The 56,243-nt window shown below is 59.4% G+C and carries 54 protein-coding genes and 1 other RNA gene (2 of these 55 only partly in view); 20 read left to right on the forward strand and 35 right to left on the reverse strand.

Features of this window, described 5'->3' with window-relative positions:
* The 3 genes in view from ACA059_RS30225 to ACA059_RS30235 are tightly spaced (at most 58 nt apart) and all read right to left on the reverse strand, a layout consistent with a single transcriptional unit that may run on beyond the window.
* On the reverse strand, positions 1-1,086 hold the 5' portion of the coding sequence (locus tag ACA059_RS30225; RefSeq protein ID WP_497632021.1) for an aspartate aminotransferase family protein. Its footprint begins 279 nt before the window's first position; the window shows 1,086 of its 1,365 coding nt (coding positions 1-1,086); its start codon is at positions 1,084-1,086; the stop codon falls past the left edge of the window.
* A 58-nt stretch (positions 1,087-1,144) separates the two neighbouring features.
* Entirely contained in the window at positions 1,145-2,503 is a 1,359-nt protein-coding gene (locus ACA059_RS30230) for a glutamine synthetase family protein (protein WP_497632022.1), read from the reverse strand.
* Positions 2,504-2,539: 36 nt separating this feature from the next.
* Positions 2,540-3,316 (reverse strand): gamma-glutamyl-gamma-aminobutyrate hydrolase family protein, encoded by a 777-nt coding sequence (locus ACA059_RS30235; protein WP_497269167.1) that lies wholly within the window; start codon positions 3,314-3,316, stop codon positions 2,540-2,542.
* A gap of 278 nt (positions 3,317-3,594) precedes the next feature.
* Here ACA059_RS30235 and ACA059_RS30240 point away from each other — a divergent pair, with 278 nt between their 5' ends.
* The 3 genes from ACA059_RS30240 (at position 3,595) to ACA059_RS30250 (ending at position 6,658) form a co-directional block, all read left to right on the forward strand.
* On the forward strand, positions 3,595-4,971 hold the full coding sequence (locus ACA059_RS30240) for a glutamine synthetase family protein (RefSeq protein WP_008150449.1): 1,377 nt from the start codon (positions 3,595-3,597) through the stop codon (positions 4,969-4,971).
* Positions 4,972-5,245: 274 nt separating this feature from the next.
* Positions 5,246-5,878 (forward strand): TetR/AcrR family transcriptional regulator, encoded by a 633-nt coding sequence (locus ACA059_RS30245; RefSeq protein ID WP_497632023.1) that lies wholly within the window; start codon positions 5,246-5,248, stop codon positions 5,876-5,878.
* Positions 5,879-5,893: 15 nt separating this feature from the next.
* Positions 5,894-6,658: a hypothetical protein gene (locus ACA059_RS30250; RefSeq protein ID WP_497632025.1), complete on the forward strand. Its 765-nt coding sequence runs from the start codon at positions 5,894-5,896 to the stop codon at positions 6,656-6,658.
* 63 nt (positions 6,659-6,721) lie between these two features.
* On the opposite strand, the gene ACA059_RS30255 is transcribed toward ACA059_RS30250, so the two are convergent.
* The 9 genes from ACA059_RS30255 to ACA059_RS30295 form a co-directional block, all read right to left on the reverse strand.
* Positions 6,722-6,937 (reverse strand): TOBE domain-containing protein, encoded by a 216-nt coding sequence (locus tag ACA059_RS30255; protein ID WP_003229256.1) that lies wholly within the window; start codon positions 6,935-6,937, stop codon positions 6,722-6,724.
* 33 nt (positions 6,938-6,970) lie between these two features.
* Entirely contained in the window at positions 6,971-7,777 is an 807-nt protein-coding gene (gene ssuB / locus ACA059_RS30260) for an aliphatic sulfonates ABC transporter ATP-binding protein (RefSeq protein WP_214379635.1), read from the reverse strand.
* A complete protein-coding gene (gene ssuC / locus ACA059_RS30265) occupies positions 7,774-8,556 on the reverse strand; it encodes an aliphatic sulfonate ABC transporter permease SsuC (protein WP_497632026.1) in 783 nt (260 codons plus the stop codon). Before ssuC ends, ssuB begins: the two co-directional genes overlap by 4 nt.
* An 8-nt stretch (positions 8,557-8,564) precedes the next feature.
* The gene (gene ssuD, locus ACA059_RS30270) at positions 8,565-9,713 is read right to left on the reverse strand and encodes an FMNH2-dependent alkanesulfonate monooxygenase (RefSeq protein WP_154856029.1); all 1,149 of its coding nucleotides are present in this window, start codon (positions 9,711-9,713) and stop codon (positions 8,565-8,567) included.
* Between the two features lie 25 nt (positions 9,714-9,738).
* Positions 9,739-10,704, reverse strand: a complete 966-nt coding sequence (locus ACA059_RS30275) for a sulfonate ABC transporter substrate-binding protein (protein ID WP_008150438.1) — start codon at positions 10,702-10,704, stop codon at positions 9,739-9,741.
* 89 nt (positions 10,705-10,793) lie between these two features.
* Positions 10,794-11,387: an NADPH-dependent FMN reductase gene (ssuE, locus tag ACA059_RS30280; protein WP_497632029.1), complete on the reverse strand. Its 594-nt coding sequence runs from the start codon at positions 11,385-11,387 to the stop codon at positions 10,794-10,796.
* 337 nt (positions 11,388-11,724) lie between these two features.
* Complete coding sequence (locus tag ACA059_RS30285; protein WP_497632030.1) at positions 11,725-12,363, reverse strand: peroxiredoxin; 639 nt, start codon at positions 12,361-12,363, stop codon at positions 11,725-11,727.
* A 294-nt stretch (positions 12,364-12,657) separates the two neighbouring features.
* Positions 12,658-14,037, reverse strand: coding sequence for an OprD family porin (locus ACA059_RS30290; RefSeq protein ID WP_497632032.1), 1,380 nt, complete (start codon positions 14,035-14,037; stop codon positions 12,658-12,660).
* Positions 14,038-14,386: 349 nt separating this feature from the next.
* The gene (locus tag ACA059_RS30295; RefSeq protein WP_497632034.1) at positions 14,387-15,724 is read right to left on the reverse strand and encodes an OprD family porin; all 1,338 of its coding nucleotides are present in this window, start codon (positions 15,722-15,724) and stop codon (positions 14,387-14,389) included.
* Positions 15,725-16,080: 356 nt separating this feature from the next.
* Here ACA059_RS30295 and tauA point away from each other — a divergent pair, with 356 nt between their 5' ends.
* Positions 16,081-17,070 carry a taurine ABC transporter substrate-binding protein gene (gene tauA / locus ACA059_RS30300; RefSeq protein ID WP_497632036.1) on the forward strand — a complete coding sequence of 330 codons (990 nt, stop codon included), beginning with the start codon at positions 16,081-16,083 and terminating at the stop codon, positions 17,068-17,070.
* Between the two features lie 116 nt (positions 17,071-17,186).
* On the opposite strand, the gene argA is transcribed toward tauA, so the two are convergent.
* Together argA and argE are read right to left on the reverse strand one after the other, a co-directional pair.
* Positions 17,187-18,485 carry an amino-acid N-acetyltransferase gene (gene argA, locus ACA059_RS30305; RefSeq protein WP_008150423.1) on the reverse strand — a complete coding sequence of 433 codons (1,299 nt, stop codon included), beginning with the start codon at positions 18,483-18,485 and terminating at the stop codon, positions 17,187-17,189.
* A gap of 229 nt (positions 18,486-18,714) precedes the next feature.
* Positions 18,715-19,881 (reverse strand): acetylornithine deacetylase, encoded by a 1,167-nt coding sequence (gene argE, locus ACA059_RS30310; protein ID WP_497632037.1) that lies wholly within the window; start codon positions 19,879-19,881, stop codon positions 18,715-18,717.
* A 316-nt stretch (positions 19,882-20,197) separates the two neighbouring features.
* Here argE and ACA059_RS30315 point away from each other — a divergent pair, with 316 nt between their 5' ends.
* Entirely contained in the window at positions 20,198-21,565 is a 1,368-nt protein-coding gene (locus ACA059_RS30315) for a CYTH domain-containing protein (RefSeq protein WP_201184802.1), read from the forward strand.
* An 86-nt stretch (positions 21,566-21,651) separates the two neighbouring features.
* Here the strand turns inward: ACA059_RS30315 and ACA059_RS30320 are convergent, their stop codons facing one another.
* The gene (locus ACA059_RS30320) at positions 21,652-22,122 is read right to left on the reverse strand and encodes an Lrp/AsnC family transcriptional regulator (RefSeq protein WP_497632038.1); all 471 of its coding nucleotides are present in this window, start codon (positions 22,120-22,122) and stop codon (positions 21,652-21,654) included.
* A 126-nt stretch (positions 22,123-22,248) separates the two neighbouring features.
* Here ACA059_RS30320 and ACA059_RS30325 point away from each other — a divergent pair, with 126 nt between their 5' ends.
* The 3 genes from ACA059_RS30325 (at position 22,249) to ACA059_RS30335 (ending at position 24,853) form a co-directional block, all read left to right on the forward strand.
* Positions 22,249-22,587: an ACT-like domain-containing protein gene (locus tag ACA059_RS30325; RefSeq protein ID WP_497632039.1), complete on the forward strand. Its 339-nt coding sequence runs from the start codon at positions 22,249-22,251 to the stop codon at positions 22,585-22,587.
* A 90-nt stretch (positions 22,588-22,677) separates the two neighbouring features.
* Entirely contained in the window at positions 22,678-24,462 is a 1,785-nt protein-coding gene (tfpB, locus tag ACA059_RS30330) for a type IV pilus assembly ATPase TfpB (protein WP_497632040.1), read from the forward strand.
* Between the two features lie 73 nt (positions 24,463-24,535).
* Positions 24,536-24,853, forward strand: coding sequence for a DUF2388 domain-containing protein (locus ACA059_RS30335; protein ID WP_134420813.1), 318 nt, complete (start codon positions 24,536-24,538; stop codon positions 24,851-24,853).
* A gap of 154 nt (positions 24,854-25,007) precedes the next feature.
* Here the strand turns inward: ACA059_RS30335 and gcvP are convergent, their stop codons facing one another.
* The 10 genes from gcvP to ACA059_RS30385 form a co-directional block, all read right to left on the reverse strand.
* Positions 25,008-27,881, reverse strand: coding sequence for an aminomethyl-transferring glycine dehydrogenase (gcvP, locus tag ACA059_RS30340; protein WP_497632041.1), 2,874 nt, complete (start codon positions 27,879-27,881; stop codon positions 25,008-25,010).
* A 244-nt stretch (positions 27,882-28,125) separates the two neighbouring features.
* Positions 28,126-28,509, reverse strand: coding sequence for a glycine cleavage system protein GcvH (gcvH, locus tag ACA059_RS30345; RefSeq protein WP_074871817.1), 384 nt, complete (start codon positions 28,507-28,509; stop codon positions 28,126-28,128).
* 50 nt (positions 28,510-28,559) lie between these two features.
* Entirely contained in the window at positions 28,560-29,642 is a 1,083-nt protein-coding gene (gcvT, locus tag ACA059_RS30350) for a glycine cleavage system aminomethyltransferase GcvT (protein ID WP_497632042.1), read from the reverse strand.
* Between the two features lie 156 nt (positions 29,643-29,798).
* A complete protein-coding gene (locus tag ACA059_RS30355; protein WP_497632043.1) occupies positions 29,799-31,415 on the reverse strand; it encodes an ABC transporter permease in 1,617 nt (538 codons plus the stop codon).
* A gap of 156 nt (positions 31,416-31,571) precedes the next feature.
* A complete protein-coding gene (locus ACA059_RS30360) occupies positions 31,572-32,576 on the reverse strand; it encodes an extracellular solute-binding protein (protein ID WP_497632044.1) in 1,005 nt (334 codons plus the stop codon).
* Positions 32,577-32,835: 259 nt separating this feature from the next.
* Positions 32,836-34,053, reverse strand: a complete 1,218-nt coding sequence (locus tag ACA059_RS30365) for a 2-octaprenyl-3-methyl-6-methoxy-1,4-benzoquinol hydroxylase (RefSeq protein WP_497634750.1) — start codon at positions 34,051-34,053, stop codon at positions 32,836-32,838.
* 9 nt (positions 34,054-34,062) lie between these two features.
* Positions 34,063-34,548 (reverse strand): DUF4442 domain-containing protein, encoded by a 486-nt coding sequence (locus ACA059_RS30370; RefSeq protein ID WP_497632045.1) that lies wholly within the window; start codon positions 34,546-34,548, stop codon positions 34,063-34,065.
* Positions 34,541-35,728 (reverse strand): 2-octaprenyl-6-methoxyphenyl hydroxylase, encoded by a 1,188-nt coding sequence (gene ubiH / locus ACA059_RS30375; protein WP_497632046.1) that lies wholly within the window; start codon positions 35,726-35,728, stop codon positions 34,541-34,543. The genes ACA059_RS30370 and ubiH overlap by 8 nt, the downstream gene beginning before the upstream one ends.
* Positions 35,725-37,059 carry a Xaa-Pro aminopeptidase gene (gene pepP / locus ACA059_RS30380; RefSeq protein ID WP_347802468.1) on the reverse strand — a complete coding sequence of 445 codons (1,335 nt, stop codon included), beginning with the start codon at positions 37,057-37,059 and terminating at the stop codon, positions 35,725-35,727. Before pepP ends, ubiH begins: the two co-directional genes overlap by 4 nt.
* Before the next feature lie 27 nt (positions 37,060-37,086).
* A complete protein-coding gene (locus tag ACA059_RS30385; protein WP_102616160.1) occupies positions 37,087-37,647 on the reverse strand; it encodes a YecA/YgfB family protein in 561 nt (186 codons plus the stop codon).
* A gap of 269 nt (positions 37,648-37,916) precedes the next feature.
* Here ACA059_RS30385 and ACA059_RS30390 point away from each other — a divergent pair, with 269 nt between their 5' ends.
* The 4 genes from ACA059_RS30390 (at position 37,917) to ACA059_RS30405 (ending at position 39,341) form a co-directional block, all read left to right on the forward strand.
* Positions 37,917-38,126 (forward strand): TIGR02449 family protein, encoded by a 210-nt coding sequence (locus ACA059_RS30390; RefSeq protein ID WP_007982902.1) that lies wholly within the window; start codon positions 37,917-37,919, stop codon positions 38,124-38,126.
* Positions 38,123-38,440 (forward strand): cell division protein ZapA, encoded by a 318-nt coding sequence (locus ACA059_RS30395; protein WP_007942435.1) that lies wholly within the window; start codon positions 38,123-38,125, stop codon positions 38,438-38,440. The genes ACA059_RS30390 and ACA059_RS30395 overlap by 4 nt, the downstream gene beginning before the upstream one ends.
* A 30-nt stretch (positions 38,441-38,470) precedes the next feature.
* Positions 38,471-38,649, forward strand: a non-coding RNA gene (gene ssrS, locus ACA059_RS30400) — 6S RNA.
* 86 nt (positions 38,650-38,735) lie between these two features.
* Positions 38,736-39,341, forward strand: coding sequence for a 5-formyltetrahydrofolate cyclo-ligase (locus ACA059_RS30405; protein WP_140675317.1), 606 nt, complete (start codon positions 38,736-38,738; stop codon positions 39,339-39,341).
* Positions 39,342-39,375: 34 nt separating this feature from the next.
* On the opposite strand, the gene ACA059_RS30410 is transcribed toward ACA059_RS30405, so the two are convergent.
* The gene (locus tag ACA059_RS30410; protein WP_008024268.1) at positions 39,376-39,528 is read right to left on the reverse strand and encodes a hypothetical protein; all 153 of its coding nucleotides are present in this window, start codon (positions 39,526-39,528) and stop codon (positions 39,376-39,378) included.
* A 201-nt stretch (positions 39,529-39,729) separates the two neighbouring features.
* On the opposite strand from ACA059_RS30410, the gene ACA059_RS30415 reads away from it, so the two are divergent.
* The gene (locus tag ACA059_RS30415) at positions 39,730-40,179 is read left to right on the forward strand and encodes an EVE domain-containing protein (RefSeq protein WP_223429502.1); all 450 of its coding nucleotides are present in this window, start codon (positions 39,730-39,732) and stop codon (positions 40,177-40,179) included.
* 106 nt (positions 40,180-40,285) lie between these two features.
* Here the strand turns inward: ACA059_RS30415 and ACA059_RS30420 are convergent, their stop codons facing one another.
* Positions 40,286-40,693, reverse strand: a complete 408-nt coding sequence (locus ACA059_RS30420) for a flagellar basal body-associated protein FliL (protein WP_046053778.1) — start codon at positions 40,691-40,693, stop codon at positions 40,286-40,288.
* Positions 40,694-40,843: 150 nt separating this feature from the next.
* Here ACA059_RS30420 and ACA059_RS30425 point away from each other — a divergent pair, with 150 nt between their 5' ends.
* Complete coding sequence (locus tag ACA059_RS30425) at positions 40,844-41,821, forward strand: NADPH:quinone oxidoreductase family protein (RefSeq protein ID WP_497632047.1); 978 nt, start codon at positions 40,844-40,846, stop codon at positions 41,819-41,821.
* Between the two features lie 156 nt (positions 41,822-41,977).
* On the opposite strand, the gene ACA059_RS30430 is transcribed toward ACA059_RS30425, so the two are convergent.
* Positions 41,978-42,496 carry an energy transducer TonB gene (locus ACA059_RS30430; RefSeq protein ID WP_497632048.1) on the reverse strand — a complete coding sequence of 173 codons (519 nt, stop codon included), beginning with the start codon at positions 42,494-42,496 and terminating at the stop codon, positions 41,978-41,980.
* Between the two features lie 328 nt (positions 42,497-42,824).
* Between ACA059_RS30430 and glpT the strand changes: the two genes are divergently transcribed.
* On the forward strand, positions 42,825-44,174 hold the full coding sequence (gene glpT / locus ACA059_RS30435) for a glycerol-3-phosphate transporter (protein WP_074871843.1): 1,350 nt from the start codon (positions 42,825-42,827) through the stop codon (positions 44,172-44,174).
* Here glpT and ACA059_RS30440 read toward each other — a convergent pair.
* From ACA059_RS30440 to ACA059_RS30465, 6 genes are all read right to left on the reverse strand, one after another.
* Positions 44,150-44,818 carry a gamma-glutamylcyclotransferase gene (locus ACA059_RS30440; protein WP_497632049.1) on the reverse strand — a complete coding sequence of 223 codons (669 nt, stop codon included), beginning with the start codon at positions 44,816-44,818 and terminating at the stop codon, positions 44,150-44,152. The genes glpT and ACA059_RS30440 overlap by 25 nt on opposite strands.
* Positions 44,819-45,037: 219 nt before the next feature.
* A complete protein-coding gene (locus ACA059_RS30445) occupies positions 45,038-46,006 on the reverse strand; it encodes a CDP-6-deoxy-delta-3,4-glucoseen reductase (protein WP_497632050.1) in 969 nt (322 codons plus the stop codon).
* Positions 46,006-47,472: a 4-hydroxy-3-polyprenylbenzoate decarboxylase gene (ubiD, locus tag ACA059_RS30450; protein WP_056738783.1), complete on the reverse strand. Its 1,467-nt coding sequence runs from the start codon at positions 47,470-47,472 to the stop codon at positions 46,006-46,008. The genes ACA059_RS30445 and ubiD overlap by 1 nt, the downstream gene beginning before the upstream one ends.
* A 237-nt stretch (positions 47,473-47,709) precedes the next feature.
* A complete protein-coding gene (gene rho / locus ACA059_RS30455; protein ID WP_007942421.1) occupies positions 47,710-48,969 on the reverse strand; it encodes a transcription termination factor Rho in 1,260 nt (419 codons plus the stop codon).
* A gap of 248 nt (positions 48,970-49,217) precedes the next feature.
* Positions 49,218-49,547 (reverse strand): thioredoxin TrxA, encoded by a 330-nt coding sequence (trxA, locus tag ACA059_RS30460; RefSeq protein WP_008150340.1) that lies wholly within the window; start codon positions 49,545-49,547, stop codon positions 49,218-49,220.
* Positions 49,548-49,667: 120 nt separating this feature from the next.
* Positions 49,668-50,375 (reverse strand): FadR/GntR family transcriptional regulator, encoded by a 708-nt coding sequence (locus tag ACA059_RS30465; protein ID WP_497632051.1) that lies wholly within the window; start codon positions 50,373-50,375, stop codon positions 49,668-49,670.
* Between the two features lie 256 nt (positions 50,376-50,631).
* On the opposite strand from ACA059_RS30465, the gene ACA059_RS30470 reads away from it, so the two are divergent.
* From ACA059_RS30470 to ppx, 5 genes are all read left to right on the forward strand, one after another.
* Positions 50,632-51,417, forward strand: a complete 786-nt coding sequence (locus tag ACA059_RS30470) for a transporter substrate-binding domain-containing protein (RefSeq protein WP_123365100.1) — start codon at positions 50,632-50,634, stop codon at positions 51,415-51,417.
* Between the two features lie 21 nt (positions 51,418-51,438).
* Complete coding sequence (locus ACA059_RS30475; protein WP_497632052.1) at positions 51,439-52,119, forward strand: amino acid ABC transporter permease; 681 nt, start codon at positions 51,439-51,441, stop codon at positions 52,117-52,119.
* Positions 52,116-52,766, forward strand: a complete 651-nt coding sequence (locus ACA059_RS30480) for an amino acid ABC transporter permease (protein ID WP_497632053.1) — start codon at positions 52,116-52,118, stop codon at positions 52,764-52,766. The genes ACA059_RS30475 and ACA059_RS30480 overlap by 4 nt, the downstream gene beginning before the upstream one ends.
* Entirely contained in the window at positions 52,753-53,490 is a 738-nt protein-coding gene (locus tag ACA059_RS30485) for an amino acid ABC transporter ATP-binding protein (RefSeq protein ID WP_095126980.1), read from the forward strand. Before ACA059_RS30480 ends, ACA059_RS30485 begins: the two co-directional genes overlap by 14 nt.
* Before the next feature lie 233 nt (positions 53,491-53,723).
* On the forward strand, positions 53,724-55,226 hold the full coding sequence (gene ppx / locus ACA059_RS30490) for an exopolyphosphatase (protein ID WP_497632054.1): 1,503 nt from the start codon (positions 53,724-53,726) through the stop codon (positions 55,224-55,226).
* 227 nt (positions 55,227-55,453) lie between these two features.
* Here ppx and ppk1 read toward each other — a convergent pair whose 3' ends face one another.
* Positions 55,454-56,243, reverse strand: the 3' end of a protein-coding gene (gene ppk1 / locus ACA059_RS30495; protein WP_497632055.1) for a polyphosphate kinase 1. 1,433 nt of this gene lie beyond the right edge of the window; 790 of the gene's 2,223 nt are visible here — the last part of the coding sequence; its start codon lies off the right edge, out of view — the gene reads right to left on this strand; the stop codon is at positions 55,454-55,456.

The raw sequence follows: 56,243 nt of genomic DNA on the forward strand, positions 1-56,243 counted from the left end.
CCGTAGACGCTTTTGCAAATAGGGTGCCGTTTCTGCATGAACGCGCTCGATAATTTTTTCTTCGCGCAGGATGCGGATGTTCTCCAGTGCCACCGCAGCGGCCACCGGGTGCCCGGAATAGGTGAAACCGTGGTTGAAATCGCCACCTTCGTTGAGCACCGCAACCACTTCGTCACGCACGATCAGGCCACCCATAGGGATGTAGCCGGACGTCAGGCCTTTGGCGATGGTCATCATGTCGGGTTTGAGGTCGTAGAAATCGGCACCGAACCACTCACCGGTACGGCCGAAACCACAGATCACTTCGTCCGCCACGAACAGGATGTCGTACTTGGCGAGGATTTCCTTGATGCGCGGCCAGTAGGTGTCTGGCGGAATGATCACGCCGCCGGCACCCTGGATCGGCTCGGCAATAAAGGCACCGACGTTGTCCACGCCGACTTCCAGAATCTTCTCTTCCAGCTGATTGGCCGCCCAGATACCGAACTCTTCCGGTGTCATCTCGCCGCCTTCAGCAAACCAGTACGGCTGCGCGATGTGGACGATGCCCGGGATCGGCAAGTCGCCTTGTTCGTGCATGTAGGTCATGCCACCCAGGCTCGCGCCCGCCACGGTGGAACCGTGATAGCCGTTCTTGCGGCTGATGATGACTTTCTTCTTCGGCTGGCCTTTGATCGCCCAGTAGTGACGAACCATACGCAGCATGGTGTCGTTGCCTTCGGAACCGGAACCGGTGAAGAACACGTGGTTCATGCCTTGTGGCGCGATGTCGGCGATGGCTTTGGCCAGTTCCAGCACCGGCGGGTGAGCCGTCTGGAAGAACAGGTTGTAGTAAGGCAGTTCGCGCATTTGTTTACTGGCGGCATCGGCCAGTTCATCGCGACCGTAGCCGATCGCCACGCACCACAGGCCGGCCATGCCGTCGAGGATCTTGTTGCCTTCGCTGTCCCAGAGGTAAACGCCCTTGGCGCTGGTGATGATCCGCGGGCCTTTCTCTTTCAGCTGCTTGAAATCGCTGAACGGCGCCAGGTGGTGATCGTTGCTCAGGGTTTGCCATTCACGGGTTTGCGGGTTGTTGCTGGTCATGCGAATTCTCCTAAGATTTTCAGTGAGAGCGCCGCCAAGTGCAGCGGCGCCCGGCGCATCAGACGGCGAAGAGCAGGAATTCCCGCTCCCACGAACTGATCACGCGCTTGAAGTTTTCATGCTCGGCCCGCTTGACCGCGACGTAGCCAGTGATGAATTTCTTGCCCAGGTATTTCTCGATAGTCGCGCTGTGTTCCATGCGTTCCAGCGCGTCTTCGATGGTCAGTGGCAGGCGCAGGTTGCGGCGTTCATAGCCACGGCCCACCACCGGCGCACTCGGATTGATGCCTTCGACCATGCCGATGTAACCGCAGAGCAGGCTCGCGGCAATCGCCAGGTACGGGTTGGCGTCGGCGCCCGGCAGGCGGTTTTCCACCCGACGGTTTTGCGGTCCGGCATCCGGAACCCGCAGGCCCACGGTGCGGTTCTCTTCGCCCCACTCCACGTTCACCGGTGCCGAGGTGTCCGGCAGGAAGCGGCGGAACGAGTTCACGTTCGGCGCGAACAGCGGCAACAGCTCGGGGATCAGTTTCTGCAAACCACCGATGTGGTTCAGGAACAACTGGCTCATGCTCCCGTCTTCATTGGAGAAGACGTTCTTGCCGGTTTCAATGTCGATGATGCTCTGGTGCAAGTGCATCGCGCTGCCCGGCTCGCCAGTCATGGGCTTGGCCATGAAGGTGGCGGCCACGTTGTGCTTGAGCGCGGCTTCGCGCATGGTGCGCTTGAACACCAGGATCTGGTCGGCCAGGGACAGGGCATCGCCGTGACGGAAGTTGATTTCCATCTGCGCCGTGCCGTCCTCGTGAATCAGCGTGTCGAGGTCCAACTCCTGCAATTCGCACCAGTCGTAGACGTCTTCGAACAGCGGATCGAATTCGTTCGCCGCTTCAATCGAGAAGGACTGGCGGCCGGTTTCCGGGCGACCTGAACGGCCAATCGGCGGTTGCAACGGGAAGTCCGGGTCTTCGCAGCGCTTGGTCAGGTAGAACTCCATTTCTGGCGCCACGATCGGCTGCCAGCCCTTGTCGGAATAGAGTTTCAGCACCTTTTTGAGCACGTTGCGCGGCGACAGCTCGATCGGGTTGCCTTGCTTGTCGTAGGTGTCGTGGATCACCTGAGCGGTGGGCTCGATGGCCCAAGGCACAAGGAATACCGCGTTCTGGTCGGGGCGGCAGATCATGTCGATGTCGGCCGGGTCGAGCAGTTCGTAATAGATGTCGTCTTCGACATAGTCGCCGGTCACGGTCTGCAACAGAACGCTCTCGGGCAGGCGCATGCCTTTTTCGGCAATGAACTTGTTGGTCGGCGAAATCTTGCCCCGGGTGATCCCGGTCAAGTCGGCGATCATGCATTCGACTTCTGTGATCTTGTGGTCTTTCAACCAATCGGTGAGCTGGTCGAGGTTGTTACTCATAAATGCCTCTTAGGCTTGGTTTCCTGACTCTATAAGTCAGGCATTGTTTGACGCATCGGCGTCGCGTTGTAATGCGCGCTTACGGCAGGCATCGCCAAATGCCTGGAAGATCGCAAGGTAATCCGGGTTTGAGCTTACCTGCCATTCGGGATGCCATTGCACTCCCAAAGCAAAACCTTTGCCCTGCGGGACCGAGACTGCCTCGATCAACCCGTCAGGAGCCAAGGCCTCGACGCAAAGGCCCGGTGCCAGACGTTCAACGCCCTGACCATGAATCGAATTGACATGTATCTCGCTCGCCAGGCCCAGACCTGCGAGCACACCACCCGGTTGAATGTGCACCGGGTGACTTGGCGCATACTGTCCTTCGAGCGGTAGGCTATCGTCTTCACGGTGATCCATGAATGGACCGGCTTCGTGGACTTTTTGATGCAGGCTGCCGCCGAACGCCACATTCATTTCCTGGAAGCCGCGGCAAATACCGAGCACGGGAATACCGGCCTCGACTGCGGCGCGGATCAACGGGAGAGTGGTGGCATCGCGTGCAGAATCATGAGCAGTGCCCGGCGCGCTGGCGGGGCCGCTATAGTGAAACGGTTCTATATTGGAAGGAGAGCCTGTAAAGAGGATGCCATCCAGACCGTCCAGAATATCGGACGGTGCCAGCAAATCGGCCAGGGACGGAAGAATCACCGGCAGGCCCTTGGCCGCTGAGGCCACGGCGCGGACGTACTTGTCGCCACTGATGTGATAAGCATGCAGACCGATCTGCTTAGAGCAGGCGGTGACGCCGATTAACGGCAGGCGAGACATGAAGCACCCCGGTATTATTGGTGTTATGGGTTTGAATCGAGCTTAGCCTTGTTCATTTTTTTACACAACACCCCCGTAAAAAATACAACACGGCCCGCTCAAATGTGCGGGTGCCAAGATGGTCAAAGGCAAAAAAACGCCCCAAAGTGCCTCAAAAAAGCCCTGCGAGCGCTTTTTTAGGGCAAAAAAGGCCTTACTTGACTTCGGCATGCCGTTCGGGTTGACTGGAATCCGAAGAGATCAATGATTGATATTTTTAACAACAAAGGTGTTGCATCATGTCGGTACCCCCGCGTGCCGTTCAGCTTAACGAAGCGAACGCGTTCCTTAAGGAACATCCTGAGGTTCTGTACGTTGACCTTCTGATTGCGGATATGAATGGTGTGGTGCGCGGCAAGCGCATTGAACGCACCAGCCTCCACAAGGTTTACGAGAAAGGCATCAACCTGCCGGCCTCTCTATTTGCTCTGGATATCAATGGCTCGACGGTGGAAAGCACCGGTCTGGGTCTGGACATCGGCGATGCTGACCGAATCTGCTATCCAATCCCTGACACCCTGTGCAACGAGCCTTGGCAGAAGCGCCCTACCGCGCAACTGTTAATGACCATGCACGAACTTGAAGGTGAACCTTTCTTCGCGGATCCCCGTGAAGTTCTGCGTCAAGTTGTTGCCAAGTTCGACGAGATGGGTCTGACCATCTGCGCCGCGTTCGAACTGGAGTTCTACCTGATCGACCAGGAGAACGTGAACGGTCGCCCACAACCGCCTCGCTCGCCGATCTCCGGCAAGCGCCCGCATTCGACACAGGTTTACCTGATCGACGACCTCGACGAATACGTCGACTGCCTCCAGGACATTCTGGAAGGTGCGAAAGAGCAAGGCATCCCTGCCGACGCGATCGTCAAGGAAAGTGCCCCGGCGCAGTTCGAAGTGAACCTGCACCACGTTGCCGACCCGATCAAGGCCTGCGACTACGCGGTCCTGCTCAAGCGTCTGATCAAAAACATCGCCTACGACCATGAGATGGATACCACCTTCATGGCCAAGCCTTACCCGGGCCAGGCGGGCAACGGTCTGCACGTCCATATCTCGATTCTTGATAAAGATGGCAAAAACATTTTTGCCAGTGAGGATCCCGAGCAGAACGCCGCACTGCGTCACGCGATCGGCGGTGTGCTCGAGACCCTACCGGCGCAGATGGCTTTCCTCTGCCCGAACGTCAACTCCTACCGTCGTTTCGGCGCACAGTTCTACGTGCCGAATGCACCGTGCTGGGGTCTGGACAACCGTACTGTTGCGGTGCGTGTGCCGACTGGTTCCGCCGACGCGGTCCGTCTGGAACACCGCGTTGCCGGTGCCGATGCCAACCCGTACCTGCTGATGGCTTCGGTCCTGGCAGGCGTGCACCACGGCCTGACCAACAAGATCGAGCCAGGCGCACCCGTGGAAGGCAACTCCTACGAGCAGAACGAGCAAAGCCTGCCGAACAACCTGCGCGATGCATTGCGCGAGCTGGACGACAGCGAAGTCATGGCCAAGTACATCGATCCGAAATACATCGATATCTTCGTCGCGTGTAAAGAGAGCGAGCTGGAGGAGTTCGAACACTCCATCTCCGACCTCGAGTACAACTGGTACCTGCATACCGTGTAAGCGGTTGCAGTAAAAACAACGCCGCAGGCTTCACAGCTTGCGGCGTTTTTATGTCCGAACACTAACTTTGTGGCGAGGGGATTTAGCGAACGTCGCACCGCCCCGTTGGGTCGCGAAGCGGCCCCAAAGTCTGCAGCTGTGGTGTTTCAGGGGTATCGCGTACAAAGGTTTTGCGACTGCTTCGCAGCCGAACGGGGATAAATCCCCTCGCCACAGGGGTAATCGTCGCTATATGGATCTGCGTACAATGCCCGCTGCCCCGCAGGAGACTTCAATGACCCGACTCGCCACCCCACGCAAGCCCCGCGCCCGCAGCCAGGCCCGGATCGATTCGATACTCGATGCCGCCCGCACGCTGCTGGCTGCCGAGGGCGTGGCCAGCCTGTCGATCTATAGCGTCGCCGAACGCGCGGAGATCCCGCCCTCCTCCGTCTACCATTTCTTCGCCAGCGTCCCGGCGCTGCTCGAAGCCCTGACGGCCGACGTCCACGCGGCATTCCGTGCCTGCCTGCAAGCGCCCATCGACCACGACGCCCTCCACGGCTGGCGTGATCTGTCGCGACTGGTGGAACAACGCATGCTCGCGATCTACAGCGACGATGCCGCCGCCCGCCAGCTCATTCTTGCCCAGCACGGTTTGACCGAAGTCACCCAGGCCGACCGTCAGCACGACATCGAACTCGGCGACCTGATGCACAAACTCTTCGATCATCACTTCGAATTGCCGAAGCTTCCGACCGACGTCGATGTGTTTGCCCTGGCCATGGAGCTCGGCGACCGCGTCTATGCGCGCTCGGTGCAACAACACGGACAGATCACCCCACGCATGGCCGAAGAAGGCATGCGGGTATTCGATGCTTATCTGGGCCTGTATTTGCCGCCCTACCTGTCCAAGCGCGACGCATAACGCAACGAGGTGTTCATGGCGAACGTTCCAGACAACTACCTTGGCGTGTGGCAACGACGCCTGATCAAGTTCCAGTCGGGGCGCGTCGACAGCGAAACGGCTGTGTACTGGCTGCAAACCCCGCGTTTGTTTGCCGACCTGCGCATCCCGCCGGCAACACTTGCGGCGCTGCCGCTGGAGCAACTGAGTCACGCTGACTTGCTGACCCTGAGCGAGCAAAAAGGCTTCGCTGGCGTAACCGAGGTCAACGGAGACATTTGCCAGTGGCATCGCAAACTCGACTATCAGCCGGTCAGCACCGAAGAAGACATCGGGCGCATGCATTTCGAAACCAGCGAGCGCCTGATCGAAACCGCCCTGGACGACAGCTACTACGAGATCTGGGAGCGGCTGCCGGACTCTCGCGGCACCTGTCGCGGCCAGTGGTTGCAGGCGGTCGATGATCCAGCGCGCGTTGCCTGCCTGGTGCTGGCCGGTGACTACTTTCTGTTCGCCGCCAGCCGTGCCGTTGCGCTGAATCCCGGCGGCCATTTGCGTGAACACATCGACTTGGCCACCGTACAAGAACGGCTCGCCTGCGAACTTTCCTTTGGCCGTCACCACGCCGGACAATCGCCGTGGCACATCGACTATTCCACACTGCCGATGCAGGTCGGCCAGCCACTGTTGCCGGCAGACATCGATCCAAACGCCAGCGAGCTATTCAGCGACCCACGCCTGTTGTCTTCACTCGGCACCTATGCGCCCGTAGCCGGTTGGCGCTGCGCACCCGAGCCCTGAACACCCGAGCATAAAAAACCCCGAAGGGTTCACGCCCTTCGGGGTTGTGCGCAATGCATGCGCTTACAACTTGGCGATCGACACCTCGGTGGATTTCACAAACGCGATCACTTCGCTGCCGACCACCAGTTCCAGCTCTTTCACAGAGCGAGTGGTGATCACCGAGGTGACGATGCCGGATGCGGTCTGTACGTCGATTTCGGACAGCACGTCGCCGAGCACGATTTCCTTGATGGAGCCTTTGAACTGGTTACGAACGTTGATGGCTTTGATCGTCATGATGTTGATTCCTGTCGTTGGATAAGGCTTGAGTTATTGAGCCCAGCGCAATTGCGTGGGCAATGGTGAAACAGGTTCTGGTGCCGGCGGTTCGCCGGGCAACGCCAGCACGCGATTGAGGACTTCGGTTTCCAGCGCCGCCAGCCGATGGGAGCCGCGAACCCGAGGGCGCGGCAACTCAACGTGCAGGTCGAGGCCGACTTCGCCCTCTTCGATCAGGATCACCCGATCGGCAATCGCCACCGCTTCACTGACATCATGGGTGACCAGCAACACGGTGAAACCGTGCTTCTGCCAGAGCCGTTCGATCAGCTGCTGCATTTCAATTCGGGTCAGGGCATCCAGTGCGCCCAGCGGTTCGTCCAGCAACAGCAACCGCGGTTGATGGATCAGCGCGCGGGCCAGGGCCACGCGTTGCTTCTGGCCGCCGGACAAGGCCGCCGGCCACTCATTGGCGCGGTCGGCCAGACCGACTGACTCCAAGGCTTCCAGCGCTTGTGGACGCCAGTTGCCCTTGAGCCCGAGGCCGACGTTGTCGATGACCTTTTTCCATGGCAGCAAACGCGCTTCCTGGAACATCAATCGGGTGTCTTCCCGCGCATCACTCAGCGGCGCGGAGCCCGCGAGCAATTCACCGCCCGTGGGTTTGTCGAGACCGGCGAGCAAGCGCAGCAAGGTACTTTTGCCGCAACCGCTACGACCGACCACGGCGACAAACTGACCGGCCGGGATGTGCAGATCGATCTCGCGCAGCACTTGCCGCGAGCCGAAGGTTTTTTGCAGTTTGCGCACCACCAGCGGAATCCCGCGCAGCAGGCGTGGAGGTTGTTGAGCCGTCATGCCGCACCTCCTTTAACAACCTGATAGGCCGGGTGCCAGCGCAACCACACGCGTTCAAGTCCACGGGCCGCGAGGTCGGCGAGTTTGCCGAGCACGGCGTACAAAAGAATCGCCAGTACCACCACGTCAGTCTGCAAGAACTCCCGGGCATTCATCGCCAGGTAGCCGATGCCGGAGCTGGCGGAAATGGTTTCCGCGACGATCAACGTCAGCCACATGAAGCCCAGCGCAAACCGCACGCCGACCAGAATCGAAGGCAGCGCGCCCGGCAGAATCACCTGACGGAACAGGCTGAAACCGGACAAGCCATAACTGCGGGACATTTCCACCAACGCGGGATCGACGTTGCGAATGCCGTGATAGGTGTTGAGGTAGATCGGGAACAACGTGCCCAACGCCACCAGGAAAATCTTCGCCGACTCGTCGATGCCGAACCATAGGATCACCAGTGGAATCAGCGCCAGGTGAGGCACGTTGCGGATCATCTGCACCGAGCTGTCGAGCAGGCGTTCGCCCCATTTCGACAGGCCGGTGATGAAGCCAAGCGCCAGACCGATGCTGCCGCCGATGGTGAAGCCCAGCGCCGCGCGCCAGCCGCTGATTGCCAGGTGCGTCCAGATTTCACCGCTGCGCACCAGGCTGACGCCGGCTTCGATGACGGCGATTGGCGCTGGCAGAATCCGCGTCGACAACCAGCCCGCCGACACCGACAACTGCCACACCGCCAGCAGCAACACCGGCAACGCCCAGGGCGCAAGGTTATGGATAAGTCTCTTCATGGCGCGCCTCAGCTCTGCGACGCGGCTTTGGGGAGGATGTCGTTGGCGACCATCTCACCAAACGGGCTGACGTAACCGGCGCTTTTCGGCAACTCTGGACGCTCGATGTCCAGGTGCGGGAACAGCAACTCGGCAACGCGGTAAGACTCTTCCAGGTGTGGATAACCGGAGAAGATGAACGTGTCGATGCCCAGGTCCGCGTATTCCTTCACGCGGGCGGCCACGGTCGGACCGTCGCCCACTAATGCTGTACCGGCACCGCCACGCACCAGGCCGACACCGGCCCACAGGTTGGGACTGACTTCCAGGTTGTCACGGCTGCCGCCATGCAGCGCGGCCATGCGCTGCTGGCCCACCGAGTCGAAGCGCGCCAGAGAAGCCTGGGCGCGAGCGATGGTTTCGTCATCCAGATGAGAGATCAGCCGATCCGCCGCTTGCCAGGCTTCGGCATTGGTTTCACGAACGATCACATGCAAACGAATGCCGAAGCGCACGGTGCGCCCGAGCTTCGCGGCTTTGGCGCGTACTTGTTCGATCTTCTCGGCAACAGCGGCCGGAGGTTCGCCCCAGGTCAGGACCATTTCGACCTGCTCTGCCGCAAGGTCTTGCGCCGCTTCCGAAGAACCACCGAAGTACAGCGGCGGGCGCGGTTGCTGGATCGGCGGGTAGAGCAACTTCGCGCCCTTCACGCTGATGTGCTGACCGTCGTAATCGACGGTTTCGCCTTCCAGCACGCGGCGCCAGATGCGGGTGAATTCCACCGAGGCTTGATAGCGCTCTTCGTGAGTCAGGAACAAACCGTCGCCGGCCAATTCTTCCGGATCACCGCCGGTTACCAGGTTGAACAACGCACGGCCGCCGGACAGACGATCCAGCGTCGCAGCCTGACGCGCTGCCACCGTCGGGGAAATGATCCCGGGGCGCAGGGCGACGAGGAACTTCAGACGCTGGGTCACCGGGATCAGCGACGCCGCCACCAGCCACGAGTCTTCGCAGGAGCGACCAGTGGGAATCAGCACCCCGCCGAAGCCCAGGCGATCCGCCGCCTGAGCGACTTGTTGCAGATAACCGTGGTCGACGGCGCGAGCGCCTTCGGCGGTGCCAAGGTAATGGCCGTCGCCGTGGGTAGGCAGGAACCAGAAGATATTGAGGCTCATGGAGTGGTCTCCTTAGGGATTCGAATTACTGAGCTTTGGCAACGGCCGCCGGTGGCGTCCAGATCACGTCTTTGATGCTCAGCGGCTTTGGAATCAACTTGAGCTGGTAGAAGCTGTCGGCGATTTTCTGTTGCGCAGCGACCACTTCAGGCGTGAGGAACAACGCGCCGTAGCCCTGGCGTTTCACCGAAGTCAGGGTGATGTCCGCCGGCAGGCCGAGCAGTGGCGAGACTTGTTTGGTCACGTCTTCCGGATTGGCCTTGGACCATTCGCCGACAGCGCGCACTTCTTCCACGAGGGTCTTGATCACCTCAGGATTTTTCTGCGCGTATGGCTTGGTCGCCAGGTAGAACTGATGGTTGTCGACGATGCCTTGGCCATCACGCAGGGTGCGTGCCTGCAACTGTTGTTCGGCGGCGGCCTGGTACGGGTCCCAGATCACCCAGGCATCGACGCTGCCACGTTCGAACGCGGCGCGGGCATCGGCCGGCGGCAGGAATACGGTCTGGATGTCGGTGTATTTGAGGCCGGCATCTTCCAGTGCGCGGACCAGCAGGTAGTGAACGTTGGAGCCTTTGTTCAGGACGACTTTCTTGCCCTTGAGGTCCTGCACCGATTTGATCGCCGAGTCCTTCGGCACCAGGATCGCTTCGCTGTGAGGCGCAGGCGGTTCGTAGGCGACGTAGAGCAGATCGGCGCCGGCTGCTTGAGCGAATACCGGTGGCGTTTCACCGGTAACGCCGAAGTCGATGGAGCCGACGTTCAGGCCTTCGAGCAGTTGCGGGCCGCCGGGGAATTCAGTCCATTGCACGTCCACGCCTTGGGCGGCGAGGCGTTTTTCCAAAGTCCCTTTGGCTTTGAGCAGCACCAGGGTGCCGTACTTTTGATAACCGATCCGAAGAGTCTCGGCTTGAGCTTGAGTAATGGCGCCGAAGGTTACAGCCGCAGCAAACAGAGCGACCAGACCACGACGCAAAATGACAGTGCGCATGGCGCTCTCCTTTTTGCAGTTGGGTTTTGGCTGCACCTGCTTGGCCGTTGGCGGCTGAGTAAGGTGAGTACTTCTAATTCGGGTGAGGCTTAAATGCTCCAGCGAGCACTCAACAAACGTTCATTCAACAGGTTCGGATCGATCGGCTTGGGCCGTCGGGCCATGGCGCTGAAAAACAGCTCCAGCGATTCACTCAGTCTTTCTTCCAGCTCCGGTGCCAACTGCGCCTGGACGCTGCCTTCGCCGTAAGCGATCTGGCTGTCTACGGCGAAAATCCCGTGGAGCATTTCCTGGGCCTTCAACGCCGACAACACAGGCTTGAGCGCGTAATCCACCGCCAGCATGTGGGCGATGCTGCCGCCGGTGGCCATTGGCAACACCACCTTGTGGGCCAGGGCGCGTTCGGGCAGCAAATCCAGCACGGTTTTCAATGCGCCGGAGAACGACGCTTTGTAGACCGGCGTGGCGATCAGCAGGCCATCGGCGTTTTCAATCTGCTGCAGCAGGTCGATCACCTTCGGGCTGTCGAAGCGTGCATGCAGCAAGTCTTCGGCCGGGAAGTCCCGCACCTGGTAACTCACCACTTCCACACCTTGCTCCTGCAACCAGCGTTGGGAGCGTTCCAGAAGCACCCCGGAACGGGAGCGTTGGCTGGGACTGCCACCGAGTGAGACGACCAGCATTCAGAGGATTCCTTGAACGGTGTTGGCGATTCGCGGTTTGCGATCTCGCTTTGATGGAAGTGACCTTAACAGGTGATTGTTATATCCATAAATCATATTTATTCATTTGGTTATTCTTTACTGATCTATACGTAATGTCTTTTCCCAGGCAAAAAAATAGGCCGTAAAAACGGCCTGAAATCCCCTGCTTTGTGGATACGGTTCAAACTGAACTCTGCGGTGCGCCTGGTATGCCGTCATCGCGAGCAAGCTCGCTCCCACAGGTAAAACGCGATCCAATGTGGGAGCGAGCTTGCTCGCGATAGCGATTTGAGCCACACCGCCAAGGTTAAATGGTTTACCTGTTCGGCTGTGGCGTCAGACGCAGGTACGGCTTCACCGCGCGATAGCCCTTGGGAAAGCGTTTCTTGATTTCATCTTCGTCCTTGAGCGACGGCACGATCACTACTTCATCACCGTCCTGCCAGTTGGCCGGGGTGGCCACCTTGTAGTTGTCGGTGAGTTGCAGCGAGTCGATCACCCGCAGAATTTCATGGAAGTTACGGCCGGTGCTCGCCGGGTAGGTCATGGTCAGCCGTACCTTTTTGTTCGGGTCGATCACGAACAGCGAGCGTACGGTCAGGGTGTCGTTGGCGTTCGGGTGGATCAGGTCGTAGAGGTCCGAGACCTTGCGGTCGGCGTCGGCGAGGATCGGGAAGTTGACGAGGGTGTTCTGGGTTTCGTTGATGTCTTCGATCCACTTGTGGTGCGAGTCCACCGGGTCCACGGACAGGGCAATGGCTTTCACACCGCGCTGGGCAAACTCGTCCTTGAGCTTGGCAGTGAAGCCCAACTCCGTGGTGCACACCGGGGTGAAGTCCGCCGGGTGGGAAAACAGCACGCCCCAGCTATCGCCCAGCCATTCGTGGAAACGGAGGGTACCGGCGCTGGAATCCTGTTCAAAGTCGGGGGCGATATCGCCCAGTCTGAGGCTCATGGTGCTGCTCCTGGTGAGTGCTTGTTGAGGTCAACTGTGCCTGCATTTCTTATTCGTTAAAAAGAATAAATATCGATTTGTTTAGATCTTAAATGAATATTAAAAATGTGTTCACTGGACCTCGGCAGCGGTCAGGACGACTATCGCCCACAAGGTTCGAGAAGGCCTTGAGTTGCTGCACAAAGAGGGAAATGTCGAGGAGGGTTTACGGGGGTGAGCCTGACTTGAAAACGCAAAAGCCCCGCCCGGCGAGATGCCGGGCGGGGCTTTTTTTCAGCGGTTACGCGAGCGCTATTACAACAGCGGGATCGAGTAGCTGACGATCAGACGGTTTTCGTCCTGGTCGCGTTGGCCTGGGACGTCGTTGCGCCACATGGCGTTTTTCCACGTGAGGCCCAGGTTTTTCAGTGGGCCTTCCTGGACTACGTATGCCAGGGTCAGGTCGCGTTCCCATTCGGAACGGCCGGAGCCGGCCACTGCGGTGCTGGAGCTGCTGATGGTGTCGATGTTGTCACCGCGCAGGTAAACGATGCCGGCAGTGGCGCCTGGCAAGCCAACCTTGGCGAAGTCATACGAGTAGCGAGCTTGCCAGGTACGTTCGCCGGCACGGGCGAACTTGGCAATCTGCGAATCGGTAATGATGTAAGCCGACGAGCCATCACCCTGGTTCAACCAAGGGAAATCGCTGCTACCGTTGCTGACCTGGTAACCGCCACCAAAGGTGTGACCGGCAACGGAGTACAGGAACAGGCCGCTGTAAAGGTTGTTGTCAACTTTGCCCCGACCAGCGCGGAAGCCCTGATAGTTACCGGAGCTGTAGTAAGTCGAGTCGTTGCCGTTGGCACCATCGTCAGAGCTGTTGAAGTAACGCAAGTCAGACTTCAGCACACCAGGACCGATCGACCAGTTGTGAACCAGACCCAGGAAGTGTTGCTTGTAGAAATCTTCCAGGTTGCCGTAGTAGTACTGGGCAGTCAGGTCTTTGGTGATTTTGTAGTCGCCACCACCGTAGATGAACTTGTTGCTGTCACGACCGGATGCAGTACGACCGTTAGCACCAGCGATCGACAACTCTTCGTTGTTGCTGGAGTTACGACCCTTTACGTGCTCGATCTGACCCCCGACCAGTGTCAGGTCCTTGATCTCGTTCGAAGTGACCTGACCGCCCTGGAAGGTTTGCGGCAGCAGACGACCGTCGTTGGTCACGATCACCGGCAGTTTTGGCTGCAGGGTGCCCAATTTCAGTTCGGTCTGGGAAATCTTGGCTTTGGCAGTCAGGCCCAGGCTGGAGAAGTTATCAACTGCTTCGCCGTTGGACTTGCTTGGAAAAACAGTACCGCCATAAGAACCATAGTTCGTGGCAGTTGCAGGGCTCGCACCATTAGTGCCACCGCCGGAATCCAGACGCACGCCCAACAGGCCGATAGCATCGATACCAAAGCCGACGGTGCCCTGGGTGTAGCCGGAGATGAAGCGCAGGTCGAAGCCTTGGCCCCATTCTTCGTTCTTGTTCTGGGCGCCGGCAGCTTTGGTGCCCGAATCACGGTTATCGTTATTGATGTAGAAGTTACGCAGCCCCAAAGTAGCTTTGCTGTCTTCGATGAAACCGGCGGCGCCTGCCTGCTGCGCCAAAACCCCTACGGCCACAGCCAGGGCCAAGGTGGACTTGTTCATTTGTTTCGCTCCTATCGTTTCTAATTTTTGAGGTCCTGGGTCGAATGCCCTGGATCCTGAAATACTCGGTTAGTGCCAGACCGTGTGAGTACGGCGATGGCCTGACCCTGTGATTTTTGCCCGCATGATAAACACAAAAAGAATTATTTCATTAGTTTTCATGCCATCCAGGAATATAGCTTCGCGCTATTACTCGGAGTCGGGACCCAAGGTATCGGCTCGTATGCCACCCACTTTAGGCGTTTGGCTTAAAAGCTAAAAAGAATAAAAAATTACTACGTAAGCTCTAATTGGAATATTGAGAAACACAAAAAAACCTCGCTTACAGGCGAGGCTTTTCCGGTGGCTTTTAGAGGAAGCTGTAGGTGTAGTTGAAGATCAGACGGGTCTGGTCAACATCGGGGTTGTTGGAGACTTCACTCCCACGGTAGACGCCATTACGCACCGTCACGCCGAAGCCTTTAAGGGCGCCCTGCTGGATGGTGTAGTCGATCCGCATGTCGCGTTCCCACTCGGACGAATCAGGACCACTACCGTTCGTTGCTTTGATGTTGTCGCCGTGCAGGTAGGCAATAGAGGTTTTCAGGCCCGGCACACCCAGCGCAGCGAAGTCATAGGAGTACTGGCCGAAGGTCGTGTTTTCACCGGCACGGACAAAGCCGTTAATCATGGCGTCGGTGAACAGGTAGAAGCTCGCGCCACCGTTCGCTTCCGGACGACCATTGCCATCCACAACATTGCCCTGGTTCAGGTAGACGAAACCGCCGTCATCGTTGACGCGCTGGTGACCGAGCAGGAATGCGTTGCCACCCAAGGTGTAGGTGAACATGGCGCTCCAGGTCTTGTTATCGACCTCGCCCGGAGTCCTGGCAAAACCGTTGTTGTTATTGAAGCGGTAGCCGGCGTCGCCGTTCTTGCCAACGGAGCTGCTGTCAAAATAGCGCAAGTCTGTCTTGAAGGACTGGTTGGCATCGATCGGGAAAACGTGAATCAGGCCAAGGAAGTCCTGTTTGTAGTAATCCTTCAGATTCGAGTGGTAGTACTGCAGGGTAAGGTCCTTGGTGACCTTCCAGTCAGCACCGGCGTAACGGAACTGATTGCTGTCCTGAGTACCGCCAGCCACGGCCAGGCCGGTGGAGTTTGAAGAGGCGCGACCCGCCGAGTGTTCCAACTGACCCGCGTTGAGGGTCACGTTGTCGATTTCCTTCGAGGTGATGGTGCCACCGTCAAAGGTCTGTGGCAGCAGGCGGCTGTCGTTCGCTACCAGAATCGGCATGTTCGGTTGGAGAGCGCCACCCAAGTGGGCTTCGGTCTTCGAGAAGCGAGCCTTGACGTTAGCCGCCGCACGGCTCCACTCGTCCACGGCCGAATGGTCGGTGTCGCTTGGGAAGAAAGTGTTGGGGTCAGGGTGATGGCCCTTGCCACCGTCCAGATGGATACCCACGAGGGCCTGGGCGTCTATACCGAAGCCGACAGTACCTGGGGTGAAACCTGACAGATAATCGAACTTGAGGCCTTCAGCGGTCTCTCTCTGATCCGCACCGCCTTCTCGGTTATCGTTGTTGTAATACATGGTGCGAGAACTGACGGAAGCCTTGCTGTCTTCCAGGAAACCCGCGGCGCCTGCCTGCTGCGCCAAAACCCCGACGGCCACGGCCACACCCAGAGCCAAGGTGGACTTGTTCATTGTTTCGCTCCTCTCGTTTCTAATTCTTGTGTTCTTGGTCCTGGGTCGTATGCCCGGGATCCTAAGATCCGCGATTAGCGCCAGACCGTGACCCACAAGTCAATCGTAACTTTGTGTGTCTACGACCATGGTCTAATCCCCAATAAATTCCTTCCTTGTCGGGCCATAAACCCAAAAAGAATCACCCAATTCTTTTTCATACCATTTAGGAATTTAGCTCCGCACTACCGCTTGAGCCGGGACACAGGCACCGGCACCGGCTCATAAGCTAATTCCTAAATGGTATTTGTTAGCCTTTTTTTAGATCGATTAGCTTTGATGCAATTCACGATCAATCCCTATCGAAAGGCAGCGCCATGACGACCAAACGCGCACTATCCGGTCCAATTGTTACAGTTTGTGTATCGCTAATAATATCTTTTAGCGCTCACGCGGCGAACCTCACGATCGGTTATCAAACCGGCATCGACCCCAGCAAAGTCCCCCAGGCAGACGGACTGTACGAGAAAACCATAGGCCAGAAAATTGACTGGCGTCGTTTCAATAGCGGCCCGGAAGTGGTTACGGCCATTGCTTCCGGCGATGTGCAGATTGGCAACCTCGGCTCAAGTCCGCTGGCGGCCGCTGCTTCGCGCAATCTTCCGATCGTTACGTTCATTGTTTCCGCCCAGATCAACGCCGCCGAAGCACTGGTGGTGCGTAATGGCAGCGGCATCGATAAACCGGAAGATCTGATCGGCAAGACCATCGCCACACCTTTCGTTTCAACCTCCCACTACAGTTTGCTGGGTGCGTTGAAGCACTGGGGCCTGGATGCCTCGAAAGTCAAAGTGGTGAATTTGCAACCGGCGGAAATCGCGGCGGCGTGGAAGCGTGGTGACATCGATGGGGCGTTTGTCTGGTCACCCGCGCTGGGGGAAATTCGCAAGACCGGCAAGACTCTGACCGACGCTGCACAGGTCGGCCAATGGGGTGCTCCGACCTTCGAGGTCTGGGTCGCGCGCAAGGATTACGCCGAGAAACACCCAGAGGTTGTGGCCAAATTCGCCAAGGTCACGCTGGACTCGTTCGCCGACTATGCCGCGCATAAAGACAGCTGGACCGCTGACTCGGTACCGGTGCAAAAAATCGCCAAACTGACCGGTGCCAATGCCGTTGATGTACCGGAGTTGCTGGCCGGTTCCACGTTCCCGGATGCTAAAGCCCAACAGACCACCGCGCTGCTGGAAGGCGGCACGGCCAAGGCGATTGGCGAGACGGCAAAGTTCTTGAAGGAACAAGGGAAGGTTGAAACGGTACTGCCGGATTATTCGCCCTATGTCAGTGCGAAGTTTGTGCAGGAGTAACGCAACATCCGTGTAGGAGCTGCCGCAGGCTGCGATCTTTTGACTTTTAGCGATCTTTCTATCGCCGGAAGATCAAAAGATCGCAGCCTGCGGCAGCTCCTACAGGGGCACCGCGATTACAAGGTTTTTTCGAAGATCTTAGAATTACGCTGATAGTTGTACAGCGACGCCCGCGCTGATGGCAGACGTTCAACACTGCTCGGCACGAAACCACGCTCGCGAAACCAGTGAGCGGTCCGGGTCGTCAGTACGAACAAGGTTTTCAACCCCTGCGCCCGGGCGCGGGTTTCGATGCGCTCCAGCAATTCATCACCACGACCGCCATGGCGATACTCCGGGTTCACCGCCAGACACGCCAACTCCCCCGCATCCGAATCAGCAATCTGATACAGCGCCGCACACGCGATGATCATGCCTTCGCGTTCGACCACACTGAACTGCTCGATCTCACGCTCCAGCACCTCACGGGAACGCCGCACCAGAATGCCCTGCTCTTCCAGCGGGCTGATCAAATCCAGCAAACCACCGACGTCTTCGATGGCCGCTTCGCGCACAATCTCGAATTGCTCCTGGGCCACCAGCGTACCGCCACCGTCACGGGTGAACAGTTCGGTCAGCAGCGCGCCGTTTTCGGCGTAGCTGACGATATGACTGCGCGCCACGCCGCCGCGGCAGGCCTCAGCGGCCGCATCCAACAGCTCAGCTTGATAGTTGCTGCCCAGGCGCTGCAGATGCGCCGGCACTTGTTGCGGACGCAACTCACGAACCAGACGACCGTTTTCATCGATCAAACCCAGGTCGGCGCCGAACAACAGCAGCTTGTCCGCCCCCAGATCGATGGCCGCGCGGGTGGCGACGTCTTCGCAGGCGAGGTTGAAAATCTCACCGGTCGGCGAGTAACCCAGCGGCGACAGCAGCACGATGGAGCGCTCATCCAGCAGGCGATTGATGCCCTTGCGGTCGACCCGACGCACTTCGCCGGTGTGGTGATAGTCGACACCCTCCAGCACGCCGATCGGCCGCGCCGTCACCAGGTTGCCGCTGGCCACCCGCAGACGCGAGCCCTGCATCGGCGATGAAGCCATGTCCATGGACAACCGCGCTTCGATGGCGATACGCAGCTGGCCCACCGCATCGATCACACACTCCAGCGTTGCGGCGTCGGTAATGCGCATCCCGTGGTGGTAATGCGGGGTCAGGCCGCGTGCAGCCAGGCGGGTTTCAATTTGTGGACGGGAGCCGTGAACCAGCACCAGTCGCACGCCGAGGCTGTGCAACAGCACCAGGTCGTGGACGATATTGCCGAAGTTCGGGTGCTCCACGCCGTCACCGGGCAGCATGACAACGAAGGTGCAATCGCGGTGGGCGTTGATGTAAGGCGAAGCGTGACGAAGCCAATTAACGTATTCGGGCATGAACCTGGGCCTGTAATAAATAGCAGCCAAAAAATGGGCGAAACTGAAAACGCACAGCGGGCTGATGGTTATCGTCGGAACAGGCTTGGCGACACGCGCGCTCTCCTCATGAATACGAGTTGGGACATTGGCAATTTATACGCGCTCCCTGTAGGAGCTGCCGAAGGCTGCGATCTTTTGATCTTTGTTTTTAGACGCAAGATCAAAAGATCGCAGCCTTCGGCAGCTCCTACTCTGGCATTGGCGTTTTGGCCGGTGTCAGGCAGTAATGTTCAATCAGTTGACGTAATAGATGCACCGTAGGCTGCAAACGTGACATTTCGAGGTATTCCCCCGGTTGGTGCGCACAGGCGATGTCGCCAGGGCCGAGCACCAGTGTTTCGCAGCCAAGACGCTGAAGATAAGGCGCTTCGGTGCCGAACGCCACTGCTTCGGCGAGATGCCCGGTGAGCTTTTCAGCGACTCGGACCAATTCAGAGTCCTCGGCCTGCTCGAAGGGCGGTACTTCGGGGAACAACGGCGCGTAATCGATCTTCACCTGATGCCACTCGGCAATGGGCTTGAGCTTCTGCAGAATCTCCGCGCGCAGGGCATTGGGGTCCATGCCTGGCAACGGGCGCAGATCAAACTCCAGCGAACACTGGCCGCAAATGCGGTTGGGGTTATCGCCACCATGGATGCAGCCGAAATTCAGGGTCGGCGTCGGCACGCTGAACTGTGGATTACGGAATTCACGCTGCCACGCCAACCGCAAACCACGCAGTTCACCGATGGCATCGTGCATGGCTTCGAGGGCGCTGTGGCCGAGGCGCGGATCCGAGGAGTGGCCGCTCTGGCCGAGGATGTCGATGCGCTCCATCATGATGCCTTTGTGCATGCGGATCGGCTTCAGCCCGGTCGGCTCGCCGATCACCGCCGCGCGACCGAGCGGACGCCCGGCTTCGGCCAGGGCGCGAGCGCCGGACATCGAGCTTTCTTCATCGCAGGTGGCGAGGATCAGCAGCGGTTGCTTGAACGGCTGATCGAGCAGAGGTATGACGGCTTCGATGGCCAGCGCGAAAAAGCCCTTCATGTCGCAACTGCCCAGCCCGACCCAACGGCCGTCGACTTCGGTCAGCTTCAGCGGATCGGTCTGCCACAGCGCGCCATCGAACGGCACCGTGTCACTGTGACCGGCCAGCACCAAGCCACCGGGGCCGGAACCGAAACTGGCCAGCAGATTGAATTTGCCGGGGCTGACCTGCTGGATGTCGCAGGCAAAACCCAGATCGCCGAGCCACGTCGCCAGCAAATCAATCACCGGACGGTTGGATTGATCGAGGCGGGCCTGCGTACAGCTGACGGACGGTGCGGCGATCAGCGCAGCGAACTGATCTTTCATGGACGGCAAAGGCATCGCTGACTCCAACTCCCGAGTTGAAGTCCATCATAGAACCATCCGGTGACAGGAATAAACCGCCGCGGCGCGGGTAGGGTCTGTTGACGCTTGGTGACGAGCCGAGACGGAGTCCCCTTGGTGCAGGGCAAGGCGCGAGGAACGTGGTTTGGTTGTCCCAAATGAGTTCCGAGCAACGCAGCCCTGCGCCAAGGGGGGGCCGTCGCGGCCGTCACCAAGCGTCAACAGACCCTATCTCGGATGAGTCCTGTACACTGCACGACCTTGGCAGCCACACATTCCCCCGGCTGCGCTCCCGATCCTGGATTTTCCGGCCATGCAGAAAGAAACCGAAATCAAACTCCGCGTCAGCCGAGAAACCCTCGCTGCCCTGCGCGAGCACCCGCTCCTGAAAAAACGCAACAAAAGTGGCTGGGAACGCCGTGAGTTGATGAACCAGTACTTCGACACGCCTGAGCGCGACCTGGCCCGCGCCAAGGTTGCCCTGCGCCTGCGCCGCGATGGCGAAGAAGTGATTCAGACCCTCAAGACCCGCGGCCAGAGCGTCGCCGGTTTGTCCGAGCGTAACGAATACGACTGGAACCTGCCCAAAGCCAAGCTCGACGTGAAGAAACTCGACGGCGAATGCTGGCCTGAAGAGTTGGCCGAGCTGGACAAGAAAACCCTGAAGCCGATCTTCACCACCGATTTCGTCCGCGAACGCGCGGAAATCGCCTGGGGTCGTGGCAAGACCAAAGTGGTGATCGAAGCCGCACTGGATCTGGGTCACGTGATCGTGGGCAAGCAGAAAGAAGAAATCTGCGAGCTGGAGCTGGAGCTGCGCGAAGGCGAGCCGGCCGCTCTGCTGGAGCTGGCCGCCGAACTGGCCGCGACCCTGGCCCTGATGCCATGTGACATCAGCAAGGCCGAGCGCGGCTATCGCTTGTACGACGCCAACAGCTATTCGTTGAGCTTGCCGGCGCCGCAGATCACCGCGGAAACGCCGCTGGACGACGCTTTCGCCGCGTTGAGCTGGCACTTGCTGAGCAGCAGCCAACGCCTGGCCGAGCAGTATCGCTTCAATGGCCACTGGCGCCTGTTGCAGGACTGGGTCGAAAACCTGGCTGAATTGCGCGCGTTGCTGAGCAGCCTGGGCCAAGCCGCGCCGCGTCAGTCGACGCACGATCTGCGGGTTGCGCTGGATGCCTTGCTGGAAGACTGGCGCCCACTGGTGCAAGCCGGTGTCGACGACGAAGACGTGCGCAAAGCCGCGCCGGAGCAGTTCCTCGAAGAACTGGAAGATCCGCGTTGGGGCTTGTTCTCGCTGAACACTTCGCGCTGGTTGCTGGCCCGCACCTGGGCTGCCGATCGCAACGTCCGCGGCAATCGCCAGGGCGCTGCGCAACTGGGCAGCTGGCTGCCGCGTTTGCTGGGTGAAGAAGCGACCTCCCTGCAATTGCAGCGTTATCAGCAACAGCCGGAAGACCTGGCCGAGCAACTGCCGCGCATCGAGCGCATCCAGGCCTGGCTGCACCACGCCCGCAGCGTGTTGGACATCCCGGAAATGGATCGCTTGTACGGTGAGCTGAAACAGCTTGCTCAATTGGCCAACGAGCCGATCACCGATGAATCGCTGGATGCACGTAAGCAGCAGGCGATTGCGGTGTATCAGAATCGTGCCTGGAAGATGCTGCTGCGTATGTGACACCGCTAAAAGATCTCAGCCTTCGGCAGCTCCTACAGGTGTACGCATTCCCTTGTAGGAGCTGCCGCAGGCTGCGATCTTTTGCTTTACCGCAACACCGGCAAACTCGTCGTGGACTTAATTTCCGACAACGCCACGATCGAGTTCACCTCCTGGATCCCCGGCACCATAGACAGCTTCTCGAAGAAGAAGAGCTCATACGCCTCGATGTCCGCCGTCACAATCCGCAGCAAGAAATCCACCGACCCCATCAGCACATAACATTCCAGCACTTCGGGAAAACCGCGAATCGCCTCGGTGAATTCGGTGAAGTTCGAACGCCCGTGAGCGTTGAGTTTGATTTCGGCGAAGATCTGCGTGTTCAGACCGATTTTCTTCCGGTCGAGCAAGGTCACCTGCCCGCGAATGACCCCCTCCTCCTTCATCCGCTGAATCCGCCGCCAGCACGGCGACTGCGACAGCCCCACCTGCTCCGCAATCTGCGCACTGGAAAGCGAAGCGTCCTCTTGCAGCAACGCCAGAATCTTGCGGTCGTAGCCATCCAGCTCGCTATGCATAAAAAAACCTTCGATTGATAACTTGCCGAATCAAGCAATTCAAATAATCGCCAATTGGCCCAATCATAGATAAGAAATGCCCCGCACCGAATGTAAAAATTCCTCCAGTGATTTTGGAGACCGACCATGCCGCATCTAGAAGCCGTGAACACCCCGCACACCCGCGCCGATGTCTGGAACGTCAGCAATGCCCATTGCCGCGTCCACTATCAATTGCTGGCCGAAGCCGAACCGGACCTGCTGTGCCGGGTGCTCAACCTGTTCGCTTTGCAGTTTCTGACGCCGCAACAGGTCAACGTGCAGCGGATGGACGATCTGCTGTCGATCGACATCGTGATAGACGGCCTGAGCTGGCACCGCGCCCAAGTGATCACGGAAAAATTACGTAACCTGATCAGCGTCTGTTCGGTTGAGCTGCAAGCAGCTGATTGCGCGTGGGATGAGCCGGCTCAGGCGGCGGGCTGAAAAAACTCGACACGGCTTCGTCGGGTAGTGGCCCAACGGTCTGCGGGTCCGCGACTATCCTTTGCGAACTGTTGTTCATGAGGAGCCCGCATGTCCGTTCAACTTGCCATTCAGGACCGCTGGCTGGATCTCAATGATTTGCTGCGTGAACTGGTCGCCCAAGGCTTTATCAGCCAGGACTCGGCCGAACACGCGCTCAATGCTCGACGCCGTCACGCTGCCAATGGCCAGATGCACCCGCTGGAATTCATCGCCAGCCAACACCTGGACGACCTCAGCCGTCCCGGCAAACACCTCGACCTGGAAAGCCTGACGCTTTGGCTGTCACAGCAGGCCGGCCAACCTTACTTGCGTATCGACCCGCTGAAAATCAACGTGGCGGCGATTACGCCACTGATGTCCTACGCCTTCGCCCAGCGTCACAAGATCCTCGCCGTGTCCATCGACCGCGACTCGGTGACCGTGGCCAGCGCCCAGCCCTACGTCACCGGCTGGGAAGCCGACCTGACCCATGTGCTGAAGCTGCCGATCAAGCGTGTGGTGGCCAACCCGGTGGACATCCAGCGCTTCAGCGTGGAGTTTTTCCGCCTGGCCAAATCGGTCAGCGGCGCGACCAACGCCGATCAGCAGATGAACACAATGGGCAACTTCGAACAGTTGCTCAATCTCGGCGCCAGCGACCAGGAGCCGGACGCCAACGACGCGCACATCGTCAACATCGTCGACTGGTTGTTCCAGTACGCGTTCCAGCAACGCGCCAGCGATATCCACATCGAACCCCGGCGCGAACAAGGCACGGTGCGTTTTCGCATCGACGGCGTGCTGCACAACGTCTATCAATTCCCGCCGCAAGTGACCATGGCCATCGTCAGCCGCCTGAAAAGCCTCGGGCGGATGAACGTCGCGGAAAAACGCAAACCCCAGGACGGCCGGGTCAAGACCAAAACCCCGGACGGTGGCGAAGTCGAGCTGCGGCTGTCGACATTGCCTACCGCATTCGGCGAAAAAATGGTCATGCGGATCTTCGACCCGGAGGTACTGCTCAAGGACTTTGATCAGCTGGGTTTCTCCGCCGAAGACTTGCGTCGCTGGCAGGACATGACGAGCCAGCCCAACGGCATCATCCTGGTCACCGGCCCGACCGGTTCCGGCAAGACCACCACGCTGTACACCACCCTGAAGAAACTGGCGACGCCGGAGGTCAACCTCTGCACCATCGAAGACCCGATCGAAATGGTCGAGCCAGCCTTCAATCAGATGCAGGTCCAGCACAACATTGACCTGACTTTCGCCGCCGGTGTGCGCGCGCTGATGCGGCAGGATCCGGACATCATCATGATCGGTGAGATCCGTGATCTGGAAACCGCTGAAATGGCGATCCAGGCTGCGCTCACTGGCCACTTGGTGCTGTCGACGCTGCACACCAACGATGCGCCGAGCGCGATCAGCCGCTTGCTAGAGCTGGGCGTGCCGCATTACCTGATCAAAGCCACGGTGCTTGGCGTCATGGCCCAGCGCCTGGTCCGCACCTTGTGCCCGCATTGCAAGGCGCCGCTGACCCTGGGTGAAGAAGACTGGCAAACCTTGACCCGGCCCTGGCAGGCACCGTTGCCGAACAACGCACATCGCGCCATCGGTTGCCTGGAATGCCGCGATACCGGTTACCGCGGCCGCGCCGGGGTCTACGAAATCATGCAGCTGACGGACGGCGTCAAAGCGCTGATCAACCCCGACACCGATTTGCTGGCCGTGCGGCGTCAGGCCTTCAAGGAAGGCATGCGCAGTTTGCGCTTGTCAGGGGCACAGAAAGTGGCGGCAGGTTTAACGACGATCGAGGAGGTGCTGCGAGTAACGCCGCAGAGCGAACAAAAGTAGGCGGGGCCGTGATGGAACTCGATTGGAGGATTGGTAATCCAACGCCGTAGTTAACCCAGTGGAGTCACCCAATATGCGTCTCAAACTTGCTGTCGCTACCATCGCCTTGTTGTCCCTTCCTGTCGGTTCGGCGATGGCCGATAGCTTTTGGCGTAACGTCATCTCGTCCGGTGCGACCACCGGCTCGACCTACCTGACCTTCAAGGATCACAAGCTGATCATCGCCGCCCAAGACGATGCCGGCAGCTTTGTCGCCAGTGACGGCGGCATTCGCGGCCCATACCTGGAGGCCGCGATGCAGAAAGTCCGCGCCGACAACCCTGGCCTGCAGGCCACGGACATGGAACTGGCGAACGCGATCCTGGCGAAGAACGCCGTCGCTTCGGAATAAGATTTACTGCTGAACAAAAAATGCCGCTCCCAGGAGCGGCATTTTTTTGCCCGCTGAAAAGCAAAGATCGCAGCCTTCGGCAGCTCCTACCTTGATTGTGTGTACGACACGGACTCTGTAGGAGCTGCCAAAGGCTGCGATCTTTTGATCTTCCTCAACGGTAATCATCCACCGGGACGCAAGCGCAAAACAGGTTCCGATCGCCGTAAACGTTATCGACACGGTTCACCACCGGCCAGTACTTATGCGCCTTCGTGTGAGCATCCGGCGTCACCGCCTGCTCGATGCTGTAGGACCGCTCCCAAACCCCGGTGATATCCGCCAGGGTATGCGGCGAACGTTTCAGCGGGTTGTCATCGGCCGGCCAGTTGCCGTTTTGCACCTCGGTGATTTCTGCACGGATACTCAGCATCGCCCCGATAAACCGGTCCAGCTCTGCCTTCGACTCACTTTCGGTCGGTTCAACCATCAACGTCCCCGGCACCGGAAACGACATGGTCGGCGCATGGAAGCCATAGTCCATCAGCCGCTTGGCGACGTCCTCCTCGCTGATCCCGGTCAGCGCCTTGAGTGGCCGCAGGTCAAGAATGCATTCGTGAGCCACCCGCTCGTTGCGCCCGGTGTAAAGCACCGGAAACGCCCCGGACAAGTGCTGCGCCAGGTAATTTGCGGCGAGGATCGCCACCTCACTGGCATCCGCCAGCTGCGGCCCCATCATCGCAATGTACATCCAGCTGATCGGCAGGATGCTCGCGCTACCCCAGGGCGCCGCGCTGACTGCGCCGTTTTGCGCCAGTGGCCCGTCGATCGGCACCACCGGATGGTTGGCAACGAACGGCGCCAGATGCGCCCGCACACCAATCGGCCCCATGCCCGGCCCGCCGCCACCATGGGGAATGCAGAAAGTCTTGTGCAGGTTCATGTGGGACACGTCGGCGCCAATGTCCGCCGGGCGCGCCAGTCCGACCTGAGCGTTGAGGTTGGCGCCATCCATGTACACCTGGCCGCCGTGGCTGTGAATAACTTCGCAGATTTCGCTGATGCCTTCCTCGTACACGCCGTGGGTCGAAGGATACGTCGCCATCAGGCAGGCGAGTTTGTCTCCGGCCTCTGCGGCCTTGCCTTTGAGGTCATCCAGATCAACGTTGCCCGCCTCGTCGCATTCGACAATCACCACACGCATGCCGGCCATCTGCGCCGAAGCCGGGTTGGTGCCGTGGGCCGAAGACGGGATCAGGCAAATATCCCGCGCACCCTCATGACGACTCTCGTGATATTTGCGGATCGCCAGCAACCCGGCGTACTCGCCTTGGGCGCCGGAGTTGGGTTGCATGCAGATCGCGTCGAAACCGGTGATCGCGCAAAGCCAGCGCTCCAGTTCTTCGATCATCAGCGAATAACCGACCGCCTGCTCTTTCGGCACAAACGGGTGCAGGTTGGCGAACTGCGGCCACGTGATCGGGATCATCTCGCTGGTGGCGTTGAGCTTCATGGTGCAGGAGCCCAGCGGGATCATCGATTGATTGAGCGCCAGGTCCTTGTTCTCCAGTTGCTTGAGGTAGCGCAGCATCTCGGTTTCGCTGTGATGGGCGCTGAACACCGGGTGGCGCAGATAAGGCGAGGTACGCAGCAGACCTGCGGGAATGCCGGAAGCAAGGGTTTCAGCATCCAGTTCGTTGACGTTGAGCCCATGATCGGCACCGAGGAACACATCAAACAACTTCGCGACGGTGGATTCGTCAGAGGTTTCGTCGAGGCTCAGCCCCAACTGCCCACGCCCGAGAATGCGCAAATTGATCTGTGCAGCCTGGGCACTTTCGATGATTGCCGTCTGAGTACCACCGACTTCCAGCGTCAGCGTGTCGAAAAAGTGTGTGTTGAGGCGGGTGATGCCGTGGCGTTCCAGGCCAGCGGCGAGGATGCTAGTCAGCCGATGGACGCGCTGGGCAATGCGTTTCAGCCCTTCCGGACCGTGGTAGACCGCATAGAAACTGGCAATGTTGGCCAGCAGCACCTGCGCGGTGCAAATGTTCGAGTTGGCTTTCTCCCGCCGGATATGTTGCTCGCGGGTTTGCAGGGCCATGCGCAGGGCGACGTTGCCGCGAGCATCTTTCGACACGCCGATGATCCGCCCGGGAATCGCCCGTTTGTACTCATCGCGACTGGCAAAAAACGCTGCGTGAGGGCCGCCATAACCCATGGGCACGCCGAAACGCTGAGAGGAACCGAACACCACGTCGGCGCCCAACTCCCCCGGCGGCGTCAGTAACAACAGACTCAGCAGGTCAGTTGCGACACACGCCAAGGCTTGCTGCGCATGCAGATGATCGATCAATGGACGAAGATCGCGGATTTCGCCGTGGGTATCGGGATATTGCAGGAGCGCGCCGAACACTTGGTGCTGTTTCAAGTTATCCACAGAGTCGATGATCAGCTCGAAGCCGAACCCTTCTGCCCGGGTCTGCACCACGGAAATGGTCTGCGGATGACAGTTTTCGTCGACGAAGAACAGATTGCTTCTGGACTTGGCGACACGCTTGGCCAGTGCCATGGCTTCCGCCGCCGCCGTGGCTTCGTCCAGCAGCGAGGCGTTGGCCAGTTCCAGGCCCGTGAGGTCGATGGTCAATTGCTGGAAGTTCAGCAGCGCTTCGAGCCGCCCTTGGGCGATCTCTGGTTGATACGGCGTGTACGCGGTGTACCAACCGGGATTTTCCAGCACGTTGCGCACAATAACGGTCGGTGTGAGGGTGCCGTGGTAGCCCATGCCGATCAGGCTGGTCCAGACCTGGTTTTGCTCGGCGTAACCGCGCAGTTTGGCCAGCGCGGCTTCTTCGTCGAGCGCGGGTGGCAGGTCGAGCGGCCTGTTCAGGCGGATTCCCGGCGGCACCGTCTGCTCGATCAACTCGACCCGGCTGCCGAGGCCGAGGCTGTCGAGCATCGCCTGTTGTTCGGCGGCATCGGGCCCGAGGTGGCGGCGAAGAAAGGCATTGGGGTCGCGTAACTGGCTCAAGGACGGCAACTGGGACATGACGGGCTCTCTCTTGACTGGCGCTCAACGTCGATGCAACACGGTCAAACCAGCATAGCAGTCGATGTCGCAGTGCCCTTGAACATCAAAAGATCGCAGCCTCGTTTCACTCGACAGCTCCTACATTGGAATGCGATCCCTGTAGGAGCTGTCGAGTGAAACGAGGCTGCGATCTTTTGATCCCTGATCTGCAAGGAATAAAAAAGCCCCGACAGGTCGGGGCTTTGGGGGTGACGCGGATCGCTTACTCGCCGATGGCGGCCTTGTAGCCAGCTGCATCGAGCAGCTTGTCCAGATCGCCAGCGTTGCTTGGCTTGAGCTTGAAGATCCAGGCACCGTACGGGTCGGAGTTGAGCAACTCAGGGTTAGCGCTCAGTTCTTCGTTGATGGCAATCACTTCACCGGCAACCGGGGAGTAGATGTCCGAAGCGGCTTTAACCGACTCCACCACACCGGATTGATCACCGGCAGCAAAGACTGTTCCGACTTCGGTCAGCTCAACGAACACCACGTCGCCCAAGGCTTCCTGAGCGTGATCGCTGATGCCCACGGTGACGCTGCCATCGGCTTCGAGACGGGCCCACTCGTGACTTTCGGCAAAACGCAGGTCGGCAGGAATATCGCTCATGTTCTGTGTCCTCAAGAGAATTGTCAGCGGTCGTTGCCCGCCAGAAAAGGTTAGATCAAGGTTTTGCCATGGCGTACGAAGGTCGGTTTGACCACTCGGACCGGGTACCACTTGCCACGGATTTCCACTTCTGCGCGGTCGGCTGTCGCCATCGGCACGCGCGCCAGTGCTATCGACTTGCTAAGCGTAGGAGAGAAACTACCACTGGTGATCTCCCCTTCGCCAACATTGGCGATACGGACCACTTGATGAGCGCGCAAAACCCCACGCTCTTCAAGGACCAGACCGACCAGTTTGTGCTGCACGCCACCCGCCCGTTCCGCTTCTAGAGCGCTGCGACCGATGAACTGGCGAGTGGCCGGTTCCCAGGCAATGCTCCAGGCCATGTTGGAGGCCAGCGGTGAAACGTCTTGATGAATGTCCTGACCGTAGAGGTTCATGCCGGCTTCAACCCGCAGAGTATCGCGCGCCCCGAGGCCGATCGGCGAGATGCCCGCGCCCACCAGATCGTTGAAGAATCCTGGTGCTTGATTGGCCGGCAGAACGATTTCCAGGCCATCTTCGCCGGTGTAACCCGTGCGCGCGATGAACCAGTCACCATCGGCCTGGCCTTCGAAGGGCTTGAGCATCTGAATCAGGTTGCCGCGGGACTGGGTCACCAGTTCGGAGATTTTGTGCCGGGCCTGAGGACCTTGAATGGCCAGCATCGCCAGCTCGGAGCGCTCGTTGAGCCGCACATCGAAACCATCGATATGGGCCTGCATCCAGGCAAGGTCCTGATTACGGGTGGAGGCGTTAACCACCAAACGATAGCCGTCGTCGAGACGGTAGACGATCATGTCGTCGACGATGCCGCCGCGCTCGTTGAGCATGGTGCTGTACAAGGCACGGCCAGGGCTGTGCAGACGTTCGACGTCATTGGCCAGCAAATGCTGGAGCCAGGCCTTGGCCTGAGGGCCGCTGACATCGATCACGGTCATGTGGGATACATCGAAAACCCCGCAATCGCGGCGCACCTGATGGTGTTCCTCGACCTGCGAGCCGTAATGCAAAGGCATATCCCAACCGCCAAAATCGACCATCTTCGCGCCGAGGGCGAGATGAAGGTCATACAGAGGCGTGCGCAGTCCCATGGGTTTCTCCTTCCGGGCGTGGCGAAGGTGCGGGCCGGTGCTGCACGGGGTGAAAGCCTTGAAATAGAAGGCTTTCAGCCGATTTCAGCTACCTGGTCCGTAGGACGGACCGCACCGAATGCCGCGCATTGTAGCCTCAAGGTGTAGGACTGGCACCTAGGCGTTTCGATGCGCTGAACGTCGAATCAATCCGATAACCGGTAGCAGGCCGACCAAAACCAGGGTCAAGGCCGGCAAAGAGGCCCTCGCCCACTCGCCTTCGCTGGTCATTTCGAAGATCCGTACCGCCAGCGTATCCCAGCCAAACGGGCGCATCAGAAGGGTCGCGGGCATTTCCTTGAGCACATCGACGAACACCAGTAACGCAGCGCTCAACGTTCCTGGCAGCAATAACGGCAGATACACTTTGAAAAACAGTCGTGGCCCACTGACGCCAAGGCTACGTGCCGCTTCGGGCAAAGATGGCCGTATTCGCGCCAGACTGCTTTCTAGCGGCCCATAAGCCACCGCGATGAAACGCACCAGATAAGCCAGCAACAACGCCGAGAGGCTGCCCAGCAACAATGGCCTGCCGGCGCCGCCCAACCAACCCGATAACGGGATCACCAGTTCGCGGTCCAGGTAACTGAACGCCAGCATGATCGACACCGCCAGCACCGAACCCGGCAAGGCGTAGCCGAGGTTGGCCAGGCTGATGCCGGAGCGGATCGCTCGGGTCGGGGCCTGGCGCCGGGCAAACGCCAGCACTAAAGCAACACTGACGGTGATCAGCGCCGCCATGCCGCCCAGGTACAACGTATGGACGATCAGCCCCGCGTAACGCTCATCCAGGTCGAAGCGCCCGCGTTGCCAGAACCACACCACCAGTTGAAGCACTGGAATGACGAAAGCGCAGGCGAACACCAGACCGCACCAACTCATGGCCGCCAGCGCCTTGAAACCGCGCAGGTGATACAGCGCCTTGACCCGTGGTCGTTCGTTGCTCGCCCGGTTGGCCCCGCGAGCACGGCGTTCGCCGTACAGCACGACCATCACCACCAGCAGCAACAGGCTCGCCAGTTGCGCGGCGGTAGAGAGGCTGAAAAATCCGTACCAGGTCTTGTAGATGGCGGTCGTGAACGTGTCGAAGTTGAACACCGATACCGCACCGAAATCCGCCAGGGTTTCCATCAGCGCAAGCGCCACGCCAGCGCCGATGGCCGGGCGCGCCATGGGCAACGCGACTCGCCAGAACGCTTGCCACGGGGATTGCCCCAGGACTCGCGCCGCTTCCATCAAGCCTTTGCCCTGAGCCAGGAACGCGGTTCGCGCCAACAAGTAAACGTAGGGATAAAAAACCAGCACAAGGACCAGAATCACGCCGCCAGTGGAGCGCACGCGCGGCAACCTCAAGCCCGTGCCGAACCATTCGCGCAACAGGGTTTGCACGGGGCCGGCGAAATCCAACAGGCCGACGAAGACGAATGCCAGCACGTAAGCGGGAATGGCGAATGGCAGCATCAGCGCCCAGTCCAGCCAACGCCGACCGGGGAATTCGCAGAGGCTGGTGAGCCAGGCCAGGCTCACACCCAAGAGCGTCACGCCAATACCGACGCCGAGCACCAGGGTCAGGGTATTGCCCAGCAGGCGCGGCATCTGGGTATCCCAGAGGTGGGACCAGATTTGATGATCGATGGTTTGCCATGACAACAGCAAAACGCTAAGTGGCAGCAGGACCAGCGCAGCGATGGCGAAGACCAGGGGATACCAGCGGCGTTGGGCGGGGTGGGCCAAGGAAGGTCTCTCGCGGATCAATCGTGAAGTTTAGGAAAAATGCAAAAAGATCGCAGCCTCGTTTCACTCGACAGCTCCTACATGGGTACGCCATCCCAATGTAGGAGCTGTCGAGTGAAACGAGGCTGCGATCTTTTGATCTTTAACGCGCTGGACTCAGTTCCAACCCGCCCGATCCATCATGCGAATCGCTTCAGCCTGACGCTTGCCGGCAATTTCCACAGGCAAGGTATCAGCCACAAACTTGCCCCAGCTCGCCACTTCTGCAGAAGGCTGAACCGCAGGGTTGGCCGGGAATTCCTGGTTCACGTCAGCAAAGATCTTCTGCGCTTCAGGTGTGGTCATCCATTCCACCAAGGCCTTGGCCGCTTCCGGGTGCGGGGCGTGTTTGGTCAGGCCGATGCCCGACAGGTTCACGTGCACGCCACGGTCGCCCTGGTTCGGCCAGAACAGCTTCACCGCCAGATCAGGCTTCTGCTTGTGCAGACGACCGTAGTAGTACGTGTTGACGATACCGACGTCGCATTGACCCGCGTTGATGGCCTCCAGCACCGCGATGTCATCCGAGAACACATCGGTGGACAGGTTATTCACCCAGCCCTTGAGAATCTTCTCGGTTTTGTCGGCGCCATGGACTTCGATCATGGTGGCGGTCAGGGACTGGTTGTAGACCTTCTTCGCCGTGCGCAGGCACAGGCGGCCTTCCCAGTTCTTGTCGGCCAGACCTTCGTAGGTGGTCAACTCACCGGGGTTCACCCGATCGGTGGAGTAAGCGATGGTCCGCGCCCGCAGGCTTAGACCGGTCCAGGCATGGGCAGATGAGCGGTATTGCAGCGGGATGTTGGCGTCGATCACCTTGGAGGTGAACGGTTGCAGGATGCCCATTTGCTCGGCCTGCCAGAGGTTGCCGGCATCGACGGTCAGCAGCAGATCCGCGGTGGCGTTCTCGCCCTCGGCCTTGATCCGCTGCATCAGCGGCGCTTCCTTGTCGGTGATGAACTTCACCTGCACGCCGGTTTTCGCGGTGTAGGCATCGAAGACCGGTTTGATCAGCTCGTCGATACGCGAGGAGTAAACCACCACCTCGTCAGCGGCCTGGGCAGCAGTGCTGCCAATCAGGGTCAGGGCGAGCGCGGTCAGTAGACGCTTCGGTACCAACATGGGAGCGATCTCTCGATTGAAAAAGTAAGGCCAAATGATATGGACTCACATTTACGTTCTCAATCGAACAGTTTGCGGAGGCGTTACCAGATGTTGCATAGCCAGAGTGCTTACCTGTGGCGAGGGGATTTATCCCCGCTGGGTTGCGAAGCGACCCTATAACTGCAGTCGAGGAAAGTCAGACACACCTGTGCGTTGGTAAACGACTGCTGCGCAGCCGAACGGGGATAAATCCCCTCACCACAGGACTGTGCCCACTTCAGGCCTTGGCGAGTGCCGGCAGATCCCCGATCAACCCCAGCGCCTCCCGCACGAACAGCGCCTTGGCTTCGGGCATCTGGTCGACCATCTTCAACCCGGCATTGCGCAACCAGCGCACCGGCAACGGATCAGCCTGGAACAGGCGCTCGAAGCCTTCCATTGCCGCCATCAACGCCAGGTTGTGGGGCATGCGCCGACGTTCGTAACGGCTGAGCACTTTCACATCCGCCAGACGCTCGCCACGCGTGGCCGCTTGCAACAGCACTTCGGCCAGCACGGCGGCATCGAGAAAACCAAGGTTCACGCCCTGCCCGGCCAATGGGTGAATGGTGTGCGCCGCATCACCGATCAACGCCAAACCTTCAGCCACATAACGCTTGGCATGACGCTGCCGCAGCGGTACGCACAGACGCGGATCGGCGCTGAGCACCTTACCGAATCGGCCTTCGAAGGCCCGCTCCAGCTCTTTGCAGAAACCGTCGTCATCCAGCGCCATCAGACGTTCGGCTTCACTCGGGGTGGTCGACCAGACGATCGAACACCAATCCTGCTGACCGTCACGCTCCAGCGGCAAAAACGCCAGCGGACCGTTGTCGGTGAAGCGCTGCCACGCGGTCAGTTGATGAGGTTTGGCGCTGCGCACGCTGGTGACAATCGCGTGGTGCATGTAGTCCCACTCGCGCGTCGCCATGCCGGTCAGACGCCGAACGGCGGAATTAGCGCCATCCGCTGCGATCACCAAAGGTGCGCGCAAGGTGCGGCCATCGGCCAGGGTCAGCAGCCAGTCATCGCCGGAACGACGCATTTGCTCCAGGCGCGCGTTGGCCAACATTCCGAGGTCGCAGTCGTGCAAACGGTCGAGCAAGGCGTCCTGAACCACGCGGTTCTCGACGATATGCCCCAGCACGTCGGCATGCACACTGGTCGCCGAAAAATGGATGTTCCCCGTGCCGCTGCCGTCCCAAACGTGCATGTCGGTGTAAGGGCTGCTGCGCCGATTGGCGATGCCGTCCCAGACGCCCAGACGTTCAAGAATCCGCTGACTGGCAGTCGACAAGGCGCTCACTCGCGGCTCGAACGAAGCCTGAGCATCGAAGGGTTTGACGCTCATGGGGCTGCCGTCCAGCAGCAGGACTTCCAGCCCGCTGTCCTGCAACGCCAGCGCCAGGGCGCTGCCGACCATTCCGGCCCCGACAATCAGCAGATCTGCGCGCATTTCCATGCTTTAAGCCTGTCTCGCTTGCGGCTTGAGCCGCACGTAAAGGGTTTTTCCGACCCGCGCCACCAAAGTGCCGGCGCCGTCATGAATATCGACCTGCAATTGCGGCAGGTACTTTTCGCCATCCGCTGTCTGCCGACGGATCTCGTCGAGCAAGGTATCGTCGATTCTGAAGCTGGCGAATACCGGGCCTTTGCCCGGCGCGATGAAATCGATGTCGGCGGCTTTGTCCCAGACGATGTATTTCGGTCCGAGGTTTTCCAGCAGCATCAGCATGTAGAACGGATCAACCATCGAGTACAGGCTGCCACCGAACTGGGTGCCGACGTAATTTCGGTTGTACCAACCCAGTCCCATGGACACCGTGATGTCACGGAAATCATCGCTGATGTATCTCACTCGAACCCCGGCGCCGAGGTACGGTGGGTAGAAGCTCATCACCCAACACATCAACCGCGCTTTGCCGAACTTGTTGGTCAGCCACTTAAGCATCGGGACGCGTACCCAAACCCATGGCCTGTCGCGCGAACCAGCGTTTGGCCGGCGGCAACAGGTCCAGCCCGAGGAGACCGATGTTGCGGCCCAGGGAAACCAATGGTTGAGTGCTGCCGAACAAACGGGTGACCTGATCGGAGAAACCCACGGTCAGGTTCTGATCCAGACGCTGACGCTCGCGGTAGGCCTGTAAGGTCGCAAAGTCTCCGGGAGATGTTTCGCTGGCCAGCAACGCATCGGCCAGCGCTTGAGCATCACGCAAGGACAGGTTGAAACCTTGCCCGGCAATCGGGTGCAGGCTGTGGGCAGCATTGCCGAGAATCGCCAGATGCGGACGCACCTGCTCTTCGGCCTCGATCAATGTCAGCGGGTACAAGTGCCGCGCGCCAACCTGCTTCAAAGTGCCGAGGCGATAACCGAACACCCCTTGCAACTCGCTGAGGAAGCTCTTTTCATCGAGGGCCGCCAGCCGTTGCGCGTCCATTCCCAATCGGGTCCAGACCAGTGCGCAGCGGTTTTCCGGCAACGGCAACAAGGCCATCGGGCCGTCATCGGTGAAACGCTCGAAGGCCATGCCGTTGTGCGCTTCGCTCGGGGTGATGTTGGCAATCAGCGCACTCTGGTTGTACGGGCGCTTTTTAATGCCGATCCCCAGTTGTTCGCGCAGGCCGGAACGGCCGCCATCCGCGAGCACTGCGAGGTCGCATTCCAGGGTCGTTTCATCGTTGAGGATCAGGCGATAGCCGTCGGTCAGTGGCTCCATGCGCGAGACTTCCGCCGGACAACGCCAGGTAATCACGTCCTTATCCAGACCTTGCCAGAGGCATTGGCCGAGCCAGGCGTTTTCCACCACGTAACCCAGCGCCGGAACGCCCTCTTCCATTGCCGACAATCGCGCGGTGGAAAAACGTCCACGGTCGGAGACATGAATCTGCTTGATCGGCTCGGCGCGGCGGGAGATTTCCTGCCACACGCCCAAGCGTTGATAAATTTGCTTGGCGCCGTAGGACAACGCCGAAGAACGGGCGTCGTAGCTCGGTTGATAGGTGTGGCCGGGGGCAAAGGGTTCGATCAACACGATCTTCCAGCCACGAGCCTTGGCCCCTGCTTGCAACGCCAACGCCAGGCTGGCGCCGACCAGACCACCACCGATGATTGCCAGATTGACTCGACTCATGCCGCTTGTGTCCGCGCGGCGGCCATCAAGGCCTCGATCTCGGCGACCGTTTTCGGTACGCCTTTGGTCAGGATTTCACAGCCGCTTTTGGTGACCACTACGTCGTCCTCGATGCGCACGCCAATGCCGCGCCATTTCTTCGCCACGTTCTGGTTGTCCGGGGCAATATAGATGCCCGGTTCCACGGTCAACGCCATGCCGACTTCCAGCACGCGCCATTCGCCGCCGACCTTGTATTCGCCGACATCATGCACATCCATGCCCAGCCAGTGGCCGGCGCGGTGCATGTAGAACGCTTTATAGGCTTCGCTGGCGATCAACTCGTCGACGTCGCCCTGCAACAGGCCCAACTTCACCAGACCGGCGGTAATCACCCGGACCGTGGCTTCGTGAGCCTGATTCCAGTGTTTATTCGGGGCAATTTCGGCAAACGCGGCTTCTTGCGACGCCAGCACCAGCTCGTAGATCGCCTTCTGTTCCGCTGAATACTTGCCGTTGACCGGCCAGGTGCGGGTGATGTCGCTGGCGTAGCAATCGATTTCGCACCCGGCATCGATCAACACCAGGTCGCCGTCCTTGAGCACCGCGTCATTCTGCTGGTAATGCAGGATGCAGCTGTTGCGCCCAGCGGCAACGATCGAACCGTAGGCCGGCATTTTCGCCCCCCCCTTACGAAATTCGTAGTCGAGTTCGGCTTCGAGACTGAACTCATGCAGCCCGACACGGCTGGCCTGCATCGCGCGGATGTGTGCCTGTGCGGAAATCCGTGCGGCTTCGCGCATCACCTTCACTTCTGCCGCCGATTTATACAGGCGCATGTCGTGAAGCAGATGATCCAGGGCAACGAATTCGTTCGGCGGCTGGGCGCCGAGGTGCGCTTTAGAGCGGATCACGTTGATCCAGTCCATCAGGTGCCGGTCGAATTCCGGGTTGCTGCCCATGGCCGAATACACCCGGTCGCGACCTTCGATCAGGCCCGGCAAGATGTCGTCGATGTCGGTGATGGGGAAGGCGTCGTCGGCGCCAAAGTCGCGAATCGCGCCTTCCTGCCCGGCGCGCAGGCCGTCCCACAACTCCCGTTCGGCATTGCGTTCACGACAGAACAGTATGTATTCGCCATGTAAACGCCCAGGCATCAAAACGATGACCGCCTGAGGCTCGGGAAAACCGCTGAGGTACTGGAAGTCGCTGTCCTGACGGTAGACGTGCTCGACGTCGCGGTTGCGGATCGCAACGGCGGCGGCGGGCAGGATGGCGATGCTGTTGGGTTCCATCTGCGCCATCAGGGCCTTGCGGCGACGGCTGTATTCCGATTTCGGGATATGAATCATGGGCAGATGGCTTTCCCTGGCACGCGATTAATGCAACGACGGTTTGGCGGCAGCCGGCGCGTCCGGCTTTTTGTTTTCGGTGAACAGCAGCAGCGGCGCGACGCGCAGGTACTCCATCACTTCCATGTAATCGCTTTCGCCGTCGTCGGACTCTTCCAGGGCGTCTTGCACCTGTGAAATAGCCGCCAGATCCTGAAGTACTTCGGTGGCCTCGGTGCTCAGCATGCTGCTGTCACGGCAGTTCAGGCCGAAACCGCTGAGGAAACCCTGGCACCATTGGCCCAGCGCGGCGGCGCGGTCGGCCAGTGGCTCGTCATCGGTCGGCAGCAGCAGAACGACGGTCACGTCGTCGCCGGTGAGCTCGCCCTTGACCATCTCTTGCAGGCCGATCAAGGCGTTACGGACATTATCTTGCGGCTCGCTTTCGAGCAGCTCGGCGGCATCGACCAGCCAGCCTTCGGCATCGAAACCGGCACCGGCGCAACTGCGGCCGAGCAGCAGGCCATGCAGTTCGGCAGGCGAGACGTTATGACCGCTGGAAGTCAGCAGTTTGGCGAAGGCTTGGTACGGGGAATTCTGAATGGGCATGGGCAGCTAGGCGCCAGACGGCGCTATGTCTAGAATGAAGGCCTTGTATCCTACATCGACAGACTCGCCAAGACTATTAAAGGCTGTCCGCCAGCCAGGGTCTGTACGAAACTCGCCGAGCGGCGATCAGGCAAGGCAAAAATAGGCGAGCAAGCGGAGTGTAGGGCCCTACATGAGCATTGCGAGCCTGTTTTTAACGCTGCATGATCGACGCGCAGGCAGTTTCGGACAGAGCCTGCCACCCATCTGACACAATTTCAGTGGCCCCTATGGAAGACACCGACCTGCAAGCGCTAATGGCCAGACTCGAACTGCTAATTACCCGCGTCGAGCAACTAAAGAGTCAAAACGGACTCCTATTAGCTCAGGAAAAGACCTGGCGCGAGGAACGCGCTCACCTCATTGAAAAGAACGAAATCGCCCGGCGTAAGGTCGAATCAATGATTTCGCGCCTCAAGGCCCTGGAGCAAGACTCATGAGTTCAAGCAATAGCGTTACCGTGCAGATCCTCGATAAAGAATATTCGATCATCTGCCCCCAGGAAGAGCGCAGCAACCTGGTGAGCGCCGCCCGTTACCTGGACGGCAAAATGCGCGAAATCCGCAGCAGCGGCAAAGTCATCGGCGCCGATCGCATCGCCGTGATGGCCGCCCTGAACATCACTCACGATCTTCTGCACAAGGAAGAACGCCCGGATGTGCAGGCCAGCGGCTCGACCCGTGAGCAGGTTCGCGACCTGCTGGATCGCGTCGATCTGGTGCTCGCAACCGATCCGGACGTCACCAAGGGCTGAAACGCGAAACCGCTTGGGGTATACTCGCAACACTCCCTGGGGTGCTTGCCAGTTGGCGATGTCCCTGAGCCGATTTGCTATACCCTGGAGGTTGCACGTTGGGCTGGTGTGCATGTCCGCTAGACGGAAAGCCTTAAAGCCTACTGCATCTTCCACCTTGAACTTTCGGGTTCAAGGGCTAAGTCGACAGCGGTACATCCGGGGAGCCTGATTCCAGTCCGATGCCGGTTTAAATACCGGCATCGGCTTTTTTACGGGTACGCTTTATCTACCCGCACTGCCGAAGCCCGAATTCATGACCGAACCTGCGCTGCTGCCCCGCCCGCAACTTCGACGCATGCTGCGCAAGGCCCGCCGCGCACTGACTCCCAGTCAACAACGCCAGGCCGCTCGCGGGCTGTACAAGCAATTGGCCCAGCAGCCGTTGTTTCGCCGCGCAAAACACATCTCCCTTTATCTACCCACCGACGGGGAAATCGACCCGCGTGTTTTGCTGCGTGCGGCTCAACGTCGGGGAAAGGCGACGTATCTGCCGGTGCTCAGCGCCTGGCCACGAACCAAAATGGTGTTCCAGCGAATTCGCCCCGGTGAAAAACTGAAACCCAACCGCTTTCGTATTCTCGAACCCCGGCACAACCTCGCCCGGCAACGCAAAGTCTGGGCGCTCGATCTGGTGCTTTTGCCATTGGTGGGATTTGACGATGTCGGCGGACGCCTGGGCATGGGCGGTGGTTTCTACGATCGAAGCCTGGCGTACCTGGCACGACGTAAAAACTGGCGCAAGCCGACGCTATTGGGGCTGGCCCATGAATGTCAGAAGGTCGAACGATTGGCTCAAGCGAGTTGGGATGTGCCGTTACAGGGAACGGTGACAGACAAGGCGCGGTATTTCGCCGGCTAAACGCCACTGGAATCAGCGGCGTCCGAAGACAGGTTCAGCGTTTGAAGGCCGACGGCTGTTGTTGCTGCGCGATTTCGATCGGAGCGTCGGTCTTGTTGCTCCACAGGCTTTGGGCATAGCCAGTGGTCACGACGCCGAGGCCGAACAAAATAACCAAAATCCATAGTAAATCCGGTTTGCGTTTCATCGATTGCCCCCCAAAGGCACATCAACACGATGACAGCAGCGGTTTCCGTTGTAGGTGTAGGCCGTGCAGCAGCGTCAAGCTTAGAAGGCCGGCATTTTGCGACAACGTGAACCGACACGCAAACGCTGGCGTCAACCGACCGTCGGTTTGTCATAAAATTCCCCGACAACTTGCCCACCCACTTCGCAAGGAGCAAAAACCATGGCTTATTGGCTAATGAAATCCGAGCCCGACGAGCTCTCGATCAAGGGCCTGGAGACGCTTGGCAAAGCGCGCTGGGACGGGGTTCGCAACTACCAGGCGCGTAATTTTCTGCGGGCCATGGCCGTAGGCGACGAGTTTTTCTTCTATCACTCCAGCTGCCCCGAACCGGGGATCGCCGGGATCGGAAAGATCGTCGAAGCCGCGTATCCGGACCCGACGGCGCTAGAGCCGGAGAGTCATTACTACGACCCGAAGGCCACGGCAGAGAAAAACGCCTGGAGCGCGATCGATGTCGCGCATGTCGAGACGTTTCCCAAAGTGCTTAAGCTGGACTACCTGAAACAGCAGACGGCGCTGGCCGAGATGCCGCTGGTGCAGAAAGGTTCGCGACTGTCGGTGATGCCGGTGACGGCCGAGCAGTGGGCTGCTGTTATTGCGTTGCGCTGACGGACACCAAAAGATCGCAGCCTTCGGCAGCTCCTACAGGGAACTGCGCTCGGTGTAGGAGCTGCCGAAGGCTGCGATCTTGGCAATCATTCAGACAAACCAAGACTCACTGGATAATAAGGTTGTTGAACAACAGATCCTCAACCACCGGGTTGCCGGTTTCGTCGTTCATGATTTGCTGGGTCTGCTTCAGGGCTTCCTGACGCAGCTTTTCCTTGGCCTCGACGTTGTTCATCGCCTCAGTGGTCTGCTGGGCAAACAACGCCACCAGTTGATTACGAATCAACGGCTCATTGGCTTTCACCAGTTTGGTCGCCTCATCACCGGTTACTCGCAACGCTACGTCGGCCTTGTAGACCTTGAGCTTCGGCGTACCGTCCAACCCGTAATTGCCCACGAACGGCGGGCTCAGGGTGATGTAATTGACCTTCGGAGCTGCACCTTCTTTGGCTTCTTCGGCCATCGCTGCCACAGGCAGAGACAGGGCCAGCAACAACATGATCCACGCTTTCACAATTCGCTCCTTATCCGGTTTGCGGCCTAGCATAACGACCCGCCGCTCAAGCACAAGCTTATGGCTGACTATCAGGGTCGGGCATGCTCGTTGACCCATCGACTCACACACCTACACTTATCGGCCATCACTCCCAAAGGAATAGCCCTGATGAAAGCCGTGCTGTGCAAAGCCTTCGGCCCTGCCGAATCGCTGGTGCTGGAGGACGTCGCCAGTCCTGTCGCGAAGAAGAATGAAATCCTGCTGGACGTGCACGCCGCCGGGGTGAACTTCCCAGACACGCTGATCATCGAGGGCAAATATCAGTTCAAACCGCCCTTCCCGTTTTCCCCGGGTGGCGAAGCGGCGGGCGTGGTCAGCGAAGTAGGCGAAAAGGTCAGCCACCTCAAGGTCGGCGACCGGGTCATGGCGCTGACCGGCTGGGGCAGTTTCGCCGAACAGGTCGCGGTGCCGGGCTACAACGTGCTGCCCATCCCACCATCGATGGACTTCAACACCGCCGCCGCGTTCAGCATGACTTACGGCACTTCGATGCACGCGCTCAAGCAACGGGGCAAACTGCAACCGGGTGAAACCTTGCTGGTTCTCGGCGCTTCCGGCGGCGTCGGTCTGGCCGCCGTGGAAATCGGCAAAGCCATGGGCGCCCGCGTGATCGCCGCCGCCAGCAGCGCCGAAAAACTCGCGGTGGCGAAGGCTGCCGGTGCCGATGAGCTGATTAACTACAGCGAAACCAGCCTCAAGGACGAAATCAAGCGCCTGACCGATGGCCAGGGCGCCGACGTGATCTACGACCCGGTGGGCGGCGACCTATTCGACCAGGCCATCCGCGCCATTGCGTGGAACGGCCGTCTGCTGGTGGTGGGCTTTGCCAGCGGACGCATTCCCGAATTCCCGGTCAACCTCGCTCTGCTCAAAGGCGCCTCAGTGGTCGGCGTGTTCTGGGGCTCGTTTGCCCAGCGTCAGCCTCAGGACAACGCTGCGAACTTCCAGCAATTGTTTGGCTGGTTTGCCGAAGGCAAGTTGAAGCCGTTGGTGTCGCAGGTGTATCCACTGAGCAATGCGGCACAGGCAATCAATGATCTTGGCCAGCGCAAAGCGGTTGGGAAAGTGGTGGTTCAGGTTCGCTGAACCCAATGCAGCGGTCTGGAATTCAAATGAAGTTGTTCAGACCGCTTTTTATTGTCCGGGACTAAAGCAACTTCCGAATATCCTCCGGCAGCAAACTCATGTATTTACGGACAGGGCTCGCCCGGCAATCTCTGACGATTTTCGGTACCTGCTTATTCAGTTGGCAATCAACGCCAGACGCTGCTCATTCTGCAACTGTGTCGTATAAATCACGTTCGACAGATAGGCGCGAGTGTAATCAAACACTTTTGAATCAACCCACGCGTACTCCGGAAAATCGACCAACGCCTCATTGAGGTCACGACATCTCAATTGTTTGAGCCACTTGTTGGTATGAATGGGCGTGTCCAGATCCAGTCTAAAAACCATCGGCGCGGTCACTTCCTGTTCGGCAGGTTTGTCGCCTCCTGCCGTCCACGGTTTAAAGCGCCACTGCGCTATCGCCTTCCGGGTCGCTTCGGCAAGATCAGGATGGTCGCTTTGCAAAATCCTCACATTGCTGACCGAGCCATCGGCATTGGCAGTGAACCTGACTCGAACTTCACCCGTTATGCCTGCCCTGAAAAGCGCACTGGGGTAAATCGGCTTGGGATTGTTTTCCGGTATGAGAAACACTTCCTCGGCCCGAACACCAACCGACACAACCAACAAAAGCACACACGCAAACCACCGCATAACCCCTCCCCCTTCGCAACTGAAATGCCAGAGCTGGCAGCTGCGTAAAGGTTAAGGCTCGACGACTGGGAACAGAACGCCACGACTTCCCATTCATACGAAGGACATTTCCCAAAGCCTCGTCCTACGCTGGACCGAAATGCGGCACGTAGACCCGCAAGTAACGTTTCCCACAACGCCCTACATTTATACCTGAGCGACATGTTCATAAAAGAACATGCAATCTCCAGCATTTCCGCTGTTTGGCCGATGCGAACCGGTGCTATTTTCGGTAACGAAACTGTAACATTCGCATCCGCAGTCAAAACAAGAAATCTGGAGCTCTTGAATGTTTGCTTTCTTTCGTCCTGCCGCACATCAGGCTCCATTGCCTGAAGAAAAAATAGACAACACCTACCGACGCCTTCGCTGGCAGATCTTCGCCGGTATTTTTATCGGCTACGCCGGCTATTACCTGCTGCGCAAAAACTTCTCCCTGGCCATGCCTTATCTGATTGAAGAGGGCTATACCCGCGGTGAGCTGGGCCTGGCGCTGTCGGCCATCGCCATTGCCTACGGCCTGTCCAAGTTCCTGATGGGCATCGTGTCCGACCGTTCCAATCCGCGTTTCTTCCTGCCCTTCGGCCTGTTGGTATCGGCCGGTGTGATGTTCATATTCGGCTTCGCGCCCTGGGCGACGTCCAGCGTGACCATCATGTTCATCCTGCTCTTTATCAATGGCTGGGCCCAGGGCATGGGCTGGCCGCCGAGTGGGCGGACGATGGTGCACTGGTGGTCGCAGAAGGAACGCGGTGGCGTAGTGTCCTTGTGGAACGTGGCGCATAACGTCGGTGGTGGCCTGATCGGTCCGCTGTTCCTGCTCGGCATGGGCCTGTTCAATGACTGGCATGCGGCGTTTTACGTGCCGGCGGCGGTCGCCATGGCCGTGGCGGTGTTTGCCTTCGTCACCATGCGCGACACCCCGCAATCGGTGGGCCTGCCGCCCATCGAGAAGTACAAGAACGACTACCCGGAAGGCTACGACGCCAGCCACGAAGAAGAATTCAGCGCCAAGGAAATCTTCGTCAAGTACGTGCTACGCAACAAAATGCTCTGGTACATCGCCCTGGCCAACGTCTTCGTCTACCTGTTGCGCTACGGCGTGCTGGACTGGGCACCGACCTACCTCAAGGAAGCCAAGGGCTTCACCGTGGATAAAACCTCGTGGGCCTACTTCTTCTACGAATGGGCAGGTATTCCGGGCACGCTGTTGTGTGGCTGGATGTCGGACAAGATCTTCCGGGGCAACCGTGGCCTGACCGGCATGGTGTTCATGGCTTTGGTGACCGTGGCGACCCTGGTGTACTGGCTCAACCCGGCGGGCAACCCGACAGTCGACATGATCGCGCTCGTCTCGATCGGCTTCCTGATTTACGGCCCGGTGATGCTGATCGGCCTGCAAGCGCTGGAATTGGCACCGAAGAAAGCCGCCGGTACGGCAGCGGGCTTCACGGGTCTGTTCGGCTATCTGGGGGGTTCGGTCGCGGCCAGTGCAGCGATGGGCTACACCGTGGACCACTTCGGCTGGGACGGCGGTTTCGTGCTGCTGATCGGCGCATGCTTACTGGCGATGGCCTTCCTTGCGCCGACGCTGTGGCACAAACAAGTCGCCAGTCAGAGTCGCGAAGCAATCGCCTGATCAGCCTTTGATTTGCAGCGCTTGAGCCGCGCCTCCAGATTCCGGTCTGGCATGGCGTGGCTACGCAGGGCGTGGGCGGTCTGCTCGACATAATCGCGAGTAGTGCCGTAACGCCCGCAAGCGTTTTCGAACACGTGGCTCAGCACGTGATCCGGCAAGTTGCCCGCATAGCTGGGCAGATGCCGCTCCAACACAAACCCCAACGCCTGAACCTGACTTCCGTCTTCAAGACGGCAGTTGAGCCAGTGTGGGCGATAGGACGGGAATGGCATTTCGCGCTGCCAAAGTGCGTAGAGAGAGGCTTCGAGTTGTTCTTCAGGCAAGCGATAGGCGAAGCCGCTGCAAGAACCACCGCGATCCAGGCCGAATACCAGCCCAGGCACTTCGGGTGTGCCGCGATGTTCGTGGGACCATAAATACAAACCGCGATGGTAGCCATGCACACGACCACGCACTCGCTCCGCCGCTGCACATTCAGGACGCCAGATCAGCGAGCCGTAAGCGAACAGCCACACCGGCCCGCCCTTGTGGCGTGCCATCGTCGACTGCATTGAGCTGAGCAATTGTTCGTGCGTGAGCTGCGGCCCCAGATCGAGCCGCGGAGGGTAAGCCAGATTCAGAAAAGCAGATTCAATGGCGCTCATGGCGATTAGCGTTCAGCTCCCCGCGGGTGAAGAATTATTTAATAGAACGCACCGCTGTAACAATAAGGCACATATGTTTTAAGGCAATTTAAGTGCCATGGCACAGTTCTTAAATATTTGCCTGGATGACATATAACCTACCGGCATTTATATAATTTTATAAATACCGATCGGCTATATAGGGAGTTATAACGATTAAGAGCGGATCAAGATCGAGGATCAAGATCGAGGCGCGTATGCAAACACGTCGGCACGCATCTGATGCGCATCCATACCCGCTTCGACCAGAGCATCCAGCGTGCCGTAGACCATGGCCGGAGAGCCGCTGGCGTAGACATGCAAGGGTTTCAGATCCGGGAAGTCCTCACACACCGCCTCATGCAACATCCCGCAGCGCCCCTGCCAGCCGCATTGATCGCTGACGACTTTATGCAGGAATAGATTGGGCAGTTTCAGCCATTCATCCCAATGTTCGATGGCATAAAAATCTTCAGGACGACGCACGCCCCAATACAGATGCACCGGATGTTTGAAGCCCGTCGCACGGCAATGTTCGATCAGGCTATGGATCTGGCCCATGCCGGTGCCCGCGGCAATCAGCACCAGCGGACCGTCCGGCAGTTCCGCCAGATGGGTGTCGCCGAACGGCATTTCGATCCGCACCATCGGGTTGCGTTGCAACTGGTCGATCAGGCTCTGCGCACTGCTTTCGCGCGCCAGTACATGAATTTCCAGATCACGCCCGCCATGCGGTGCCGAGGCCAGGGAGAACGCGGATTTCTCACCGTTCTCGCGCTCGATCATCAAGTACTGACCGGCGTGATAGCGCGGTGGCTTGCCGGCTGGCGCTCGCAGACGCACACGCCAGGTATCGCCGCCGACGTCCCTGCATTCAATGACCTGACACGACAAGCTGCGCACCGGCAATTCTCCCAGCGCGAGCACGCCATCCCACAGCACGATGCAGTCTTCCAGCGGCTCTGCTATGCAAGTGTAGAACTCGCCATGGTCGCGCACACCGCCGTCCTGTTCGACCCGCCCTTCCACCAGCAGTGCGGCGCACACGTGGCAATTGCCGTTTCGACAGCTTTGCGGGCATTCATAGCCCAGACGCCGCGCGCCATCGAGAATCCGCTCGCCGGGCAGAATCTGTAGCACTGCTCCGGAGGGCTGCAAGGTTACACGCATCAATCTATTCCTAACTGATTCCAGATGGCATCGATCCGCTGGGTAACGGCTTCGTCCTTGACGATCACCCGGCCCCACTCGCGAGTGGTTTCGCCCGGCCATTTATGCGTGGCATCGAGCCCCATCTTCGAACCCAGGCCGGAAACCGGCGAGGCGAAGTCCAGGTAATCGATCGGCGTGTTGTCGATCATCACCGTGTCGCGCTTGGGGTCCATGCGCGTGGTGATGGCCCAGATCACGTCGTTCCAGTCGCGTGCGTTAATGTCGTCATCAGTGACGATAACGAACTTGGTGTACATGAACTGTCGCAAAAACGACCAGACACCCAGCATTACCCGCTTGGCATGGCCGGGATACGACTTCTTCATGGTCACGATGGCCATGCGGTACGAGCAGCCTTCGGGCGGCAGGTAGAAGTCGGTGATCTCGGGGAACTGCTTCTGCAGGATCGGCACGAACACTTCGTTCAGCGCCACGCCGAGAATCGCCGGCTCATCCGGTGGACGGCCGGTGTAGGTGCTGTGATAAATCGGTTTGATGCGGTGGGTGATGCGCTCGACGGTGAACACCGGGAAGCTGTCGACTTCGTTGTAGTAGCCGGTGTGGTCGCCGTACGGGCCTTCATCGGCCATTTCGCCCGGATGGATCACGCCTTCAAGGATGATCTCGGCGGTCGCCGGGACCTGCAAGTCGTTGCCACGGCACTTCACCAGCTCGGTGCGGTTGCCGCGCAACAAGCCGGCGAAAGCGTATTCGGAAAGGCTGTCCGGCACAGGAGTCACCGCGCCGAGAATGGTCGCCGGGTCAGCACCCAGCGCCACGGACACCGGGAACGGCTGGCCAGGATGCTTCTCGCACCACTCGCGGTAATCCAGCGCGCCGCCACGGTGACTGAGCCAGCGCATGATGACCTTGTTGCGGCCGATCACTTGTTGACGGTAGATGCCGAGGTTCTGGCGATCCTTGTTCGGGCCTTTGGTGACGGTCAGGCCCCAAGTGATCAGCGGGCCAACATCGCCCGGCCAGCAGGTCTGCACCGGCAGCATCGCGAGGTCGACGTCGTCGCCTTCGATGACCACTTCCTGACACACCGCGTCTTTGACGACTTTCGGTGCCATGGCGATGATCTTGCGGAAGATCGGCAGCTTGGACCAGGCATCTTTCAGGCCTTTGGGCGGCTCGGGTTCCTTGAGGAACGCCAGCAGCTTGCCGATCTCGCGCAATTCGCTGACCGCTTCTGCGCCCATGCCCAGCGCCACGCGCTCAGGGGTGCCGAACAGGTTGCCGAGCACCGGGATGTCATAACCCGTGGGCTTTTCGAAAAGCAGGGCTGGACCTTTGGCCCGTAAGGTGCGGTCGCAGACCTCGGTCATTTCGAGCACTGGGGACACCGGAACCTGGATGCGCTTGAGTTCGCCGCGCTTTTCCAGGCCGCTGATAAAGTCGCGCAAGTCGCGATACTGCATGCGTGAGCCTCGTGTTGGCCGTGCCGTTCGGGGGTGGCAGTTTAGCGCCGAACCCCTCTATTCAGAACCACGAACTGCCGGTTCATCAAAAATCAGATAGCAAAAAGCCGGGTTTCCCCGGCTCTAGTGCCCTGTATGGCTGTCTCTGTTAGTCAACTTCGGCGCCGCAAGCTCATATCCTGCGGCATCCGAATTTGAACTAACGAGACAGCCACACAGGGCACATCCCTTATCGACTTACTTGCGTTTCATCGACAGGAAGAACTCATCGTTGGTCTTGGTCGTTTTCAGCTTGTCGACCAGGAACTCGATGGCAGCGATTTCGTCCATCGGGTGCAGCAGCTTGCGAAGGATCCACATGCGTTGCAACTCGTCGTCGGCTGTCAGCAACTCTTCGCGGCGGGTGCCGGAACGGTTGATGTTGATGGCCGGGAAGACGCGTTTTTCGGCGATACGACGATCCAGCGGCAGTTCCATGTTGCCCGTGCCTTTGAATTCTTCGTAGATCACTTCGTCCATCTTCGAGCCGGTTTCAACCAGCGCGGTGGCGATGATGGTCAGCGAACCGCCTTCTTCGATGTTCCGCGCGGCACCGAAGAAACGTTTCGGTTTCTCCAGGGCGTGGGCATCGACACCACCGGTGAGTACTTTGCCGGAGCTCGGGATCACGGTGTTGTAGGCGCGAGCCAGACGGGTGATGGAGTCGAGCAGAATCACTACGTCTTTCTTGTGTTCGACCAGGCGCTTGGCCTTCTCGATCACCATTTCGGCAACCTGCACGTGGCGGGTTGGCGGCTCATCGAACGTCGAGGCAACCACTTCGCCGCGCACGGTGCGCTGCATTTCGGTTACTTCTTCCGGACGTTCGTCGATCAGCAAAACGATCAGATGAACTTCAGGATTGTTACGCGCGATGTTGGCTGCAATGTTCTGCAGCATGATGGTTTTACCGGCTTTCGGCGGTGCAACGATCAGACCGCGCTGGCCTTTGCCGATCGGGGCGCACAGGTCGATGACACGACCGGTCAAGTCTTCGGTGGAACCGTTGCCGGCTTCCATCTTCATGCGCACGGTCGGGAACAGCGGGGTCAGGTTCTCGAAGAGAATCTTGTTTTTCGCGTTCTCGGGACGATCGTAGTTGATCGTGTCGACCTTGAGCAGCGCGAAATAACGCTCGCCTTCCTTTGGAGGACGGATCTTGCCAACGATGGTGTCACCGGTGCGCAAGTTGAAGCGACGGATCTGACTCGGCGAGACGTAGATATCGTCTGGGCCGGCGAGATAGGAAGCGTCAGCGGAGCGAAGGAAGCCGAAGCCGTCCTGGAGAATCTCCAGCACGCCATCACCGGAGATTTCCTCGCCGCTTTTAGCGTGCTTTTTGAGCAGGGAGAAAATCACGTCCTGCTTGCGCGAACGGGCCATATTTTCTATGCCCATCTGTTCGGCCAATTCGAGCAGTTCGGTAATCGGCTTTTGCTTGAGTTCAGTCAGATTCATATAGGAATGACGTAATCATTTATGGAGGGGGGGAAATTAAGCTTTTGGCTTAATGAGGCCGCGCCGCAGAGAAGGCGACAGGATCGCGTACTTATTCGAAAAGGAGTGCGTCGGCGACGGCTAGCAGGGGGCAGTGGAGAAACCAGTGCGGGGCCGAATGTACCACCTGAGTTTCGGAGCGTCTAGCCCTCAATAACGAAAAGGCCCCGCGATGTGCGGGGCCTTTTTGATGACGCTTTAAACGACGCTTAGATGTTGGCGTCGAGGAAAGCAGCCAGTTGCGACTTCGACAGTGCGCCGACCTTGGTGGCTTCAACGTTGCCGTTTTTGAACAACATCAGAGTCGGGATACCACGCACGCCGTGCTTGGCCGGGGTTTCCTGGTTCTCGTCGATGTTCAGTTTGGCAACGGTCAGCTTGCCTTTGTAGGTTTCAGCAATTTCGTCCAGAACAGGAGCGATCATTTTGCAAGGGCCGCACCATTCAGCCCAGTAGTCGACCAGTACAGCGCCTTCGGCCTTGAGGACGTCGACGTCGAAGCTAGCGTCGGTGACGTGTTTAATAAGATCGCTGCTCATGGAAGTCTCCAGGTTGTAAGCAAAAAAACGTGGCCCATCATAGCCGCCCTTCCCTCGTTCAGGAAGGTGCAGATGATTGAGTCTCGCTATGGTGCCGCATGAGTTTGGGTATAGCCCAAGTCACGAGGTGGCGGGAGCGACGAAGGCAATTCCTGTACGCAGTGCCGCGTTACGCACATGTTCGTGCATGGCCTTCTGCGCTGCGCCGGACGCCCGCCGGGCCAGTGCGCGGAGGATTTTGCGGTGTTCCTGCCAGGTTTCCATGGCCCGCTCTGCCCGGATGAACGGTAATTTCTGGCTCTCCAGAAAAATGTCGGCGCTGGCCGTCAGAATGCTCAGCATCGCCTGATTACCGCTCGCCAGCAGGATGCGCCGGTGAAACTCGAAATCCAGTCGCGCCGCGGCCTCGAAGTCGCCGGCCTTCAATTCGAGGCGCATGGCGGCGACGTTATCTTCCAGAGCATCGAGCTCGTGAGTACTCAGGGTCACCGCCGCCAAACCGGCGGCAAAACCTTCCAGGGCATAGCGCAACTGGAAGATATCCAGCGGCGAGGCCTGGGCCGCGAACGGCCAACTCAGCCCCGCATCACCTCGCGGCAAATCAACCGGTGACTGCACGAACACACCTTTGCCCGGCTGGATGCTGATCACCCCCAACGCACTCAATGACGACAACGCTTCGCGCAGCGACGCCCGACTGACCCCCAATTGCACCGCCAAATCCCGTTGCGAGGGCAAGGCATCGCCCGGCCCGAAACCTTGCTCGGTGATGAGTTTACGGATGGCTTGCAGCGCCACTTCAGGTACGGCGCGGGAGATCGAGTTCATGGTTTTTCAGACGAACCAGGCCAATGAGCGGTTAGTTGTAAAGCTATTCGCGACGCCCGGCAAGTCGTGCCCCATGGGGGTTCGACGAATTCCGGCGATGCGCTATCGGGGTGCGAAACGCCGCCAAACTGTTCAGACCAGTAAGACCGAACGAATCCAGCAAAACCGTGGCCTGCGGCATCCAAAACCAACTCTTGGCACGGCCCATGCTCTGTCGATTCGCAGAATTTACTTCTCGCCGATTCGGAGATTTGCCATGACCCAGCGTTACAGCGCCCTCCTCGCAGCCCTGTTTGCCAGCCTGATGCTGAGCCAGGCGCCCGCCCACGCCGACGGTCTGGAGGATGTGGTCAAGCGCGGCGTCCTCAAGGTTGCCGTGCCTCAGGACTTCCCGCCCTTCGGCTCGGTCGGCCCGGACATGAAACCGCGCGGCCTGGACATCGATACTGCAAAACTGCTGGCCGACCAACTCAAGGTCAAACTCGAGCTGACGCCGGTCAACAGCACCAACCGCATTCCGTTCCTGACCACCGGCAAGGTCGATCTGGTGATCTCCAGCCTCGGCAAGAACCCCGAGCGCGAGAAAGTCATCGACTTCTCCCGTGCCTACGCACCGTTCTACCTCGCCGTATTCGGCCCGCCGGATGCCGACATCAAAGGCCTGGACGACCTCAAGGGCAAAACCATCAGCGTCACCCGTGGCGCCATCGAAGACATCGAGCTGACCAAAGTCGCGCCCGAAGGCGTGACCATCAAGCGCTTCGAAGACAACAACTCGACCATCGCCGCTTACCTCGCCGGGCAAGTTGATCTGATCGCCAGCGGCAACGTGGTGATGGTGACCATCAGCGAACGCAACCCGAAACGCATTCCGGCGCTGAAAGTGAAGCTCAAGGATTCGCCGGTCTACGTCGGCGTGAACAAAAACGAGCCGGCGCTGCTGGACAAGGTCAACCAGATCCTCGCCACCGCCAAGACCGACGGCGCGCTGGAGAAGAACTCCCGGACCTGGCTCAAAGAGCCGCTACCGGCCGATCTCTGATCGTCGTTGCGGAGACTGAACATGGCTTATCAGTTCGATTTCATGCCGGTGGTGCAAAACACCGACCTGCTGCTGCGCGGAGCACTGTTCACCCTTGAACTGACGGCCATTGGCGCAGTGCTCGGGGTGAGTCTGGGCATCGTCGGGGCGCTGGTGCGGGCGTGGAACATCCGTCCGTTCGCCGGCATTTTTGGGGTCTACGTCGAGTTGATTCGCAACACGCCGTTTCTGGTGCAGTTGTTTTTCATCTTCTTCGGCCTGCCGTCACTGGGTGTGCAGATTTCGGAATGGCAGGCGGCGGTGCTGGCGATGGTGATCAACCTCGGCGCCTATTCCACCGAGATCATCCGCGCCGGCATTCAAGCAATCCCTCGAGGACAGCTTGAAGCCGCTGCGGCGCTGGCAATGACGCGCTTCGAAGCCTTCCGCCACGTGGTGCTGCTGCCGGCGCTGGGCAAGGTCTGGCCGGCGCTGAGCAGCCAGATCATCATCGTCATGCTGGGCTCCGCGGTCTGCTCACAGATCGCCACCGAAGAGCTGAGTTTCGCCGCCAACTTCATTCAGTCGCGCAACTTCCGCGCCTTTGAAACCTATGCGCTGACCACACTGCTCTACCTGTGCATGGCGCTGCTGATCCGCCAGTTGCTGAACTGGATTGGCCGCCGGTTTATAGCAAGAAGCAGCGCAAGGACCAGCCAATGAGCGATTTCACCTTCTGGGACGTCGTACGCAACCTGCTCACCGGCCTGCAATGGACCTTGGCGCTGTCGCTGGTGGCATTTATCGGTGGCGGACTGATCGGCTTGCTGATCATGGTCATGCGCATCTCGAAAAAAGCCCTGCCCCGCAGCTTCGCCCGCACCTACATCGAACTGTTCCAAGGCACGCCGCTGTTGATGCAGCTGTTTCTGGTGTTCTTCGGTGTGGCGTTGGCAGGGGTGGAGATTTCGCCGTGGATGGCCGCGGCGATCGCCCTGACGCTGTTCACCAGCGCCTACCTGGCGGAGATCTGGCGCGGTTGCGTCGAATCGATCCCCAACGGCCAGTGGGAAGCCTCATCGAGCCTGGCGCTGAACCCGCTGGAGCAACTGCGCTACGTGATCCTGCCGCAAGCGCTGCGGATCGCCGTGGCGCCGACCGTGGGCTTCTCGGTGCAAGTGGTCAAAGGCACCGCCGTCACCTCAATCATCGGCTTCACCGAACTGACCAAGACCGGCGGCATGCTCGCCAACGCCACCTTCGAACCGTTCATGGTCTACGGCCTCGTGGCCCTCGGTTACTTCCTGCTCTGTTACCCCTTGTCCCTCAGTGCGCGCTACCTGGAAAGGAGACTGCATGCCTCTGCTTAGAATTTCGGCGCTGCATAAATATTACGGCGACCACCACGTGCTCAAAGGCATCGACCTGAGTGTCGAGGAAGGCCAGGTGGTGGCGATCATCGGTCGCAGCGGTTCGGGAAAATCCACCTTGTTGCGCACCCTCAATGGCCTGGAGTCGATCAACGATGGCGTGATCGAAGTCGATGGCGAATACCTCGACGCCGCGCGTGCCGATCTGCGCAGCTTGCGACAGAAAGTCGGGATGGTGTTCCAGCAGTTCAACCTGTTCCCGCACCTGACGGTCGGCGAAAACGTGATGCTCGCGCCGCAAGTGGTGCAGAAAGTGCCAAAAGCCAAGGCGGCCGAACTGGCGCGGGAGATGTTGGAACGGGTCGGGCTGGGGGAAAAATTCGATGCCTTCCCGGATCGGTTATCTGGCGGGCAGCAACAGCGGGTGGCGATTGCCCGGGCGCTGGCGATGTCGCCGAAGGTCTTGCTGTGCGATGAGATTACCTCGGCGCTGGACCCGGAGTTGGTCAACGAGGTGTTGAGCGTGGTCCGGCAATTGGCCAAGGAAGGGATGACGTTGATTATGGTCACCCATGAAATGCGTTTTGCCCGGGAGGTTGGGGATAAGTTGGTGTTCATGCACCAGGGCAAGGTGCATGAGGTCGGGGATCCGAAGATTCTGTTCGCGAATCCGCAGACGGCGGAGCTGGCGAATTTCATTGGGACGGTGGAAGCGGCGGGCTGATAGCTCTTCAGCGCCCGTGAGGCCGCCTTCGCGAGCAAGCCCGCTCCCACAGTTGACCGCGTTCTCACTGAGGAACTCGGTTAAATGTGGGAGCGGGCTTGCTCGCGAAGAGGCCATCAGCCGCGGCGCAGGTACCCCGCAGTTAAAGATCGCAGCCTTCGGCAGCTCCTACGCGTTGGCGGCAGCGTTTGATCGTGGCACGATGTCGAGGTTATCGACCGAGACCCCTGACCATGCCGCAATCCCAAGCCAAGAATCTGTCCCTGATCGCCGCAATCGACCTGGGCTCCAACAGCTTTCACATGGTCGTGGCCAAGGCCCAGAACGGCGAAATCCGTATTCTCGAACGTCTCGGGGAGAAGGTTCAGCTGGCCGCCGGCATCGACGATGAGCGTCAGCTCAGTGAAGAATCCATGCAACGCGGGCTCGATTGCCTCAAGCGTTTTGCCCAACTGATCAACGGTATGCCGCCCGGCGCCGTGCGGATCGTCGGCACCAACGCCCTGCGTGAAGCCCGTAACCGCGGCGAATTCATCCGCCGCGCTGAAGAAATTCTCGGCCACCCGGTGGAAGTCATCTCCGGTCGTGAAGAAGCACGCCTGATTTACCTCGGCGTTTCCCACACCCTCGCCGACACCCCGGGCAAACGCCTGGTGGCCGACATCGGCGGCGGCAGTACCGAATTCATCATTGGCCAGCGCTTTGAACCGCTGCTGCGCGAAAGCCTGCAAATGGGCTGCGTCAGCTACACCCAGCGCTATTTCAAGGACGGCAAGATCACCCCGGCCCGCTACGCCCAGGCGTACACCGCGGCGCGGCTGGAGATCATGAGCATCGAACATGCCCTGCATCGCCTGACCTGGGATGAAGCAATCGGCTCCTCGGGCACCATCCGCGCCATCGGCCTGGCGCTGAAGGCCGGCGGTCATGGCACTGGCGAGGTCAACGCCGAAGGCCTGGCCTGGCTCAAGCGCAAACTGTTCAAACTGGGCGATGCCGACAAGATCGATTTCGAAGGCATCAAGCCCGACCGCCGGGCGATCTTCCCGGCGGGTCTGGCGATTCTCGAAGCGATCTTCGACGCGCTCGAGCTGCAACGCATGGACCACTGTGAAGGCGCCCTGCGCGAAGGCGTGCTCTATGATCTGTTGGGCCGTCATCATCACGAAGACGTCCGTGAGCGCACCCTCAGCTCGTTGATGGAGCGTTATCACGTCGATCTGGAACAAGCGGTGCGCGTTGAGCGCAAGGCGTTGCATGCTTTCGATCAAGTGGCTGAGGATTGGGAGCTGGATGACGGGGTCTGGCGTGAATTGCTCGGCTGGGCGGCCAAGGTGCACGAAGTGGGCCTGGACATCGCTCACTATCACTACCACAAGCACGGCGCCTACCTGATCGAGCACTCGGACCTGGCCGGGTTCTCCCGCGAAGACCAGCAAATGCTCGCGCTACTGGTGCGCGGCCACCGGCGCAATATCCCCAAGGACAAGTTTGCCGAGTTCGGCGATGAAGGCATCAAGCTGATTCGCCTGTGCGTGCTGCTGCGCTTTGCGATTCTGTTCCATCACATCCGCGGCACCCAGGAAATGCCCCAGGTCCTCCTACAGGCCAATGGCGACAGCCTGGATGTGTTGTTCCCGGAAAACTGGCTGGACGAAAACCAGCTGACCCAGGCCGACTTCGGCCTGGAAGCGGAATGGCTGACCCGCGTCGGCTTCACCCTGAACGTCCGCTAACACCGTTTCTGTGGCGAGGGGATTTATCCCCGTTCGGCTGCGAAGCAGTCGTGAAATCAGTGAATTCGGTCTGCCTGATGTACCACCGTGGCAGTTTTTGGGGCTGCTTCGCAGCCCAACGGGGATAAATCCCCTCGCCACAGAGATCCCCTCGCCACAGGTAGGTAGCTAAAACCAAAAAGGGCGATCCATATGGATCGCCCTTTTTTTGCCCAACCGAATCTGCGTTAACGCACGGCCAGAATCGGGCTGCCCAAACGCTCCAGCAAAGTCGCCTGCGCGCTGCGCGGGTTCTGGTTGCCCGTCGGCGTGTTGCGGATATAACGACCGTCCGCCTGCAGGCTCCAGCTGTGAGTGTTATCGGTGAGATACAGCTCCAGCTCTTTCTTGACCCGCATAATCAGCTTCTTGCCCTCGACCGGGAAGCAAGTCTCGACGCGCTTGTCGAGGTTGCGCTCCATCCAGTCGGCGCTGGACAGGAACATCTGCTCTTCGCCGCCATTGAGGAAGTAGAAGACCCGGGTGTGCTCCAGGAAACGCCCGATGATCGAGCGCACGTGGATGTTGTGCGAAACCCCGGCGATGCCCGGACGCAGGCAGCACATGCCGCGCACCACCAGATCGATACGCACCCCGGACTGACTGGCCTTGTACAGCGCGCGGATGATCTTCGGATCGGTCAGCGAGTTGAACTTGGCGATGATGTGCGCCGGTTTGCCATCGAGGGCGAACTGGGTCTCCCGGGCAATCATGTCGAGCATGCCCTTCTTCAACGTGAACGGCGCGTGCAGCAGCTTCTTCATGCGCAGCGTTTTACCCATGCCGATCAGCTGACTGAACAGTTTGCCAACGTCTTCACACAAGGCGTCATCCGAGGTCAGCAGGCTGTAGTCGGTGTACAGACGGGCGTTGGCCGCGTGGTAGTTGCCGGTACCCAAGTGGGCGTAACGGACAATCTCGCCGGCTTCGCGACGCAAGATCAGCATCATCTTGGCGTGGGTCTTGAAGCCGACCACG

This window comes from Pseudomonas sp. LBUM1647, assembly GCF_059716175.1.

Bases quoted from the DNA above. Each gene is read 5' to 3' on its own strand.
- ACA059_RS30230 (WP_497632022.1), bottom strand. From the start codon at position 2,503: ATGAGTAACAACCTCGACCAGCTCACCGATTGGTTGAAAGACCACAAG.
- ACA059_RS30235 (WP_497269167.1), bottom strand. From the start codon at position 3,316: ATGTCTCGCCTGCCGTTAATCGGCGTCACCGCCTGCTCTAAGCAGATC.
- ACA059_RS30240 (WP_008150449.1), top strand. From the start codon at position 3,595: ATGTCGGTACCCCCGCGTGCCGTTCAGCTTAACGAAGCGAACGCGTTC.
- ACA059_RS30245 (WP_497632023.1), top strand. From the start codon at position 5,246: ATGACCCGACTCGCCACCCCACGCAAGCCCCGCGCCCGCAGCCAGGCC.
- ACA059_RS30250 (WP_497632025.1), top strand. From the start codon at position 5,894: ATGGCGAACGTTCCAGACAACTACCTTGGCGTGTGGCAACGACGCCTG.
- ACA059_RS30255 (WP_003229256.1), bottom strand. From the start codon at position 6,937: ATGACGATCAAAGCCATCAACGTTCGTAACCAGTTCAAAGGCTCCATC.
- ssuB (WP_214379635.1), bottom strand. From the start codon at position 7,777: ATGACGGCTCAACAACCTCCACGCCTGCTGCGCGGGATTCCGCTGGTG.
- ssuC (WP_497632026.1), bottom strand. From the start codon at position 8,556: ATGAAGAGACTTATCCATAACCTTGCGCCCTGGGCGTTGCCGGTGTTG.
- ssuD (WP_154856029.1), bottom strand. From the start codon at position 9,713: ATGAGCCTCAATATCTTCTGGTTCCTGCCTACCCACGGCGACGGCCAT.
- ACA059_RS30275 (WP_008150438.1), bottom strand. From the start codon at position 10,704: ATGCGCACTGTCATTTTGCGTCGTGGTCTGGTCGCTCTGTTTGCTGCG.
- ssuE (WP_497632029.1), bottom strand. From the start codon at position 11,387: ATGCTGGTCGTCTCACTCGGTGGCAGTCCCAGCCAACGCTCCCGTTCC.
- ACA059_RS30285 (WP_497632030.1), bottom strand. From the start codon at position 12,363: ATGAGCCTCAGACTGGGCGATATCGCCCCCGACTTTGAACAGGATTCC.
- ACA059_RS30290 (WP_497632032.1), bottom strand. From the start codon at position 14,037: ATGAACAAGTCCACCTTGGCCCTGGCTGTGGCCGTAGGGGTTTTGGCG.
- ACA059_RS30295 (WP_497632034.1), bottom strand. From the start codon at position 15,724: ATGAACAAGTCCACCTTGGCTCTGGGTGTGGCCGTGGCCGTCGGGGTT.
- tauA (WP_497632036.1), top strand. From the start codon at position 16,081: ATGACGACCAAACGCGCACTATCCGGTCCAATTGTTACAGTTTGTGTA.
- argA (WP_008150423.1), bottom strand. From the start codon at position 18,485: ATGCCCGAATACGTTAATTGGCTTCGTCACGCTTCGCCTTACATCAAC.
- argE (WP_497632037.1), bottom strand. From the start codon at position 19,881: ATGCCTTTGCCGTCCATGAAAGATCAGTTCGCTGCGCTGATCGCCGCA.
- ACA059_RS30315 (WP_201184802.1), top strand. From the start codon at position 20,198: ATGCAGAAAGAAACCGAAATCAAACTCCGCGTCAGCCGAGAAACCCTC.
- ACA059_RS30320 (WP_497632038.1), bottom strand. From the start codon at position 22,122: ATGCATAGCGAGCTGGATGGCTACGACCGCAAGATTCTGGCGTTGCTG.
- ACA059_RS30325 (WP_497632039.1), top strand. From the start codon at position 22,249: ATGCCGCATCTAGAAGCCGTGAACACCCCGCACACCCGCGCCGATGTC.
- tfpB (WP_497632040.1), top strand. From the start codon at position 22,678: ATGTCCGTTCAACTTGCCATTCAGGACCGCTGGCTGGATCTCAATGAT.
- ACA059_RS30335 (WP_134420813.1), top strand. From the start codon at position 24,536: ATGCGTCTCAAACTTGCTGTCGCTACCATCGCCTTGTTGTCCCTTCCT.
- gcvP (WP_497632041.1), bottom strand. From the start codon at position 27,881: ATGTCCCAGTTGCCGTCCTTGAGCCAGTTACGCGACCCCAATGCCTTT.
- gcvH (WP_074871817.1), bottom strand. From the start codon at position 28,509: ATGAGCGATATTCCTGCCGACCTGCGTTTTGCCGAAAGTCACGAGTGG.
- gcvT (WP_497632042.1), bottom strand. From the start codon at position 29,642: ATGGGACTGCGCACGCCTCTGTATGACCTTCATCTCGCCCTCGGCGCG.
- ACA059_RS30360 (WP_497632044.1), bottom strand. From the start codon at position 32,576: ATGTTGGTACCGAAGCGTCTACTGACCGCGCTCGCCCTGACCCTGATT.
- ACA059_RS30365 (WP_497634750.1), bottom strand. From the start codon at position 34,053: ATGCGCGCAGATCTGCTGATTGTCGGGGCCGGAATGGTCGGCAGCGCC.
- ACA059_RS30370 (WP_497632045.1), bottom strand. From the start codon at position 34,548: ATGCTTAAGTGGCTGACCAACAAGTTCGGCAAAGCGCGGTTGATGTGT.
- ubiH (WP_497632046.1), bottom strand. From the start codon at position 35,728: ATGAGTCGAGTCAATCTGGCAATCATCGGTGGTGGTCTGGTCGGCGCC.
- pepP (WP_347802468.1), bottom strand. From the start codon at position 37,059: ATGATTCATATCCCGAAATCGGAATACAGCCGTCGCCGCAAGGCCCTG.
- ACA059_RS30385 (WP_102616160.1), bottom strand. From the start codon at position 37,647: ATGCCCATTCAGAATTCCCCGTACCAAGCCTTCGCCAAACTGCTGACT.
- ACA059_RS30390 (WP_007982902.1), top strand. From the start codon at position 37,917: ATGGAAGACACCGACCTGCAAGCGCTAATGGCCAGACTCGAACTGCTA.
- ACA059_RS30395 (WP_007942435.1), top strand. From the start codon at position 38,123: ATGAGTTCAAGCAATAGCGTTACCGTGCAGATCCTCGATAAAGAATAT.
- ACA059_RS30405 (WP_140675317.1), top strand. From the start codon at position 38,736: ATGACCGAACCTGCGCTGCTGCCCCGCCCGCAACTTCGACGCATGCTG.
- ACA059_RS30410 (WP_008024268.1), bottom strand. From the start codon at position 39,528: ATGAAACGCAAACCGGATTTACTATGGATTTTGGTTATTTTGTTCGGC.
- ACA059_RS30415 (WP_223429502.1), top strand. From the start codon at position 39,730: ATGGCTTATTGGCTAATGAAATCCGAGCCCGACGAGCTCTCGATCAAG.
- ACA059_RS30425 (WP_497632047.1), top strand. From the start codon at position 40,844: ATGAAAGCCGTGCTGTGCAAAGCCTTCGGCCCTGCCGAATCGCTGGTG.
- ACA059_RS30430 (WP_497632048.1), bottom strand. From the start codon at position 42,496: ATGCGGTGGTTTGCGTGTGTGCTTTTGTTGGTTGTGTCGGTTGGTGTT.
- glpT (WP_074871843.1), top strand. From the start codon at position 42,825: ATGTTTGCTTTCTTTCGTCCTGCCGCACATCAGGCTCCATTGCCTGAA.
- ACA059_RS30440 (WP_497632049.1), bottom strand. From the start codon at position 44,818: ATGAGCGCCATTGAATCTGCTTTTCTGAATCTGGCTTACCCTCCGCGG.
- ACA059_RS30445 (WP_497632050.1), bottom strand. From the start codon at position 46,006: ATGCGTGTAACCTTGCAGCCCTCCGGAGCAGTGCTACAGATTCTGCCC.
- ubiD (WP_056738783.1), bottom strand. From the start codon at position 47,472: ATGCAGTATCGCGACTTGCGCGACTTTATCAGCGGCCTGGAAAAGCGC.
- rho (WP_007942421.1), bottom strand. From the start codon at position 48,969: ATGAATCTGACTGAACTCAAGCAAAAGCCGATTACCGAACTGCTCGAA.
- trxA (WP_008150340.1), bottom strand. From the start codon at position 49,547: ATGAGCAGCGATCTTATTAAACACGTCACCGACGCTAGCTTCGACGTC.
- ACA059_RS30465 (WP_497632051.1), bottom strand. From the start codon at position 50,375: ATGAACTCGATCTCCCGCGCCGTACCTGAAGTGGCGCTGCAAGCCATC.
- ACA059_RS30470 (WP_123365100.1), top strand. From the start codon at position 50,632: ATGACCCAGCGTTACAGCGCCCTCCTCGCAGCCCTGTTTGCCAGCCTG.
- ACA059_RS30475 (WP_497632052.1), top strand. From the start codon at position 51,439: ATGGCTTATCAGTTCGATTTCATGCCGGTGGTGCAAAACACCGACCTG.
- ACA059_RS30480 (WP_497632053.1), top strand. From the start codon at position 52,116: ATGAGCGATTTCACCTTCTGGGACGTCGTACGCAACCTGCTCACCGGC.
- ACA059_RS30485 (WP_095126980.1), top strand. From the start codon at position 52,753: ATGCCTCTGCTTAGAATTTCGGCGCTGCATAAATATTACGGCGACCAC.
- ppx (WP_497632054.1), top strand. From the start codon at position 53,724: ATGCCGCAATCCCAAGCCAAGAATCTGTCCCTGATCGCCGCAATCGAC.